The following is a 41,365-nucleotide window of genomic DNA, read 5'->3' as shown; positions in this document are numbered from 1 at the left end:
TGTTGATTTCCACTGAGAAGTGACCCGGGTTTTCCATCGAGAAGTGACCCGTCTGCGGATTATGTTTCGGGTGTCACGGGTGGGTCAACCCGTGGTTTTCTCTTTTGGGTTCTGGCCTGCTTGGCAGAGCTGTTTTTGAAGCGGAAGCTATCGTTGCCGGTCTCCAGGATGTGGCAGTGATGGGTAAGCCGATCGAGGAGCGCCGTGGTCATTTTGGCGTCGCCGAACACGGTGGCCCATTCGCTGAAGCTCAGGTTTGTGGTGATGATGACGCTGGTGCGCTCGTAGAGTTTGCTCAGCAGGTGGAAGAGCAGCGCGCCACCTGAAGCACTGAACGGCAGATATCCAAGCTCATCCAGGATAACGAGATCGGAGTGCAGGAGGCGATTGGCGATCTGACCGGCCTTGCCCTGTGCTTTTTCCTGCTCGAGCGCATTGACCAGTTCGACCGTCGAGAAGAAGCGGACGCGCTTTCGATGATGTTCGATGGCCTGGATGCCCAGCGCCGTTGCCACATGGCTCTTGCCGGTGCCAGGACCGCCGACCAGCACGATATTGTCGGCGATGTCGATGAAGTCGCAGCGATGCAACTGACGCACCAGAGCTTCATTGACCTCGCTACTGGTAAAGTCGAAGCCGGCCAGATCGCGATAGACAGGGAAGCGCGCGATCTTGAGCTGATAGGCCACAGACCGAACCTCCCGTTCTGCTGTCTCGGCTTTGAGTAACTGGGAGAGGATCGGGATGGCGGCTTCGAACGCTGGAGATCCCTGTTCCATGAGATCGGTGACGGCCTGCGCCATGCCATGCATCTTGAGGCTGCGGAGCATGACGACGATGGCGCCGCTGGCAGGGTCATGACGCATGACGCTTCTCCTTGCGCAGATCATCATAGCGTTCGACATTGGCCATCGGTTCGCTGACCAGCTTGAGCGCCTGGGGCGCCGTCACCGGCGGCGTGGAGATCGGTTTTCCGTCGACCAGCCTATAGAGCAGATTGAGGATATGGGTCTTGGTCGGAACGCCAGCCTCCAGCGCCATGGTGACCGCCGTCAGCACCAGTTGCTCATCATGATGAAGAACCAGCGCCAGTATTTCGACCATTTCCCTGTCGCCGCCGGGATTGCGCAACAGATGTCGCTGCAGACGCTGGAACGCATCGGGTAGCTCAAGGAAGGGCGCACCGTTGCGCAGGGCGCCGGGCTTGCGCTGCACGACCGCCAGATAATGGCGCCAGTCATAAACCGTATGACCTGGACCGTCGTGAGAGCGGTTGATGATGCGCTGATGTGCGCAGATTGGCTGCCCCTCGGCGACGACCTGGAAGCGATCAGGATAGACGCGCAGGCTGACAGTGCGATTGGCGAAAGAGGCCGGTACGCTGTAGCGATTGCGCTCAAAGTGGATGAGGCACGTCGGCGATACCCGTTTGCGATATTCCACAAAACCATCGAAGGGCCTGCCCGCAACCATCAGACACTCAGATTCATCGGCCCAGGCATTGGCAACCGATCCGGGTTCGATCCCGTGAGGGATGTCCTCCCATAACGCCTTGCAGCGCTCCTCCAGCCACAGGTTCAGCGCATCAAGGCTTTCGACCTGCGGCGTGGGTTGCCACAGACGGTGCCGCGCATCCTGGACATTCTTCTCGACCTGCCCCTTTTCCCATCCCGCAGCCGGGTTACAGAACTCAGCTTCGAACAGATAGTGGCTGACCATCGTCAGGAAGCGTGCGTTGACGGTGCGTTCCTTGCCACGCCCGACCTTGTCGACGGCCGTGCGCATATTGTCATAGATACCCCGGCGCGGCACGCCGCCCAGCACGCGGAAGGCGTGATTATGGGCGTCGAACAGCATCTCATGGGTTTGCAGCAGGTAGGCGCGCACGATGAATGCCCGGCTGTAACTGAGCTTGAAATGCGCGACCTGCAGCTTGGTCCGAACCCCGGCGATGATTGCCCAGTCCTCACTCCAATCAAACTGGAAAGCTTCCCCCGGCGCGAACGACAGGGGCACGAATGTCCCACGCCCGCCAATCTGTTGCTGGCGCCGATAATCTTCGCGCCAGTCCCGAGCAAAAGCGGCAACCCGGTTGTAGGATCCTTCATAACCCAGGCTCACCAAATCGGCGTGAAACTGCTTGATCGTGCGCTTCTGCTTGCGCGATCGGCCCATATCGCGCCGCAGCCAGGCCGCCAGATGCTCAGCAAATGGGTCCAGTTTGCTTGGTCGATCAGGCACCTTGAACCGCGGATCGATCGTCTCGGACCGCAAATATTTGCGGATCGTGTTGCGTGATAGTCCGGTGCGCCGCGCTATCTCCCGGATCGGTAGATGATCGCGAAAATGCCAGCGCCGGATAACGCTCAATAACGCCATGTCCAACACTCCATATACCCTCGCTTGTCAAAGCCAGGGACGAGTTCAACATGGGTCAATTCTCAGTGGAAATTTACGCCCTACCCGGGTCACTTCTCAGTGGAAATCAACACCCATGGGTCCTTTCACCCTGCAGGACATGGCTGGCGGCATAGAGCTCACCTGGCGGCTGCGTCAGGCCAGCGGCGCGATCGATCCGATCGGTGACGCGCTTTATGAACAGGGGCGGCTCGGCCTCCAGTCAGGCCGTGGCTATTACCGCTACGAGGCGGGAGATCGCAGGCCCCTGCCCGATCCCGAGGTCGAGGCCATTATCGATTCCGCGCGCCAGACCGGCGGGGTGGCACGCACCGATCCTGATGCGGCAGAAATCACCGACCGCATGGTCCTGCCGATGATCAACGAAGCCGCGAAAATTCTTGCGGAGAATATCGTCGACCGGCCGAGCGATATCGATCTGGTCTGGAATGCAGGCTTCGGCTGGCCCCGTGACAGGGGCGGGATCACCTGGTTCGCGGACCGTCTCGGAGCGCACGCGATCGTCACACGGCTGCGCGAACTCAAGGCTGCACATGGAGATCATTTCGAGCCGGCCCCGCTCCTCGTCGAAATGGCGGAGCGCGGACAGGGATTTGCCGATCTCCACCGGACCGCCGAGGAACCCGCGTCGGCGGGATAGGCCAGCAGGCATGGCACATATCATACTGATTCCGAGCGCTTTCCATTCCGGCCAATGCTGGAACCGCGTCGTCCCCTTGCTGGAAGCGGCAGGGCATGTCGTCTTCGCACCGGACCTTCCCGGGACCGGCCAGGACGGACTGAATCCCGCTGATGTCGATCTGGCGACCTGGGCCGAATTCGTCGCCGATCTGTGCCGAGCCGTTCCGGAGCCGGTCATCGTCGTCGGCCACAGCCGGGGCGGCATCGTCATTTCCGCAGCGGCGGAGCTGGTCCCCGACCGGATAAGCCGCCTGGTCTATGTGGCCGCCTTCATCATCCCGTCGGGTCAATCGCTGTTCGGAGCAATCTCGGCGATGGGGCCGATGACCCAAATGCCTTTCGAAGTGTCACCGGATGGCCGTGTCGCCACCTTTGCCGGGGGCGGCGCCAGAGGCATATTCTACAGCCAGATTGATCAGGAGCAGGCGGATGCACAGGCGGCGCACCTCCGCCCCGAACCGCTCTTGCCGAGCACGACACCGCTGAGCCTGACCGAGGCATGCTTCGGTTCAGTGCCAAAAGCCTATATTCGCACCACGAAAGACGACCTCATCCCGCCCGCAGCGCAGGAAGCCATGGCGCGTGCTGCTCAATGCGAGCCGATTATTCCTATCGATACCGATCACTCGCCGTTTTTCTCTGCCCCCGAGCAGCTCGCGGAGCTGATCGATACGATCATCTGTACCGACGCCCTCCACGGGGCATAGCTTTGCTGTCCAGTGCCGCCTTCATCGATCTTTCAGGGAAGCAGCGCTCAAGGCCAGTTCAATCCAGTCGATCACCAGACTGGCGATCATCGTATCCCGGCCCTCCCGATGAAGATCAGACAGGATCAGAAGATCTATGCTGGTCAACAGGCGCAAAAATAGTTCCGCCGACAGGAACGGATGCGGCGATCCAAGCTGACTGAAAATCGAACTGAAGCTCTCCGCCGCCTGCGCTGTCAGTCCACTGACGGCTTCGCGTAACTCCCGGCTTCGGATCATCTCGACGAGGATTTCAACCCGGGCCAAGCCCCGCATACGCTGAGAGGGGCTAGACCAATGCTGCACCATCTGACGCACATGTCGCGCCACCGAGCCGTTGGTCACCGGCCCATCGGCGGCTAGCCGCTCCTTCAACTCACGGGTGTCCGCCAAGTCCAGTGCCATGACCTGCGCGCCGACCGCAACCAGCAGGTCGATCCGCTTGCGATAATAGTTGGACGTGGACCCGAGAGGCAATCCGGCGAGCCGGTCGACCTCGCGATGGGTCAACCCGCGCGAGCCCGACTGCGCAAGCACCAGCATGCCCGCTTCCACAACCTCCTGGCGACGCGAGGTTCGCTCGGAACGATCCTGTAAACTCAACGGCTTGTTACCTCCCACGCCCACCCGCGCCGGGTCGGACCGCAATTGCCATAGAGCATCTTGACTTCACAATCCAACATCTACTACACCTGTAGTGTAAGCACTGCGGGAAACGCGGAGCGGGACATCGGATCTGGAGAGATACTGTGATGAACGGCGCGCCTGTGGCCAGCGAACTGCGCGGATTGCCAAAGGGAGTTTCGGTTTCGCGCGATCCCGCAGCGCTGCAGGGCTTCGCACAGGACAGCAGTGGCCGGCGCGGGGCAGCGCCGCGGGCGATCGTCCGCCCCAAGACCGCGCAGGAGGTGCGCAGCCTGATATCTTGGGCGCGCGCGAACACAATCCCGCTGGTACCGGTGAGCTCTTCCGGTGGGCCTCGCCGTCGCGGCGATACCGTCGCGACGCAAGAGGCGGTCATACTCGATTTGTCCGATATGCGGCGGATCATCCATGTCGATGGCAACGATGCGCTTGCCGTGATCGAACCGGGCGTCACCTTTCCCCAGTTGGACGCAGCGCTACGCCCACACGGTTTGCGCAGTTTCCGGCCATTGGTGGCACGGCCAACCAAATCCGTCCTTGCGGCATTTCTCGAACGCGAGCCGTTCACCGTTCCAGGACGAAGCTGGGATTCCTCCGATCCTCTCGCCGCGATGCAGATCATATTGGGTGACGGCAAGCTGTTCCATACCGGCAGCGGTGCGCTGCCCGGCACGCTTGAGGAAAATCTGGAGCGCGGCAACAGGCCGTTACTTGGGGTCGGGCCGCTCCACACCGATTTCGGACGGGTATTGCAGGGCGCACAGGGCGCTTTGGGCATCGTCACCTGGGCGTCAATTTACTGTCAGCGCATACCCGCACGCGAGCAACCGCTGTTCATTTCAGCCGAACGCATCGAGCCTCTGATCGATGTGGCCTACGCGCTGCTACGGCGTCGTCCCGGCGGCCAGCTGTTTCTCGTCAACGCCCGGCAACTGGCGATGCTGTTCGCCAGCGCCGCCGAGGACGTTGATCGCATCGCGAAGTCCCTGCCTGCATGGGTGCTTTATTTCGAGGTTTCCGCGCCAGATTATTTTGCTGACGAGGCAATGGCGTTTCAAATCGCCGATCTGGAATCCGATGGCGATCGTGCGGGCGCGCGGATTTCGGATCGGCTTGGTAGCATCGTAGCCAGCGACGTTCGTATCCGTCAGGAAGCCGGACAGCTATTGCCCTGCGAAGGCGCTGCCGAAATCCGGCGCGAAGTGCTGTGCCTTGGCCAGCTGAACGCACTGCCAAAGTTGCTTGGCAGTCTTCCCGCCGGACATATGGAGCGGGCCGCGATCCATGTCCAGCCGACGGTACACGGGGTGACCGCCCAGCTTGCTCTTACATATATCGCCACCAGAGCCGACGAAGGCGACTGCGACCGTGCTGCCCGTGACGCGGCGGCATCGCTGGCAGGCGCGGGTGGTTTCTTCAGCCGACCTTATCACCCTTGGGCGGAACTGCCCTTCGCCGCCGATCCCGCGATCGCCAATCAGCTCGCGCGCGTGAAAGGATTCTTCGATCCGGATGGCATCCTGCAACCAGGTGCGCAGAGCCTTGGAGGTGCGAAATGAGTAACAATCGCGAGCTGTTGAACCCGGAGCCGGACGACACCACCGCGCTGGCCGATTTCGTGGGCAATATCTCGCACTGCTGGCGCTGCTCTCACTGCAAATGGGTGCCCTCGCCCCAGAGTTATCGATTTGCCAATGCCTGCCCGAGCATCGAATGGGGCGGCTTCCACGCCTATAGCGGCGGCGGCAAGATGATCACCGCCCACGCCCTGAAAGAGGGCGAGGCGGACTATAGCGAGACTGCGCTGGAAAGTATCTTCGCCTGTACGATGTGCGGTGCGTGCGATACTTCGTGCAAAAACAACAACGGGGAACTCGTCGAGCCGCTGACGGTGATGTATGCGCTGCGCCAGCATGTGGCGGACGAAGGCCATGCCCTCCCTGCCCACCGCGCAACGCTCGCCAACCTGCGGAGCACCGGCAACCCCTATGGCAAGCCGCGCGAAAACAGGACGCTCTGGGCGCAAGGGCTGGACGTTCCGGACCTGTCCATAAAGCCTGCGGCGGTCTTGCTGCACATCGGCTGCGAGAACGCCTATGACGAAAAAGCCTGGGCCGAGCTGCGCGCCATCGTCGCCCTGCTGCAAAAGGCGGGGGTCGATTTTGCGACCCTCGGTGCGGCGGAAAGCGCGACTGGCGAAGGGGCCTTTGATCTGGGCTTTGCCGATGCGGCGAAGGAACAGGCAGGCGCCATGGCCGCGAAGATTGCACGGCCGGGCGTCAGCACTGTCGTCACCTGTTCAGCCAGCAGCTTTGCCGGCATGCGCAACATCTGGCCGCGGCTGGGCATCACGCCGCCGCCGACGACACTGGTCCACATCACCGAATTCATCGACCAGCTGCTTGAGAACGGCCGGCTCGTAGCGACCGAACGCCTCGATGCCGCCGTGACCTATCACGATCCGTGCAAGCTGGGCCGGCTAAGTGAGCCATTCACGCCGGGAAGCCGTCGCTGGAAGAAGGATCTCAACGTCCTTCCGGTATCCGACGGACCGCGACAAGTCCTGATGGGCAATGAAGGCTTGTATGATGCCCCCCGCCGCCTGCTGCAGCGGATACCCGGCCTGAAGCTGGTCGAGATGGAGCGCAATCGTCACGCCGCTTACTGTTGCGGCGCAGGAGGCGGCGCGAAGTCAGCCTATCGCGAATTTGCCCAGTTTGCAGCTCGCGAAAGACTTGCCGAAGCCGGGCACACTGAAGCCGAGATTCTGGCAACATCCTGTGCGGGTTGCCAGGGGCATCTTGCAGAAGTGCGCGACCTCGACGGCGGCGCCCAGTCGGTTAGCGGAGTGTTCGGGTTGATCGCCGCCAGTGTGCTGGGCGGTTTGGACGGAGTAGCCTGACATGAACGCTGCATCCAAGTTGAAAAGCGCGCCAGACAGCGTTCAGCTTTCGCCGCAGAAATCCACCGCCCTTTCGCACGAAGCCAGGCGCGAGTTGATCGACGCTCTCGGCGCGCGTTTCGTGTCGGATGATCCCGCTGTGATTGCGAGCCATTCATGGGCGTTCCTGACCGGCGACACCCAGATGGGCCAGCCGCGCCCGGTCGCCGTGACGCTGCCGTCCACGACCAAGGAGGTGCAGGCCATAGTCCGCACCTGCCTGCGTCACGGCCTGAATTTTCGCGCTCATAGCACCGGCACAGCATCGTTCCACCGCGTCAGCCGCGAAGGCGTGGTCGCAATCGACTTGCGGCGGATGAACAGGATCGTCGATCTGGACGCCGCCAACCAGATGGCGGTGATCGAACCCTATGTCACCGCGCAGCAGTTGATGGCGGAATCGCTGAAGGTCGGGCTGGTGCCTCATGTGATCGGCGCGGGATGGACCCACTCGCCGCTGGCTTCGGCCACATCGCTTGGCGGCATCGGCATAACCGGCAATCACACCGGCTATAATGTCCGCAACCTGCTTTCGTGGGAATGGGTAACGCCAGAAGGCGAGATCGTTCGCGGCGGTTCATCCGGAGCGGATGCCGGATGGCATGCCGGCGAAGGACCGGGACCGGGCTTTCGCGGCATGCTGCGCGGCGCGGTGGGCGCCGCGGGCGGCCTGGGCGTGTTCACCCGCATCGGTTACAAGCTGCACCCCTGGGCCGGGCCAGGCCGGCTGGAGCATGTTGGAGCGCATCCGCAGTACGGGATCAAGCTCTCCGACACGATGCGGCTCTATCAGCCTGCTTGGGACAGTTGGGAGCAGACGACCGCAGCGACCTACGACCTGCTCAAATCGAACGCGGCTCAATATGTCACCCGGCTGCCGCCCGATCAGCTGGGCTGGAGCTTCGCCGCAACCAATCAGGAGTTTTGCGAGCAGTTCCACGCTGGCACCCTGCCCGCGGTTGCCCGTAACGAGAACCGCATCTCGTGGACGCTCATCGCCTTGTCGGAAAGCATCGCCGAGGCGGAATGGCGGGAACGGGTGATCCGCTCCATCGTCGAGAAGACCGGTGGACGTTTCGTTACCCTCACCGACGAGGAAGCCGGCCTTATCGCCCGAAACTCTATCACGTCCTGCTACAGCCCGCGCGCGTTCCGATCGGGGCCCAGACAGGTATCGAGCAGTGCCGGCGGCTATGAATCCTTTTCGCGATTGCCTGACATGGTCGCCACCGGCCAGCGGATCATGGCACCCTATAAGGACAAGTATAAAACCTTCGCCGCAGGCAGTCCGGAAGAATTCTGGATCTGGCCAAGTGAGGGCAGGCACCTGTGGGGTGAAAACATCGTTTCTACCGATAACGAAACGGTAGAGTCCGCAGCAGACGCGATGAGCTTCATGATCCAGACGATGGAAGACAATGATCGCAAGCCGATCGGCTTTGCGGCATTTGCGCTCGGCAACCTGCTGGTTGACATCTACGGCGCGAAGGACGGAGCCAATCACATCATGCGCCGCATCAAGTCCCTGCTCGACCCGCATTGCGCAGCAGACGGCTTGCACCCCTCGGGCAAGGTCACGGCGCTGTCGAAGATCTGGCCGATCGCCCGCATAATGTTTCGCCTGTCGCCCGCATTGCTGCGTCGGGTGATGCGCAAGCAGCTGCGCGGAGGATCGACGGGCAAACCGACCTGAACGGGTTTGACGTCGGAGGTCGGAAAGGAAGCATGCATATGTCGAGCCAGAGCAGCCTGAGCGTGTCAAAGCCTATCCCGCGCAGCATCGCGGTGTTCGGCGCATCGGGTCATATCGGCGGTCCGGCGGCTCGCCACATACGCTATCGCGCACCGGAAACGAAGTTGCGTCTTATCACCAGCGACGCGGACAAGGCGGGAAGGCTGGCGACCGATTTCCCCGATGCGCAATGCCATGTCGCCGACTTGCTCGATCCCGCGTCGCTTGAAGCGGCGCTGGCCGAAGTCGAGGGGGTATTCGTCGTGACCCCGGCCGGGCTCGACGAATAACGGGCAATGGGCAATCTGGTTGAAGTATTGGAAGTCGGATCGAGCCTCGTACACATGGTGCGGATCACCGGTCTGGAACCAGAATTGAACATCCGCTTCGTGCCGGAGGAACTGCAAGCGCACGCTTCGACGGCCACGCAGCATCACATAGCCAAAGCGATACTTGAGCAGAGCGACCTGCCGGTCACCTATCTCAACATCGGCGCGTCCTATATGGACAATTTCCTACTGCTCGCGCCCGTGATCAGGCGGACCGGCAAGATGGTCTGGCCATCACGCCTGATCGGCTATCTCGATCCGCGCGATGTGGGCGAAATCGCGGCCAACCTGCTGCTGTCCCCGGATGAGCGCAACCTGCGCCAGTTCCACGACATCAACAATGGCCAGGACCTGCTAGAAACCGAGGACGTTGCGCAAATGCTTTCCGACGTCCTGAAATGCCCAATCCCTCACGAAGGCAGCCGCGAAGCGTTCATAGCGCTGTTCGACCCCGTCCTCTCGGCACGATCGAGCCAGCCTGGGGCGGCCGGCCGGGTTCTTTCCTTCATCGATTTTGAGAAGAGCAAGTCGTCATTCCTTCACCTGTCCGACCTTGCCGAGCGACTGCTGGGGCGCAAGCCCACCACGTTACGATCCTGGTTCATGGAGCATGGCGCCGCATTTGTCAGCGAGGCAGACCTGTGATGACGGATACTCATATGCCAGCCCACGGCCCCTATTGGCCCCAGCCAGGCGCGGCGACGTTCGCCAGCCTCGCTGCCCTGGGGGCGACGCGGTTCTGCGACGCCGAAGCACTGCGTATCGTGGGCGGCGACGCCATCTCATTTGCGCGCTTCGAAGACGAGGTGGCCCGTCACGCGGCAGGCATGGCGACCGCCACCGGGCGCAAGGTCATGGCCACCGCGTCGGGCAATCTAAAGCGCGTCACCCTGGAGCTGGGCGGGAACGACCCGGCGATCGTCCTGCCCGATGTCGATGTCGAAAAGACGGCAAAAGAGCTGTTCTGGGCAGCCTCCCAGAACAGCGCCCACTTCTGTGTCGCCACCAAACGGATTTACATCCACCACGAAATTTACGACGTCCTAGCCGGAGCACTGGTTGAATATGCGTCCACCGTCACGATTGGCGATGGTCTCCAACAAGGTGTCGACCTCGGCCCGATCCAGAACCGGATGCAGTTCGAAAAGCTAAAGGATCTGATCGCTTCCGCGCAGGCCGACGGGCTCAAGTTCCTCGCCGGCGGCACCATTCCCGATGGCAAGGGCTATTTCGTGCCGATCACGATCATCGACAATCCGCCCAAAACCTCCCGCGTCGTCGTCGAGGAAGCGTTCGGCCCGGTGCTTCCGCTGCTGCGTTTCGATGACATCGACGAGGTGGTCGCCCGCGCCAACAACACCGAATATGGCCTCGCGGCTTCGGTCTGGAGCCGGGATGCGGATGCCGCAGAAGCAATCGCCCGGCGCCTGGAAACCGGAACGGTCTGGATCAACGAAATCTATTCCTTCTCGCCGCATGTCGCCTTTGGCGGGCACGAGCAATCAGGCGTCGGAATAGAAAACGCAATGGAAGGGCTGGCCGAATACACCAATAGCCAGACGATAGTGATCAATCGCACGTCACAAGCTGCATGAGGCCGGCCGGGGGCGAGACATCCCCTCAGACTGATGAGGGGCGTCGGACCAGAGCGGGAAGATAGTTGGAAATGCTGCAATCACGGGCAGGCGTTCGCGGGGATGGGACTTTACCACGCTTGACCGAGCGGGGCATTGCGCATTCCTGCTGAGCCCAGAAGACCGCCTGTGACAATTGGCCTGCCGCCAGAAAAGGCCAGAAGCACGCTCCTCGCTCAGTACGAGGAATATATGCGCGCATCACCTCCGCCAAGGTGAGCCGCTCAACCACCTGGACAGCGCCCATTGGCGCTCGCGGAGATGGAAAAAACCTATCGGAGACAAAAACGGGCGTCTTGTCTGAAAATATGAACCAGGACGTTCCCGATAAAACACGGGACAGTGATATGCTTCTTCCCGCCCCATTGGACACAAAAAGCAAAATTACTTTGGACGTACCCTGAAATGGAAGCCACTTTCCACGCCTCACTTGCGACGATACATCGCTGGCAGTCATGATGCGCCAAGCCTATCGCGTTCGCCGGAAGGAGCGTCCAATGCCCGATTCCCCCGCTATCCAGATCGCAGATGTGCTGGGCGCCGCCCGGCTATTAGATGGCGTTGCGGTGCGCACGCCGTTGATCGAAAACCAGATACTCAACGAGCGCATCGGCGGCCGGGTCCTCATCAAGTTTGAAGGCGCGCAGCATACCGGATCGTTCAAATTTCGCGGCGCCTATAACCGCCTCGCGCGCCTGTCGCCGTCGGAACGAACCGCGGGCGTCGTGGCTTGGTCCTCGGGCAATCATGCGCAGGGCGTCGCCTGCGCCGCGCGCATGCTCGGCATTCCGGCCACGATCGTCATGCCCGCCGATGCGCCCGCGATCAAGGCCGCCAATACCTGCGCGCTTGGCGCTCGGATCATTCCCTATGACCGGCTGACTGAAAGCCGGGAGGAGATCGCCACCCGTCTCGCCCGGGATAGCGGCGCCACCCTTCTCCCCTCCTTTGACGACCCGCACGTCATGGCGGGCCAAGGTACGGTCGGGCTGGAAATACTCGAACAGGCAAAGCAAGCACGCGCCAATGTCGAGCAGATCTTGGTATGTTGCGGGGGTGGCGGGCTGATCTCGGGCATCGCCACGGCGGTCAAGGCATCGCGCCCCGACGTCGCGATCTACAGCGTCGAGCCCGACGGCTATGACGACACCGCCCGATCCCTGGCAAGCGGCGTGCGGGAGCGGGCGATGCCGGGCGCAACATCCATTTGCGACGCCCTTTTGGCCCCCAGTCCTGGCATCCTCACCTTTCCCATCAACCATGCATGGCTGGCGGGTGGCCTTGCGGTCAGCGATGCGGAGGTACGGGCCGCAATGCGCTTTGCCTTCTCGACGCTCAAGATCGTGGCGGAACCGGGCGGCGCGGTGGCGCTGGCGGCGCTGCTGGCAGGCAAGGCCCCGTCTTGCCCGGGCGACCGGGTCGTGGTCATTTCCGGCGCCAATGTCGATCCAGACCTGTTTGCGGCAGTCATCAGCGAAACCGATTGAACAAGGCCCGAACTTTCGCCACGCCACCCCTTGCCAAGCGAGACACCACGCTGCATAGGCGCGGCCTGCCCGGCGAAAGCCGGGTTGCTCCCCGATAGCTCAGCGGTAGAGCATTCGACTGTTAATCGAATGGCCGTAGGTTCGAATCCTACTCGGGGAGCCACGCTCTTTCAGCGCCAAGATTCCGATTTTTTTCAATTGGTTAGGGTATGAAGTAGTCAGATTAGCCGATTTTGCGCTGACATCGTCGCCGTAATCCTCTGGGATAGCGGCTTTTTTGTTCATATCCAATTTGGTGTCTCTACCCCTTCCCACTGCGCTGGGATCGCAGGCGTTGAGGCGTTCATCGACCGATCGTTGAGTAATCATAACCAACATACCCACGCCTTTCCGCCTCGCCGTACACCTGCATAAACAAGCCCTTCGCGAAGCTCTCAACCGACTAACCGCGAATCGAGCGGCTTTGTTCTCAGCAATATGAGCAACGCCGAAGCCCCAGCAATGGGGAGGGCACTGAAGTGCCTAAGCGGCTAAAGTTAGCACAGCGGGGCGCAAACCTTCGGCAACGGCTTGCGCAGAAACAAAAATACACAAAAGTATATTTGACGTTATACCATATCATATTGCATCCGCCCGCTGCCTATTGCGGGGGTAAATTGTGAGAAATATCAGATTGAAAACCGTCGCCATGCTTCTTGCAGCTACGTCCTTCCCTGTGCCCGCATGGGCGCAAGAGCCTGCAGCAGAATCTGACGGCGAGCGTCACAGCGGGCGACAGGGCTATATAGTGGTTACAGGTCAATCGCTTGTCACAGAAGAAATCGCTTCACCTCTTCCCGTTCAGGTGCTGGCCGGTGAAGAGTTGATTCATCGGCGCCAGGGTGGGCTCGGCGAGACGCTGGCCGGCATGCCCGGTACCCATCTCGACAACTTCGGTGGTGGCGCATCGCGTCCAGTAATCCGTGGCCAGACGGTCCCGCGCATTGAAGTGCTGAGCGACGGCGCGAACCTGTTCGACGTTTCCTCGATCTCGCCAGACCACGCCATCACAACCGATCCGCTGCTGCTCGACGCGATCGAGATACAGCGCGGCCCCGCCGCGGTCCGCTACGGCGGCAATGCGACGAACGGCGCAATCAATCTGATTGACAGCAAAGTGCCAAAGGCGGTGCCAGAAGGCGGCCTGACTGGTGCGACCGAGGTACGCTACGGCACCGGCGACGAAGAGAAGACGGTTGTTGGGCGAGTCACCGCCGGCATTGGCCAGTTCGCGCTCCATGCCGAGGGCGCTCGCCGCAGTGCCGAAGACTATGATGTGCCGAACGCCTACGGCTCTGACAAGCTTCGTGACTCCTTTGCGGACAGCACCAGCTACAGCATCGGCGCATCGTGGATCACGCCGAAGGGCTATCTTGGCGCCGCCTTCACTCGTATGGAGAGCGAGTATGGTCTGCCTGGCCACAGCCATATCAACGGCGTCTGCCATACCCACGGTCTGGACCTGCATTGCGAGGCACATGGCGGGTTCGAGGACCCGTTTGGCGGGTCCGATGACCACTCTGCGTACATCAAGCTGCGCAGCGAGCGCGTTGATATTCGTGGCGACTATGACGGTCTGCTGCCGGGCTTCGCTCACACGCGGCTGCGCCTTTCCTACACCGACTATACACATGACGAAATCGATGGCGAGCTTCGATTCTCACGCTTTACCAATGAGGTCTATGACGGCCGCTTCGAGCTGACCCACGAGCCGCTCTTGGGCTTTACCGGCACGCTCGGCGTGCAATATACCGACAGCAGGTTCGGCGGCATCAATGCAAACAATCTGCACCGGCCATTCCCCGACGGGGCCTACGGCTTTGACGGCAGGCCTGACTATTCGACGGAGAATGTCGGCATCTTTCTGAATGAACGGCAGTCATTCGGCGCGCTCGATGTCGAGGCCGCCGTGCGCAAGGACTGGCGGAAGATGGAAGTAGGGGTGCCGTCCTGGCGGTCCACCGTTGGCCCTGAGCTCGCCGCGTTGTTCGTCAAGTGGTACGGTGCCGATTGGCAGGCAGTGCTAGAAGCGGAAGACGTCGAGCTGTTCCGTTTGAGGAACCCAACCGTTCGGCACGACCCCTTGTCGGCATCAGTGAGCGCCACCTTGAACGTTGGACAGGGATATGCGCTTGCCCTTTCACTCGCGCATACCGAACGCGCGCCCAGCGTGCGTGAGCTTTATGCGCGCGGCAACAACCTGGCGACCAATAGCTATGAGCTCGGCTTGGTGGCCGAGGTTGAGGGTTTTGAGAACAGGGGCGTGTCGGCGCAGGACATCCTGGAGTCAACCGATGCTATCAACCTGACCTTCCGCAAGACGGGCGGCGCGCTAGGGTTCGAGGTCGGCCTGTTCTACCAGGATGTCAGCGACTATGTCTTCGCGCGGCTGATAGAAACCGAGAATGAGACCGGCGTTCCGCATAACTTCCTGGTCTACACCGCGGCCGACGCGCGTTTCGCCGGCATCGACGGCCAAGTGAGCTACCAGCTTGCTCCCGCATCGCGCATCACGGTGTTTGGCGACTATGTCAACGCGACGCTCAAGAACGAGAACGACAATCTTCCCCGCATTCCACCGGGGCGTCTAGGCGCGCGCTACGAACATAGCGCAGGGCCACTGACGGGAGATCTGGAATATTATCGCACCTTTGCGCAAGACGAGTTCGCGACCTACGAAACCCGCACCGGCGGCTACAACATGGTCAACGCCACGCTCAGCTATCGGCTCAACATCGGGCAGGGTGACAAGTCCGTTGAGTTCTATGTTCGCGGCACCAACCTGCTCAATGAGCTGGCCTTTGCGCATACGTCCTTCGTGAAGGACCAGTCACCGCTGCGCGGACGAAGCGTCGCCTTTGGCATGCGACATTCCTTTTGAATGAAGCTGTGTCGGTCAGCGAGGACAGCCCCCCTTGCCGACCGGCACAGCTTAAGCGCATCATCGCGCGCATTTGGAGATCAAGGCTAACAGTTTTCGATTTGGCTCTTTTCGGGTATCCGCAGCTACTTCGGAGATGACTTGAATGGGCGACCAGTAGCAGCCGCTTCCGCGTTCGACCCAGCCTGTGTGAAAAGGCGATAATCATGGTATGATGCTCTGACAGTTTGGAGGGTCATATGGGTCGCTTCGTAGCTGGCGCTGATCGCAGCCAGACGACATTGTTCCGACCGTGTGTACATGACCGGATCGGGGAGGATAATCCGGTTCGCGTGGTCGATGCGTTTGTTGATGCGCTGGATCTTGGAGAGCTTGGCTTTAGCGGCGTGGAGCCTGCGGCGACGAGGCGTCCGTCCTATCATCCCTCGATGCTGCTCAAGCTGTACATTTACGGATATCTGAACCGGGTGCAGTCGAGCCGTCGCCTGGAGCGTGAGGCTGATCGCAACGTCGAACTCATGTGGTTGGTTGGTCGGCTGGTGCCAGATCCCAAGACGATCGCGGACTTCCGTCGTGACAATGGCGCTGCGATCCAAAGGGTTTGCAGCCGCTTCGTCCTTCTGTGCCGTCAGATGGGCCTTCTGGCCGGCGGGAGCGTCGCGATCGACGGCAGCAAGTTTAAGGCGGTAAACAACCGCGATCGCAACTTCACTAAGGCCAAACTGGAGCGCCGACGGCAGCAGATCGAGGAGAGCGTTGCACGGTATCTCTCGCAACTCGATACCGCCGACCGTCAGGAACCGACCGAGATACTGGCCGCCAAAACGGAAAGGCTCAAGGAGAAGGTCGGCAGGCTTGAGCAAGAGATGCGGCGCCTTAACGGGTTGGAAGCTCAGATGCTGGCACAACCGGACCAACAAATCTCGCTGATCGATCCGGATGCACGCTCCATGGCGACTAGCGGCCGGGGACCGGGATGGTCGGCTACAATGTCCAGGTCGCGGTCGATACAGAGCATCATCTGATCGTCACCCACGAGGTGACGAACATTGGTAGCGACCGCGCCCAAATCATCGGTATGGCAATGAAGGCAAAAGCGGTGCTGGAAACAGACCGGCTCGATGTGGTGGCTGACAGAGGTTACTTCTCAGGCGAGGAAATCCTGGCAAGCGAACAGGCCGGCGTGACGGTGCCCATGCCTAAACCTATGACCTCAAGAGCAAAGACCGCCGGTCGGTTCGGTAAGGAAGGCTTCGTCTACATGCCCGAGCAGGACGCGTATCGCTGCCCGGCCGGTGAGCAGTTGAAGAATCGGTTCCAGACAGTGGAAAGGGGCATGACGCTCAATCGATACTGGACCAGCTCTTGCCCTAGTTGCCCCATCAAGGCCCAATGCACGACCTCCAAGGAACGCCGCGTCACCCGGTGGGAGCATGAGGACGTAATCGAAGCCATGCAGAAAAGGCTGGATGCGAACCCTGATGCGATGCGGATACGAAGGCAAACGGTTGAACATCCCTTCGCCACTCTCAAGGCGCGAATGGGCTACACACACTTCCTCATGAAGACCAAGCCCAGGGTCTCAACCGAAATGGCGCTGCATGTACTGGCCTACAACCTGACCAGGGTCCTCGATATCGGGGATAGCAAGGCAATCCTCAAAGCCATCGCAACCTGACGGATATTGTCCACAATCTGCCCGCTATCTACGGAACATGGCCTTCCAGCAGCTACATCTGCAGCGTTTTCACACAGGCTGGACCCATGCCGGACGCTCAGCAGCCAATTTTCCGTTCTCAGCTGCGGTCGGTCTGCTTTGCTGATCGGGACGTTCGAGACTGGCCGGTGGGCGAATGTCCGCTTCTGGACCGATAATCGGCGAAAGCTGCAATTCGCGCGGCCTCACCTGGCGGCCAAACCCAGCCACGCTTTTCGATGAGGGAACAGTCAGTATGCCCATCGGAAAGATCTGTAACGGCCCTTCTATTTCTCTAGTTGAGATGCTCGCCGTCCATCAGTTGACAGTGAGACGCACTGATCCATGACCCCGCGGACCGATGGCCACTAACCAGATGTGCGTACAATGTGGTGCATAACGATGTTGGCCAGAGACCGATCAGATCACATTCCCACCTTCGAGGTCCGCATATTCCCGGATGACGACAGGGTCCGCACCCGCGGGCATCGGCGCGCCGGTCGATATCCTGACCACTATGCCGATGGGCAGCGGCTCGGGAGACGGGCCGCCGGCACAGCTTTCGCCAGCCAGCCAAAACTGGACCACCCCTGTGCAAGGTCGTCAAGGCGGACCGCATAACCGTCCATCGCCGCGCAGTCCCGTGGGGGGGTCGATCAATGCGACCTATCTCTGGCAGAGTTCGTCGGCCCGCTTTGCCGATGGGCACAAATTGTGTGCCCAGTGGCACGCTGCTCTCGCGCACGGTCGCCTGCGCTTCATCAAAGCTGATCGTCGCGGCACAAGGGATGCTCGGAACGATTCCATGATGTGAGTCAGTCCGTCAGTGCAGCGTTGGCCATCTTGCCGGTGGCGATGCTCAGATCGGCCTGCGCCACCGCTTCACCGATCAGGATCAATGTCGGGCGATCCTGGGCAAAGGACTGAATCACCAGGGGCAGCAGGTCCAGCCGGGTCCGCAACTTCTGCTCCTGTGGCAAGGACACATCACAGGTGATGAGCGCCGACGTCGTTCCGGGCAAGCCGGCCGCGATCAGCGCACGACTGAGTTCGGGTGCTGCATCCCTGCCCATGTAGACGGCAAGCGTGCAGGCCGGATCAGCGAGCGCATCCCAGTCCAGATCGAGAGCGTGTCCCCGTTGACTATGCGCGGTGACGAACTGAACGCGGCGCGCAACGCCCCGAAGCGACAAGGAAACACCCGCTGATGCGGCGACGGCGCTGGCGGCCGTCACGCCGGGGCAGATACGAACTTGTGCGCCGATCGCGCGCAGGGCCGTCATCTCCTCGGTCGCGCGGGCGAACATCGCCGGGTCTCCCCCTTTCAGCCGCACGATGCGCTTTCCTGCCAGAGACGCGGCGACCAGCATCTGGTCGATCGTCTGCTGATCTTTTGAATGCCGTCCGGACCGCTTGCCGACGCTCACCGCCTCGGCATGGACGGGGATCAGGTCCAGCACGCCCGGCCCGACCAGTGCATCGTAAAAGACGATTTCGGCGGCCAAAATCAGCTTTTCGGCCTTGCGAGTCAGCAGGTCCGGGTCGCCTGGGCCAGCGCCGACCAGCCAGACTTCGCCCGGCGCGATAAGGTCATTCGGCTGCATGCAGTGTCTCCTGCGTGGTTTGAGCGAGAATATTGGCGATGGCGGGACGGCATGATCCGCAATTGGTCCCCGCGCCGAGTGCTTTGCCGACGGCGGGCACATCGACCAGTTGCTGGTCGCGAATGGCGGCAACGATCTGGTTCAGGCCGATGTCGAAACAGACGCAAATGGTCGCGCCCCTGTCCGGCGGGCTGCCGGGGCCTCGCGCAGCGAGGACGGAACCGCCGACATTGTCGACCTCCAGCTGGCGGATCAGCCAGTCGCGTGACGGCAACAGACCAGAGCGGGTGACGAACAGCACGCCGTTCAGCCTGCCTCCGCTGATCGTGGCGATGCGACGAGTGCCGCGCGACATGTCTAACGCCTCAACCCGGTCTCCTTTGGGTAGGAAAGCGTCGAGCCGGGTCGGATCGCCGTTTCCCGCAAGTTCGTAAAGCGCGCCCCCCGGCACGCTGATCTTCGTCGCCCACAGGCAGGGCAGCCTCACCGCATCCTGCCCACGCAATATCAGGAATCCCTTCCATTCGGTCGCGACTCGCTCGACGCTGGCGGGGGTCGATTTGAAGCCCGGCTGGCCCGAATGCGGATCGACCAGCGGGCGCGGTAGCAGGCCGGTGCGGCCGCCGCTCGACATCTGATCGGTCCAGTGGATCGGCGTGAAGATTTCGCCCGGACGCTGCGCCCCGCTCACGCTCACGCGGAAGATGCTGTTGCCCTGTGCAGTGTGGACGCGGGCGAGGTCGCGATCGATGATGCCGAGTGCAGCGGCATCGGCGGGATGGATTTCGACCAGCGGCTCCTCCCGATGACGCGCCAGTTTCGGCGACAGGCCGGTGCGGCTCATCGTGTGCCACTGGTCGCGATAGCGGCCGGTGTTGAGCGTCATCGGCCATGTTTTCAGCGGCGCCTGAATGTCCATCTGCTTGGTCAGTACCAGCCGCGCCTTACCGTCCGGCGTGGGGAAGCGGCCATCGGCAAAAGGCCGGTCGCCCCAGCGGAAGGGCTGCATCGCGTCATAGGCGTCATTGCCGATGGTCGCCTGCACGCGCAGGTTCAGCACCCGCTGCCCGTCATTCTGATAGGCGGTCAGCCGCGCATGTTCGCGCCAGATGTCGGCGGGCCGATCATAGGCGAAGGCGTTGCGCCATCCCATGCGGCGGGCAACTTCCTTGACGATCCACCAGTCGGGCTTCACCTCGCCCGGCAGCGCCAGAAAGGGGCGCTGCCGGCTGACGGTGCGATCGCTGTTGGTGACGGTGCCGTCCTTTTCGCCCCAGCCGGCGGCGGGCAGGCGCACATGGGCGTAGGTCGAACTGTCGGTATCGGCCATGATGTCCGACACGACCAAAAAAGGGATCGACTCTAATGCCTCGCGCACGCGGCCCGCATCGGGCAGCGAGACGGCCGGGTTGGTCGCCATGATCCACAACGCCTTGATCCGCCCTTCATGGATCGCGCGGAACAGGTCTACAGCTTTCAGCCCCGGCTTGGTGGCCATGGTCGGCGCGGCCCAGAAGCGGCCAACCCGCGCCACATTCTCCGGCGCGAAGTCCATATGCGCCGCCAGCGTCGAAGCGAGGCCCCCGACCTCGCGTCCACCCATCGCGTTGGGCTGGCCGGTGATCGAGAAAGGCGCCGCGCCGGGCTTGCCGATGCGGCCCGTCGCCAGATGGACGTTGATGATCGCATTGACCTGATCGGTGCCGCGGATCGACTGGTTGATGCCCTGACTGAACAAGGTGACGGTGCGTGGGGTCGCCGCGAACAGTTCGAAAAACTGCTTCAACAGCGCCGGTTCAACGTCGCAGGTCGCGGCCGTGGTCCAAAGATCATGGCCGGTGCGGATATGCTCCCAGAAGCCTTCGGGCGCGTTCACATGATCGGCCAGCCAGTCGAGATCAGTGGTCCCTTCCGCATCACACCAAGCCAGCAGGCCGTTCATCAGGGCTACGTCGGTGCCGGGCTTTACGGCCAAATGCAGGTCGGCGCCCTCACAGGTTTCGGTGCGGCGCGGGTCGATCACGACCAGCTTCGTGCCGCGCACGGCGCGAGCAGCCTGGATACGCTGATAGACGATCGGGTGGCACCAGGCGGTGTTGGAGCCGACCAGCACGATCAGGTCGGCTTCCTCCAGGTCACCATAGGTGGCGGGGACGATATCCTCGCCGAAGGCCCGGTTATGCCCGGCGACCGCGCTCGACATGCACAGGCGCGAATTGGTATCGATGTTCGCCGATCCGATGAAGCCCTTCATAAACTTGTTGGCGACATAATAATCCTCGGTCATCAATTGGCCGGAGACATAGAATGCCACGCTGTCGGCGCCGTAACGGTCGATCGTTTCCTTGAAACGCTTCGCCACAAGGTCCAGCGCCTTGTCCCAGCTCGCCCGCTTGGCGCCGATCATCGGATGCAGCAGCCGGCCAGTCAGCCCCATCGTCTCGCCCAGATGCGTGCCCTTGGAACAGAGGCGCCCACCATTGGCCGGATGCGCCTCGTCCCCCTTGATGACCACCGATCGCGGCCCGGTCGGCGTGGCCGAAATGCCGCAGCCGACGCCGCAATAGGCGCAGGTGGTGCGGACCGTTTGCTCCATCAGGCCGCCGCCTGCATCGCGATCGGCCGCGCAATCAGGATACGCTCACCGTCCATCCGCACCGCGATGGTCGGCGTGCAGCCCTCGTCCGCGCCCTGCGCCTGGCCCGTTTCCAGGGCGATGTTCCAGTTGTGCAGCGGGCAGGCGACGCTGTGGCCATGGACGATGCCCTGGCTCAGTGGGCCTTTCTTGTGCGGACATTCATTGACCAGTGCGAAGACATGGTCGTCGCCGGTGCGGAACACCGCGATTTCCTTCTCGCCGGCAATTTGTACCGTGCGGGCGCCGCGCTGTGGAATGTCGGCCAGCGTTCCGATGTCGATCCAGGTGGTCATGGCTTTCACTCCGCAGCGATGGCTATAGGGGCGAGGGGCTGGTGCAGCTCAGCTTGTGCGCCGGCGGCACGCTCTGCCCATGGGTCTTCTTGGCTGAAGCTCTGCGAATAGAGGAAGCGGCTGCGGAGTGCCTCGCGGCCCGCATCGTCCTCGACGATCCGCTGCTTCACATAGTCGACGCCGACCCGCTCGATCCAAGGCGCGGTGCGCTCCAGATAGCGCGCTTCCTCGCGATAAAGTTGGGTGAAGGCCGCGCAATAATCCATCGCCTCCTGCTCGGTTGCCACCTTGCACAGCAGGTCGGTGGCGCGAACATGGATGCCACCATTGCCCCCGACATGCAGTTCATAGCCGGAGTCCACGCAAACCACCCCGAAATCCTTGATCGTCGCCTCCGCGCAGTTGCGGGGGCAACCCGACACCGCGATCTTGAACTTATGGGGCATCCACGACCCCCAGGTCATCCGCTCGACCTTGACGCCGAGGCCGGTGGAGTCCTGCGTGCCGAAGCGGCACCATTCGGACCCGACACAGGTCTTCACCGTCCGCAGCGACTTGCCATAGGCATGGCCCGACACCATGCCCGCGGCATTCAGGTCGGCCCAGACGGCGGGCAGATCTTCCTTTTTGATCCCGAAAATGTCGAGGCGCTGGCCACCCGTCACCTTCACCATCGGCGCGTTGAACTTCTCGACCACGTCGGCAATCGCCCGCAATTCACGCGAGTTGGTCAGGCCACCCCACATGCGCGGGACGACCGAATAGGTGCCGTCCTTCTGAATGTTGGCGTGCATCCGCTCATTAACGAAGCGGCTCTGCTGATCGTCCTGATACTCGCCCGGCAGCGCGCAAAGCAGATAATAGTTGAGCGCGGGGCGACAGGACGAACAGCCGTCCGGCGTCGACCAGTGCAGCAACTGCATCACCTCGGGGATGGAACGCATATTCTGCGCCACGATCTCGCGCCGGACATCGTCATGGGTGAAGCTGGTGCATTTGCACATCGTCTTGGGGCCGGACTTGACGTCGTCGCCCAGCACCACCGCCAGCAGATTTTCGACCAGACCGGTGCAACTGCCGCAACTCGCCGACGCCTTGCAGGTGGCGCGGACGGCATCGAGGCTGCAATTGCCCGCTGCAATGCAGGACACGACCTCGCCCTTGCTGACGCCGTTGCAGCCGCAGATCTCGGCATCGTCCGAGAGCGCCGCAACGGCCTCCTTAGGGTCCAGCGCGCCTCCTCCGGAGGCGAAAGCTTGGCCGAATATCAGCAGGTCGCGGATTTCGGCGATATTTTCTTCGCGCCTGAGCAGGTCGAAATACCAGCCGCCATCGACTGTATCGCCATAGAGCACCGCGCCGACGATCCGGTCGTCCTTGACGATGACGCGCTTGTAGACGCCGCGCGACGCATCGCGCAGGACGATGTCCTCGCAGCCTTCGCCGCCCGAGAAATCGCCGGCGGAAAAGACGTCCAGCCCCGCGACCTTCAACTTGGTCGAGGTGACCGACCCCTTATAGCCACTATGCTGATCGGTCAGCCCGTCGGCGAGGCTGCGGCACATGTCCCACAGCGGCGCGACCAGGCCATAGACATTGCCGTCATGCTCGACGCACTCGCCGACGGCCAGGACATCGGGGTCGCTGGTCATCATATGGTCATCGACCTTGATGCCGCGATTGACCTCCAGCCCGGCTTCACGGGCCAGCGCGGTCGCAGGGCGGATGCCTACCGCCATAACGACGAGGCTGGCGGGGATCTCGCGGCCATCTTTCAGGCGCACGCCCTCGACCTTACCGTCGCCATAGATGGCTTCGGTATTGGCGCCGGTCAGGATCGTCTGGCCGCGTGCCTCCAGCGCCGTCTTGAGCAGCCAACCGGCTGCCTCGTCGAGCTGCCGCTCCATCAGCGTGTCCATCAGGTGGATGACCGTCACCTTCATGCCGCGCAGCGTCAGGCCATGCGCCGCTTCCAAACCAAGCAGACCACCGCCGATCACCACCGCGCTGCCACCGCCTGCGGCCTTGCCGGCTTCCGCCGCCGCCAGCATCGTGTCGACATCCTTCATGTCGCGGAAGCTGATGACGCCGGGCAGATCCTTGCCTGGAACAGGAATGATGAACGGGTCGGAACCGGTCGCGATCAGCAGCTTGTCATAATGAACCGTTCGGCCGCTCTGCGCGGTCACGCATTTGGCATCGCGATCGATCGCCGTCACCGGATCGCCAGCGATCAGTTCGATGTCATTGTCGGCATACCAGGAGCGATCGTTGATGACGATCTGATCGAACGTCTTCTCCCCGGCCAGCACCGGCGAGAGCATGATCCGATTATAATTCACATAGGGCTCGGCGCCGAAGATGGTGACGCGATAGCGCCCCGCATCCCGCGCCAGCAATTCCTCGACCGCGCGGCACCCGGCCATGCCGTTGCCCACGACCACCAGATGTTTCCGTACATCGTCGGCGGGGACGAGGATATCCTCGTCGCTCTCTGCCGCCGGTGCCAATCCGTCCTGAAATTCCATCCCCGTGACTCTAGAAAAGAAAAAGCCGCCATCCTGACCCCCGGAGCTTTTTGCTTCCGAGAGTCAGGATGGCGGCTTTGCCATCATATCGCGCCTTGCCGGTTCTACCCTGAACCGCCGCGGCTATGTGAAGGAGGACGTCCTTGTCCCTTGCAGTGCAGCATATGCGGATTCGCCTGACGGCTCAAGCGAATCCTTAATATGCTTTTCAATCAAATGGCCCAGTCAGCCTGAATCCAAAGCTTGTCAGTGTCGATGGCCATCGCCTTCGCGTCATAATGGGCATAGCGGACAGACAGCAACGTCTTCTTCACTTTCGCGGACGCAAGCAGATCGATCTCATTGCCATAATGCTGGTCCAGCCGGTCGCTGTCGAACCGATGCCAGCTGGCCGACAGCGCGACGCCCGACAGCGGCCCCAATTGCTTCCAGCCATAGCCGCCGCCGACATAGAGATCGCGGATGCCATTGCCCGGTGTGGTCAGGAATTTATCGGCCCAGCCCTGAAATTTGAAATTGGTTCCCAATGGCGTCTGGAAGCTGGTGAAAGCCGCCCCATGGCTGGCGCCCAAAACTTCATAGCCGCCATTCAGCTTCCATCCCTGCACGTCCAGCGTGCCATCCGCCAGCCAATAGTCCGCGCTGTAGGCGTTGGGATTGCGGTGATAGTCCGACTGGCGCGCATAGCTGAGCTGATAGCTGATCTTCGCCACTTTCGACAGCGATCGCGCCCCCGCCAGTCGCACGCCATATGTCTGGCTGGACAGGCGAAATGCCTGCACCGCCGCTTCATCCTGATCGACCAGATAGGCAAAGCCGGTCAGCGTACCGACGGGCGTGGCATAAGACAGATTGGCAAGGATATTGTCGCCGCTCACCGCCTGCTGCCGCGCCCCCTGGCCCTGAAACCCCCAGATAGTTCGCACGGACCAGGCATAGGCCACATCCAGCTTCAGCCCCTTGGCCGGCGTGATTTCGGCGCGCACGGCGTCGAAAGTCTGACCATTATCGCGAAAGGCGACATTGCCGACGAAACGCTCGTCATCGAGCACGATCTTCTGCCGCCCGCTGGTCAGGGTCAGCGCCTTCGTCTTATATTGCAGCTGGGCGATATACAGGGCTATATTTTCAGGATCGGCCACGATCGGCCGGGTGGCCGCACCATTCACGCCGTCATAATAGTCATCAACCAGTGCCAGCGTCCCCTGCCCCACGATCGTCGCCGACAGCGGTCCGCTGCCGGCCGTCAGTCCGGCACGGGCGCGGACTGTCAGCGCATCGGCCTTTTCCTCCGGCAATCCTTCCTGATCGGCATGTTCGTAGCGCAACCGCGCCTCGGCGACGGGCTTCAGGCTGATGGTCTGGGCGCAAGCCGGCCCTGCGACAGCCAGTATGGCCGCCGATGTGAGAAGATGTTTCATGGAAAGCACGCCCCCCTCGGACGAGATAGATGCGACCAGAATGGGGCGGCGGTCATCGCCGCCGCCCTCCTCTCCGGATCAGATGCGGGCGCCCGTCTTCCAGGTTGCGCGCCACTTGGCCTTGACCAGCACCACCCCCAGCAGGGCGATGATCGCCAGCCCGGCAAATATCAGGAAGCCGGGTGCGAAGCTGCCGGTCAGTTGCTTGGCAAGGCCCAGCGAACTAGCAAGGTAGAAGCCGCCAATGCCGCCCGCCATGCCAACCAGGCCGGTCATGATGCCGATTTCGGCCTGAAAACGCTGCGGCACCAGCTGGAATACCGAACCATTGCCGGTGCCCAGTGCCAGCATCGCGACCACGAAGCAGGCGAGAGCCGCTGCCAGCGTCGTCGCTTGGCTGACGCCCGCCAGAGCGATGGCGGCCACGACATAGACGATCATCAGTGCCTTCGACCCGCCAATCCTGTCGGCAAGAGCGCCACCCATCGGCCGCACCAGCGATCCGGCAAAGACGCAACCGGCCGTGCAATATCCCGCCACGATCGGCGTCAGGCCGAACTGGTCGGTGAAATAGATGGGCAGGCTGGCGGCCAGACCCACGAACCCGCCGAAGGTGACGGCGTAGAAGGCCATCAACCACCAGGCGTCGGCCCGCTTCAAAGGCTCGAAATACTCGACGATCTTCTTGGGAGCAGGGGCGTTGGGCGCGTCCTTGGCCATGATCATGTACAGGATGAAGACGATCGCCAGCGGGATGCAGGCCAGACCCAGCACCGCGTTCCAGCCGAAAATCTTGGCCAGCACCGGGGCAAAGAGCGACGCGAGCACGGTGCCCGAATTGCCCATGCCGGCCAGGCCCATCGCCTTGCCCTGATGCTCAGGCGGATACCAGCGGCTGGCGAGCGGCAGCGCGATCGCGAAACTCGCGCCGGCAAAGCCCAGGATCACGCCCAGCGCCAGCGTGCCGCCGAAACTGTCAATCCCCGCCACCCAGGCGGTGAACAGACCGGCGATGACGATGATCTGGCTGATCGCGCCCGACAATTTGGGGCCGATCCGATCGACCAGCAGGCCGTTGACGACGCGCAGCAGCGCCCCCGCCAGCGTCGGCGTCGCGACCATCAGGCCTTTTTCGGCCGGGGTCAGCGCCAGCGTCTTGGAAATCATCGGCGCCAGCGGGCCGAGCAGCACCCACACCATGAAGGCAAGGTCGAAATAGAGAAATGCAGCGACAAGGGTCGGCGCGTGGCCGGCCTTCCAGAAGCTGGTCGTCGGCGCGGGCGCGGCATTCAGTGCTTCGCGATCCCAATAAGCAGTTGCCATGATACGTCCCCCAATAAACGGAAATGGACACGAAAAAAGCCGCAGCCCGGACAGCATCCCTTGGGATGATCCGGTCAGCGGCTTTGCTGCGATATTTAGTGAGGATGGCGGCCCCATCATTGGGACGGCGCATCCAGATAAGCGCGCTTCGTCGCGCGACCGTTATGTTATCTCGCGAATCACATCATGTTGCAAGGCACAAAATATCCCGCCGATTCAAAGCGGCGACACAAAATTGGCCAGATATTCATCCATCCGTTCCGGATCGAACACCCGCCCGTCAAAGAAGCGATCCGGTCCCAGCGTCAATCCACCCTTGCGTGATCCCACCGCCAGCGGCAGGCCCAATGCCCCCTCCACCTTCATACTGGCGCCCGGCATCGGTACATCCGCGTCCGCCAGCGCCCGGCGGAAGATGTCGGGACGGAACACGGCACCCGCCTTCGCCAAAGCCTCCGGCCCATGTTCAACCATGTTCCAACGAACGAATTGGGAATAGATCCAGAGCGCCTGACTGCGCCATGGAAAGGGCGTGGCTTCCCGCGAGAACAGCAGAAAATCGGGAATGGCAACAGGCGTTTCCCCTTGCCGCACGACGATCTGCCCGCCTAGCGCACGGACGATAAGGTCCGCCGGCTGATCAACATAGCGCGGATCGGACAGCAATTGCGCCAGTGCTCCATGATTGGCCGGATCATCGCACCAGCCAGCCGATCGGATGAGCGCGCGCAACAATCGATCCACGATGTCGGGATTTTCCTCCAGCCAGGGCGTGCGGAAAGCGAGTACCTTCTCCACGCCACGCTGCCAGATGCGCTCGCCGATTGCGACCGTCTCGGCCAGCCCCGCCTCTACCGCCGCGCTGCCCCATGGCTCGCCGGCAATGAAGCCATCTATCTCGCCCGCGCGCATCGCCTCCACCGTCAGCGACGGCGGCAGCACGCGCAGCACCACGTCCCGGTCAGGATCGATGCCCGCATTGGCGAGCCAGTAACGCAGCATCAGCGAATGACTGGAAAAACGATGCACCACGCCAATAATCGGCTTGCGCCGCCACAGGCCGATCGCGGCGGCGAAATCATGCGCGGTACCCAGCGGATCGGACAGACGTCGGCTAGTATCGGGGTCGAGCGCAGCGGCGAAATCGCTCGCCATCACCAGCATATTGCCATTGACGCCCAGCTTATATGGCGCGGCCAGCGCAGCGGGTTGCTGGCTCAATCCCAACGTCACCGCCACGGCCAGCGGCGCCAGCATCTGCGCCGCATGTACCTGTCCGTAGACCAGCCGGTCGCGCAGCGTCGCCCAGCTTGTCGATCGGATCAGGTCCAGCGACAGCCCCTCCTCCTCGGCAAAGCCCTGTTCGCGCGCCACCGCCAGCACGGCGGCATCGGTCAATGGCAGGAAGGCGATGCGCAGGCTCGTCGTCATAATCCTCCTCCCAGCAGGTCGCTGGCGGTAATCAGCGCCTGCGCCACATCCACGATCTTCTTGCCCTGGTTCATCGCGCTCGACCGCAGCAGCGCATAAGCGTCCTGCTCGCTGAGCGAGCGCTGGTTCATCAGAATGGATTTTGCGCGATCGATGATCTTGCGTTCCGACAGCGCCGTGCGCGCCTCGTCCAGCTCCGTCTGCATCTTCGCAAAGGCGTTGAACCGGCGCACCGCCAGTTCCAGCACCGGCTTCACCCGTTCCTTGCGCAGCCCGTCGACCACATAGGCGGACACGCCCGCATCGATCGCCGCCCCGATCATTGCATCATCGGACTGATCCACGAACATGGCGATCGGCCGCGCCAGTGCGCGGCTGACCATCAGCATCTCTTCCAGCGTATCGCGGCTGGGACTGCCCAAATCCATCAGCACAACGTCGGGCGCCATCCGCTCCAAACGCGCCACGAAGGCGCCGCGTGGTGGAACGATGTGAATGTCGTCATAGCCAGCATCGCGCAACCCTTCTTCCAGGACCGTCGCGCGCAGCCCGCTGTCGTCGATAATGACAATTCGCATCGGCGCCCCTTTGGGTGCGATCATAACAGCCGGTCAATTCAGAGTGAAGCTGTAGCGACTGGTTCTTGGGAACCTATTTCGTCGAAGCAATGACTGATATCGACGCGCAGCCGCCAGGTAACCCTTGGGTCTTTGCGACGGCAAGGACCCACGGCAGCTTCAGATTTCAGTGCCCTGTGCGAGGGTCAAAGCATTCTCCATGTCCACGCTGGCGTGGCTACATCAAGCGCCGCGATCAGGATAATCTTTGGGCTTGACCTTGCTGACCATCGGGCGATTTTCTACCTTTTCAGGCGGCTGACTGCCCGATGTGCGGGGGTCAGCCTTTTCACGACCGGGCAGTGAATCGTTGAGGGGACCTTCCGGCGTTTTCGTCATGTCCCCATCGGTGACTTTTCTCTCTGTCATCATGTCTTCTCCTGCTCCTCGTCCGCGCTGCCCGGCTCTGCCATGTTTCGATGCTGGTTTGCGAGGATCGATGCGGGCGTCACATGCGCGGCCGCTGCCTGCACTTTGTTCTTCCATCCGGAAACTATATGCGCCTTGCCCGCCATCAACGCATCCCAACCATCCTGCGCGACCTTGGCCGGATCCGCTTTTTCGCGGGTGCCCACGTCGGTATCGAGCATACCGGCGCGGGCGAAGAATTGGGTATCGGTCGCGCCTGGCATCAGCGTCGTGATCGTCACGCCCTCTGCATCCTTGAGTTCATCACGGATCGCATCGGCGAAATTGTTGATGAAGGACTTTGTGCTGTTATACACGGCGTTGAAACTGCCGGGGATGAAGCCGGCGATGGATCCAGTAATCAGGACTTTGCCGGCGTTTCGCTCAACCATTGGGCGCAGCGTCCTCTGCAGCAGATAGACGGTGCCGGTGATATTGGTGTCGATCGAGCGTCGCCACAGGGCAACATCCTGTTCCAGAAAAGCGTGTCCCGTTCCGGTTCCGGCATTGGCGCAGAGTAGATCCACCGAACGACCGTCCGCCGCCTCGATCAATTGGTCGACGCCTTCCAAAGTGGCGAGGTCGGCCTGAACCGAACGGACGTCGACACCATGCTGCCGAAGCGCATCGGCAGCCGCCTCAATCTGCGGTTCGTCTGCAACGATGAGAAGGTCATATCCCTCCCGCGCGGCGATTTGCGCCAGTTCCAGACCGATGCCGGTCGATGCGCCGGTGATAATTGCAAAGGGTTTCATGATTGGCGTCACGCTGTGGGCAGGCTGGCGAGATGGTCGATATGCTCCTGCACCACTTTGGCAACGGCGCCGGCAGTCTGCTTGAGTGCAGGCGTGTCGCCGTTACGGGCATAGCCCTGATGCAGCGCCAATGCGGCGTCATGAGCCATCCGCTGGTTTCGCATATAGACGCTGTCGAAGCTACCGGCGTCCGCCGCCTTGATCTCCTCGAGCATCTGCTGCTGGTTGGCCATCAGCGCGGGGGGCTGCACAGTGACGCCCGCCTTTTCCGCTGCGGCCTTGATGTTGGCGGTCGACTTTTGGTGCTGGTCGATCATCATCTGCGCGAAATCGCGCACGGCCTTATTCTGGCTCTTTTCCAGCGCGATCTTCGATGATTCGATTTCGAAGAGGTCGGCGGCGCCCGCCTGGGCGACATAGCCGGCTGCGTCGGCAGGCGCCGCGACACTGGCGTTCGGCATCATCGCGCTAGCGTCGTTGCCAGCCGTCATCATGGCGTCGCCTCCCGACATCGTCGCATTGCTGGCGGCAGCGCTTTCGTCGGCGGACTGTTGCTGACACGCAACCAGCGCAAGGGCTGGCAGCGTCAGGATCAGGGGTGTCATCTTCATTCTGCTTTTCCTCTCGTTCAGGCGGCCTGAGGCAGGTCCATGCCCGGCTTCAAGACGATCTTGATCACTTCATTCTGCTTGTCATGAAACATGCGATAGCCCTCGGCGGCCTGTTCCAGCGGCATGCGGTGCGAGATGAGGAAGGTGGTGTCGATCTTGCCCTCCATGATCGCATTGAGGAGCCCTGGCAGATAATGCTGCACGTGGGTCTGACCCGTTTTCAGCGTCAGCCCCTTTTCCATGAATGCGCCAAGCGGAAACTTGTCGACAAAGCCGCCATAGACGGCGGGCATGGAAACCCGCCCGCCCTTCCGGCAAGCCAGGATCGCCTGGCGGATCGAATGGGTGCGATCCGTACCCATAAAAGTCGAAACCTTGATCTGGTCCCACACATTGTCGGCGAAGAAACCATGCGCTTCCAGGCCGACCGCGTCTATGCAGGCGTCGGGCCCGATGCCGCCGGTCATTTCCAACAGTGCCTCATAGGTCTTTGTCTCCTCAAAATTGATCGTTTCCGCCCCGAAGCGCTTCGCCAGTTCAAGCCGGTGGGGGAAGTGGTCGATTGCAATCACTCGCTCCGCGCCCATTAGGAAGGCGGACTGAACGGCGAACAGCCCGACCGGGCCGCAACCCCAGATCGCAACCGTGTCGCCCGGCTCAATCTGCGCATATTCAGCAGCCTGCCATCCTGTCGGCAGGATATCCGACAGGAACAGAACCTTGTCGTCCTCCACTCCATCCGGAATGACGATGGGCCCGACATCGGAGAAAGGCACTCGGACATATTCTGCCTGCCCACCGGCATAGCCGCCGGTCATGTGGCTGTATCCGAACAGGCCGGCCATCGGCTGGCCATAGGCCGCATGGGCTATATCCTGATTGTCGGCGGGCAAACCATTGTCGCAGGCCGAATATTGGTGCTTGGAACAGTGGAAACAGGACCCGCAAGAGATCGTGAAGGGCACGACGACGCGCTGCCCTTTGCGCAAGGTGGAGCCAGAGCCTGTTTCCACCACTTCGCCCATGAACTCGTGACCCAATATATCTCCCACCTTCATTGAGGGAATATATCCGTCATAAAGATGCAGGTCGGACCCGCAGATTGCCGTCGAGGTGATGCGAATGATCGCATCGCGCGGGTTTACGATTTCGGGATCGGGCACGCTGTCGACCCGGACGTCATGCTTGCCATGCCATGTCAGTGCGCGCATCAGTTCATCTCCTCGGCCCGTTGCGCTTGGGTCCAGGCGCCGGTCGCAACCTCCCCCGTTTCCATCAATTGCTTGAAGCGGCGAAGATCGCGGCGAACCTGGATCGCCGGCTCACGCTGAAACAGCTTCGCAATCACTTTACCCACGATGCCCGCAGGCGGATCGTAGAGAAGCGTCGCCGTAACCCAGGTGCCGCGGCCGCCCGGCGCATCGCGAAATTCGACGCGACCGCTGTTGGCGACGTCCGCATCCTCTTCCGAGGTCCAGGCGATAACTTCACCCGGCCTGTCCTCAGTGACGGCGGCAACCCATTCTACAGTGCGACCTGCCGGCGCTTTCACCGTCCAGCGGTAGCGATTGCCGCCCATCGGTTCGACCCGCTCCACATTTTCCATGAATTCAGGCAGTTGCGCCAGCGCGCGCCAATAGTCGTAAAGCTCTTGGCGCGGGCGGTTGATCGTGACGGTCTTGCCGACCAGGCTGTCACCCTTGGGCGCACGAATTTCTTCAGCGGCGGCCGCGGCCCGATCTGAATCTTTCGATGTGGTGACGGGTGCATCCTGCTGCTGAATATCTGTGAGGTCCGTGCCCATGCTTCCGGCTCCTTGCTCAAAGCTATAGCGGTCAAGCGGCCGAAGGCGCCGGCCTGTTCCTTGCCGGCGCGCTAAAAGCTCAGAAAGCGGACCATCCTTAACATGCGTCAGTAGGCCAGGACGTCGGGCCGCGAACAGGATCGCCCAGGCGTTCGTTTCAGGCGAAGCAGCGCGTCATGATCTGAACCGAAAATGGCGCGCGGTGGATGATTTGGAGGTAAGTATCGAGCATGGGTGATCATCCCAATTCCCGTGACGGTGAGGCCAAAACGCTGTCACCGCTTTTGCCTGAAGACGTCGAAAGAAATGCGGCCGCGCTGCTCGACGCCTGTTGCAAGGCGGGACTGACGCTGGCGACGGCCGAGAGCTGCACCGGCGGGCTGATCGCTTCCCTGTTAACCGATGTGGAGGGTGCCAGCTATGCTTTCGACCGGGCCTTTGTCACCTATAGTGAGGAGGCCAAGTGCGCGATGCTGGGCGTCCGCCAGGAACAATTGGCGGAACATGGTGCTGTGAGCGAACAAATCGCCGAAGCGATGGTGCGCGGCGCGCTCCACTATTCGGGCGCCGATGTGGCGCTCGCCGTCACGGGCTATGCCGGAGCGGCGCCGGACGGTCAGGAGGACGGCCTTGTCTACTTCGCTTGCATGCGGCGAGGCGGATCGCTCCGCCGCCATGTGTCGCGTTTCGGCGCTATTGGTCGTGGCCCTGTGAGGATAGAGTCGGTGCGCGTCGCGCTGCAAATGATGAGGGATGCCGTTGACCAGCTTTGAGAGATTTTTGCGCTTGCGCAGCCATGATATGGTTCGTCTTGCCGCGGCGACGCCCAACGGATCGGTAGGCGACGTCGCTGCCAATGCCGATCAAATCCTGATGTTGGCGCGCAGGGCCGCAGATCGAGCGGCGGACCTGGTCCTTTTTCCTGAACTCTGCCTTTCATCCTATGCGATTGATGACCTGCATCTGCAGGATGTGCTGCTGCAGCGTGTCGAAGAGGAAATCGGCCGCATAGTTGGGGATAGCGAAGCGCTGCCTGCCATGGTGATCGGCGCCCCTGTCCGTCGCGGCGGGCAGATTTACAATTGCGCGCTGATGATCGCCGGGGGCCGACTGCTTGGCGTGGTGCCGAAAAGCTTCCTCCCCAATTATCGCGAATATTATGAAAAGCGGTGGTTTGCGCCGGGTGCCGGCATTATCGGGCAGGAAATAGACGTGGCTGGCGCGTGCGTCCCGTTCGGGACGGATCTGCTATTCGTCGCGCAGGAGATGCGCGATTTCATCGTCCATGTCGAAATCTGCGAGGATTATTGGGCACCGCTTCCGCCCTCCACCATGGGGGCGCTCGCCGGGGCGCTGGTCTTGTGCAATCTGTCAGCGTCCAACATCACGATCGGCAAGGCGCGCGACAGGAAATTGCTCTCGGCATCGCAGTCGGCGCGGTGCATCGCCGCCTACGCCTATTCGGCGGCCGGAGCAGGAGAGAGCACGACCGACCTCGCCTGGGACGGGCAAGCAATGGTGCACGAGATGGGCGAACTGGTCGCGCAGTCCACGCGCTTCGACGATACGCCCGAATTGCTCTTTGCCGACATCGACCTGCAGCGTTTGCGCCTGGAGCGGATGCGCAACGGAACGTTCAACGACAGCAGAATGGCGGCAGGCCAGCCGGATCGATGCTTCCGCCGCATTGGCTTTCCCCTCAAAACCTATGAAGACGACCGCGAATTGCATCGCGCCATTCGCCGCTTCCCTTTCGTCCCAGCCGATCCGCTACAGCTCGATGCCGATTGTTACGAGGCCTTCAATATCCAGGTAGAGGGTCTGGTTACGCGTTATCGTGCCACGGCGGGCCGACATCTGGTCATCGGCATTTCGGGAGGATTGGATTCGACCCATGCGCTCATCGTCGCAGCCAAGGCTTGCGACCGGATGAGCCTGCCTCGATCGACAATACTGGGCTATACCATGCCCGGTTTTGCAACGAGTGAGCGAACCAAAGACAATGCCTGGTCGCTCATGCGCGCGCTTGGCATAACGGCCGAAGAAATCGATATTCGGCCGGCGGCGCGACAGATGCTGACAGATATGCAGCATCCCTTTGCGCATGGCGAACCCGTTTACGATGTGACCTTTGAAAATGTGCAGGCGGGGCTACGGACCGACTATCTGTTCCGACTGGCAAACCACCATGGCGGTTTTGTCGTGGGTACAGGCGACCTGAGCGAAATGGCTTTGGGCTGGTGCACTTATGGGGTTGGCGACCAAATGAGTCATTATGCCGTCAATAGCGGCGTGCCCAAGACGCTGATCCAGTTTCTCATACGCTGGTGCATCGCGACCAACCAGTTCGACGCAGCCGCAGCCAGGATATTGGGCGATATATTAAACACCGAAATTTCGCCGGAGCTGGTCCCGGCCGATGCGCAGGGTGGAATGCAAAGGACGGAAGACCGGGTAGGGCCCTATGCACTCAACGATTTTTTCCTGCACCACATTGTTCGTCAGGGACTGCCCCCGTCCAAGGTCGCATTCCTGGCGTGGCACGCCTGGCGTGACAAAACCAAGGGAGAGTGGCCAGCAGCCTATCCTGAGACAGCAAAGGTCAGTTATGATTTGCCGACAATCCGGCACTGGCTCGACAACTTTCTGCATCGGTTCTTCACAATCAGCCAGTTCAAACGCTCCGCCATGCCCAATGGCCCCAAGATATCATCCGCAGGTGCGCTTTCGCCACGTGGCGATTGGCGGGCGCCATCGGATGGTAATGCTCGCGTTTGGCTGGACGAACTCGCCCAGGCGCTCGGTCCAGCATCTGATCGCGCAGTCTAACCTGGGGAGCGTTTTTATATCGCTCAGCAAGCGCGAGGCATCTTCGAAAGTTGGCGGTCACGGTCTTATAGGCTTGGTCCGCGATTTATTGACGATTACAAATGGTCTTGCGGCCCTAGCGCCGCTAGATCGCGCAACCTGCCCAAATCCGGAATCCGAAGCCATTTGGAGTGAAATTCCAAAACACCACTAGCGCGCATCGTTTGCAGCGTCCGATTGACGTGAACGGCGGTCAGACCTGTGGTGTCGGCAATATCTGCCTGCGTGAGCGGGAGCGCGCATTGTTGGCCATAGGCAAATCCTGCCCGACGCATACGCTCAAACAACTCCAACAAAAGATGCGCAAGCCTCTCCACGGCCGTTTTACACCCCAAATTTACAATCCAATTTGATTGTCGTTCAAGGCTTTCAGCCAAACGCGAAGCGATGCCTTTTGGTCGTTCCAAGCCGTGCACGTCACTCAACGAGCGCCGCACTGCGCGAATATTTGTCAAGGCGACAACTGGGTCGTGGCAATGAGGCGACAGCGACCAGAGGGGGTCACAAAGGTCTCCAGGCAAATACAAAGCCGTAATTTGACGTCGGCCGTCCGACAACATGCGGTGGCGACAAGCCCAGCCCTCCAGAATATCATATAGATTCTCTAGACGCTCATTGTCTCGCGCCAGAGACTGATGCGGATGAAAGCAGACGAGATCGTCATTGGCTGCGATTTGGCTCAACATGGGCTTCCCCTGAACAAGCCCCCAGAAGGTCAATCTACCTAAAAGTGCATGGGGTCGATTTACCAACGTTATAACGTGCCAAATTTTCGTTTGCCCGTGCGTTAGCGTCCCTGAACCGAAGGCCCGGATCATCGCTATGGTGGATCTCTTCCGCACTCAGCGGCAAATCCAGGCCATGTGCGAATCGAGACGCCGCCTGATCGTCTCGATCGCCCCTATCATCACGATGATAAGATCCTTAGGATCGCGCCCATGCTGCTGATCTGCCCCCACCGAGTGGACCGATTGGTTTGTTAGTGCATTAAGCTCATCGCCGCCATATCCGGACGGAGGTGGAGCGAAGCGGAACCGGAGGCCGATATGGCGGTGTCGCCGTTTCTGGTGCCGGTGGCCGATAGCCAAGACTGCTGTGCGGGCGGACGGTGTTGTAATGCCGCCGCCAGGCTTCGATCAGCACCCTGGCCTCGGCGAGGCTGTAGAAGATTTCACCATTGAGCAGTTCGTCGCGCAGCGACCCATTGAAGCTTTCATTATAGCCATTCTCCCATGGCGATCCCGGCGCGATGTAGAGCGTCTTCACGCCGATCTGCCGCAGCCATTGCTGGACGGCATTGGCGATAAATTCGGCGCCATTATCTGACCGTATATGTGCAGGCGGGCCGCGCGAGATGAACAGGTCCGCCAAGGCCGCCAGCACATCCTCATGTTTGAGCTGTCGCGCAACGATAAGCGCCAGACATTCCCTGCTGGCCTCGTCGATGATCGTCAGGATGCGGAACTTGCGGCCGTCATGCGTGCGCCCCTCGACGAAGTCATAGGCCCACACATGCCCAGGATACTCAGGCCGCAGGCGGATGCATGATCCGTCGTTGAGCCATAGACGCCCGCGTTTGGGCTGGCGCTGCGGCACCTTGAGCCCTTCGCGCCGCCATATCCGCTCGACCCGTTTATGGTTCACCGTCCACCCCGCATGGCACAGCAACGCCGTGACCCGGCGGTAGCCGTAACGACCATATTGCTTTGCCAAGGCGATGATGTCCTCCGTCAGCGCCTGTTCGTCATCCGCCCCACGCGGCACTTTACGCTGTGTCGATCGATGCTGCCCTAGAACCCGGCATATCCGTCGCTCGGATAGCCGGACTGGCAGATCCCGTCGTATATGATCGATGCAGCGCCGTCGCCGCGCGGGGCTCAGAAGTTTCCCCGTGCAGCTTCCTGCAATATCAGCTTGTCCAGCGTCAGGTCCGAGATCGCCCGGCGCAGCCGTTGGTTTTCCTTCTCCAGATCCTTCATCCGCCGTGCCTGGTCGGTCTTCAGCCCGCCATATTCCTTGCGCCAGCGATAATAGGTCTGCTCACTGACCCCGATCCGACGGCAGGCTTCGGCGGTCGAAGCCCCCTGCGCCAGCACGATCTCAATTTCACGCAGCTTGCCGATGATCTCTTCCGGCTTGTGCTTCTTGCTCGGCATTCAATGTCCCTTTCGCGGTCCAGACTATCATAGTCTCTGGGCCACTCAGCGGGGGGCAGATCAATTGCCCGCGACAGACGCCAGGCTCGTCAAATCGGTATCTTCGCCGGTCGTGAGTTTCCATTCCTGATAACCGGTCACGGACACCAGGTTGGCAAAGCCGAGATCAAGAGTCGCCCGCCCGATATAGAGCGATTGCCGACTATCGCTCCTGGGCCGGACGTTGACACTTGTGTCATAATTGCCCGCCCCTGGAGTCACGCCAACCAGGCCGGGCGCCAGCAAGTTGCCACTGAAGAACGGGGGAACAGCGAAAATTCGTACGTCCGGAGATTCGATGTAGCGGAAGGTCTTTGTAGGCTCCGTCGTATTTCTGGACGTGCTCGCAATCAGTGCGATGTTCAGTCCCGGCGTCGGATCGAGGTCGAAACGTACGCGCGCACCCGAACTTTCTTCGCCGCCGAGCTTGCTCCCGCCCGCCAGATTGCGAATATAGCCCTTGCGATCGGTCACGAAGAAATTAGCCCGAACCCCCAGCCAATCGTTCACGGGTCCTGCGACCGACCCATCAAGCCGGAATTCATGATCTGACGTGATTTGCGTTCCCAAAACCGCTTCCAGCTTCGATCCAGCAGACTGCGAAGCGATGTTGATGACACCTGCGGACGCCCCTTTACCAAATAGGGTTCCTTGGGGACCACGAAGCACCTCTAGGCGGGCGACATCTGACAGGCCGGAAAATGCCTGCGCCTGCTGGAGCAGTGCAACATCGTCCAAAATCACAGCCACTGCCGGTTCGACACCGACGCTGAACGCACTCGTGCCAATGCCTCGAATATTGATGCTATTGGATGTTGGGATGTCCGTCTGGGTGACAGTCAAGCTCGGCACGGCCCGGGTGACGGCAGCAACATCGTTGATGCCACGGGCCTGGAGAGTATCCGCCGTAAGGGCAGTGACGGCAACCGGGACATCCTGAAGACGCTGCGCGCGCTTTTGCGCGGTCACCACGATAACAGCGAGCTGACCAGTATCCTCAGCGACGGCCTGCGCCTGCGCGTTGGCGCCGACCCCCTGATCGGCCTCCTGCGGCTCACCGGGAATTTGTGCATCTGGAGAGGAATCGGCAGGGATGATCTGGCCGGCCTGCGCGAATGCCGGCGAAGCCAAGCCAATGAAAGCCGCTGACGCAAGCAACAATGAAACCCTTTGCATTCATCCTCCCTCGAACCGGCAGTGTCATCGCCGTCTCAGGGCACATACAAGCAGGCAATCTTTATAAAAATTGTTATTTTTTATAATCATTCATTGATAGAATTGATGATCGTGGCAGCAAATCTGCACCTCCTCGTTGGAGCGGGGCACCCAAATCGGCTTGGTCAAGCGGCGAGACAGATCGGGATGGGATGTCACTGACGATTACCAGTGACTACCGCTTCGTGACCAACGGCATTGCCGACCTCCGCCTGCGATATGCGCGTGAATGGATATGCTCCTACACGCGCAACAGCGGAGAATGATGCCGGTTTTCGCACATAGAACCACCGGCGCAGCACCCGTCGCAGGAGCGAGTTTTCGTATTGACCAATGGTCATAATGACGTCTAATATCCTCCCAAACAGGGCATACTGCCTGCACATGCGGGCAAGAGGCTGCGGAGAGGAATGGATGACGTACGTACAAAACGCTTGGTATGTCGGCTCTTGGTCCCACAAAATCGCGCCAGGCGAAATCGTTGCGGTGCGTATCCTCGACCAGCCGATCGCACTTTACCGCACCGGCGCTGGCGAAGTGGTCGCGCTTGAGGACCGCTGCTCGCACCGGCTCGCCCCCTTTCAAAAGGGCGCTGCGAGGGGGATGGTTTGCGGTGCATGTATCACGGCCTCCTCTTCGGTCCGTCTGGTGAATGCCGTGAGATACCTGGCCAGGAAATAATACCGCCAAGCGCCAAAGTTCGTAGTTACCCCACTGTCGAGCGATATGGCTGGATATGGATCTGGACCGGCGACGAAGGACTTGCAGACGAAAAACTGATACCGCCAATGATAGGCCCGGATGACGGTATCTATTATCTTGGCAAAGGAGAAATCGAATACAAGGCGCCAGCTGAACTGATCTGGGACAATCTGTTGGACTTCTCCCACCTCGGCTATGTGCATGCGACCAGCTTTGGCGCGACCGACGCATGGGGCAAGACGCGGCCAATTATCACGTCACTGGAGACAGGCATACGGGCGGACAGATGGGTGCTCGATCAACCGCCTCTCTTCAGCGAGGGACGGGTTGACCAATGGTTTACTTATGACTTCCTTGTCCCCGGAATCCTCATTCTCAAGACCTTTAATTTTCCGCTCGGCACGGCCGAAAAATATGGCCTGACCGAGCCACCGGTCGACGAGGCATGGTTGCAAAATAGCTATTCGGTTCATGCGATCACCCCCGTCACTGATCGCACGGCGCGCTATTTCTTCACCTTTGGCCCTCATGTCGAAGGCAGCGCGCCCGAGCTCGGCGACAAATTCCTCGAAGTTGCGCATTTCGCCTTTGCAGAGGATCAGGCGATTATCGAAGCGCAAGCGCGCACCATGTCCGAGTTCCCCGGCGTCCGCCCGATGCCCACCAGTGCCGATCGCGGCATCACCTTGTTCCACGGCATCGTCAACAAGGCGCTGAAGGCTGAACAAAGCGCAGTTCACGAACCGTCGCTTTAAAAGATTGTCGGTCCCCAAGGAACGCGCATCGCCTGGGCATGGACCGAGAAAGATGTGACGAGAAGGCAGGTGTGGAATGTATCCCTTCAAGACGGGCTCTTTCGCTGTTCATAACGGATGGTATGTCGCGGCATTTACCGACGAGATCGGCGAGCAGTTGTTGGCGCGCACGATCCTCAACAAACCCGTGGTCATGTATCGCAAGGATGATGGGACGGCGGTAGCGATCGGTGGACGCTGCCCACACCGGCATTTCCCGCTGGGTCAAGGCGAGCGCGTCGGCGACGAGGTGGTCTGTGGCTACCACGGCATTGCCTTTGGCCCGGACGGTCGATGCACTCGCATCCCGACGCAACGCGGCGTACCTGCGGTCTATCGCGTCCCATCCTATCCGCTGGTCGAGCATGGCATCTGGGCATTTATCTGGATGGGTGACGCGGACAAGGCCGATCCCGCGCTTCTGCCCGACCTTGATGACATTGGCTTCAACGTCAACGGCAACCTGGCACAGCCCTTCTTTGTCGAGCATGTCGACGGTCGCTATCAGCTTCTCAACGATAATCTGCTCGACCTTAGCCATCTCGCGGTCCTTCACCGCTCGAGCATCGGCACGCCTGAGAATGCGTCGACACCTGAGACGATCGAGCGGTCGGAACGCCAGATCAGCTGCCATCGTGTGATGTCCAATGTCGACGTGCCGCCGGTCTATCCGGCCCTTGGCCGCATGATGAAAAAGATCGACCGTATTTCGGGAATGACATTCCATTTGCCAGGTTTCCATGCAGGCATCGAACAGACCCGTTATCCAGCCGACGATCCCCGGTTTGCCGGCCAAGTCATCGAGGACGTCCGCATATTCCATGCGGTAACGCCGGAGACAGCAAACAGCTGTAATTATTTTTTCGCTGCGAATTCCATAGATCAAAGCCACCTTGAAACTATGAAGAATTTTCTTGAACCGGTGATCG

33 protein-coding genes, 1 tRNA gene and 5 pseudogenes (1 of these 39 cut by a window edge) are annotated in these 41,365 nt (G+C 61.1%); 19 read left to right on the top strand and 20 right to left on the bottom strand.

Annotated elements, in window-relative coordinates:
• Window positions 1-59: 59 nt before the first annotated feature.
• Together istB and istA are read right to left on the bottom strand one after the other, a co-directional pair.
• The gene (istB, locus tag RLDS_RS44990) at window positions 60-866 is read right to left on the bottom strand and encodes an IS21-like element helper ATPase IstB (RefSeq protein ID WP_009821099.1); all 807 of its coding nucleotides are present in this window, start codon (window positions 864-866) and stop codon (window positions 60-62) included.
• Window positions 856-2,379: an IS21 family transposase gene (gene istA, locus RLDS_RS44985; protein WP_009823850.1), complete on the bottom strand. Its 1,524-nt coding sequence runs from the start codon at window positions 2,377-2,379 to the stop codon at window positions 856-858. Before istA ends, istB begins: the two co-directional genes overlap by 11 nt.
• A 115-nt stretch (window positions 2,380-2,494) precedes the next feature.
• Here istA and RLDS_RS44980 point away from each other — a divergent pair, with 115 nt between their 5' ends.
• Window positions 2,495-3,058, top strand: a complete 564-nt coding sequence (locus RLDS_RS44980; protein WP_021227007.1) for a 3-hydroxyacyl-CoA dehydrogenase family protein — start codon at window positions 2,495-2,497, stop codon at window positions 3,056-3,058.
• A 10-nt stretch (window positions 3,059-3,068) separates the two neighbouring features.
• On the top strand, window positions 3,069-3,806 hold the full coding sequence (locus tag RLDS_RS44975; protein ID WP_021227006.1) for an alpha/beta fold hydrolase: 738 nt from the start codon (window positions 3,069-3,071) through the stop codon (window positions 3,804-3,806).
• Window positions 3,807-3,827: 21 nt separating this feature from the next.
• Here RLDS_RS44975 and RLDS_RS54620 read toward each other — a convergent pair whose 3' ends face one another.
• The gene (locus tag RLDS_RS54620) at window positions 3,828-4,388 is read right to left on the bottom strand and encodes a TetR/AcrR family transcriptional regulator (protein ID WP_152528075.1); all 561 of its coding nucleotides are present in this window, start codon (window positions 4,386-4,388) and stop codon (window positions 3,828-3,830) included.
• Window positions 4,389-4,597: 209 nt separating this feature from the next.
• Between RLDS_RS54620 and RLDS_RS44965 the strand changes: the two genes are divergently transcribed.
• The 10 genes and pseudogenes from RLDS_RS44965 to RLDS_RS44920 all read left to right on the top strand — a co-directional run bounded on the left by RLDS_RS44965 (window position 4,598) and on the right by RLDS_RS44920 (window position 17,211).
• Window positions 4,598-6,049, top strand: coding sequence for an FAD-binding oxidoreductase (locus RLDS_RS44965; protein ID WP_021227004.1), 1,452 nt, complete (start codon window positions 4,598-4,600; stop codon window positions 6,047-6,049).
• Window positions 6,046-7,392 (top strand): (Fe-S)-binding protein, encoded by a 1,347-nt coding sequence (locus RLDS_RS44960; protein WP_021227003.1) that lies wholly within the window; start codon window positions 6,046-6,048, stop codon window positions 7,390-7,392. The genes RLDS_RS44965 and RLDS_RS44960 overlap by 4 nt, the downstream gene beginning before the upstream one ends.
• Window position 7,393: 1 nt before the next feature.
• Window positions 7,394-9,124 (top strand): FAD-binding oxidoreductase, encoded by a 1,731-nt coding sequence (locus RLDS_RS44955; RefSeq protein ID WP_021227002.1) that lies wholly within the window; start codon window positions 7,394-7,396, stop codon window positions 9,122-9,124.
• Window positions 9,125-9,162: 38 nt separating this feature from the next.
• Window positions 9,163-9,453 (top strand): NmrA family NAD(P)-binding protein, encoded by a 291-nt coding sequence (locus RLDS_RS44950; RefSeq protein ID WP_021227001.1) that lies wholly within the window; start codon window positions 9,163-9,165, stop codon window positions 9,451-9,453.
• Window positions 9,454-9,507: 54 nt separating this feature from the next.
• Window positions 9,508-10,137: a Rossmann-fold NAD(P)-binding domain-containing protein gene (locus RLDS_RS44945; protein WP_031298520.1), complete on the top strand. Its 630-nt coding sequence runs from the start codon at window positions 9,508-9,510 to the stop codon at window positions 10,135-10,137.
• Between the two features lie 14 nt (window positions 10,138-10,151).
• Window positions 10,152-11,087, top strand: a complete 936-nt coding sequence (locus RLDS_RS44940) for an aldehyde dehydrogenase family protein (RefSeq protein WP_021226999.1) — start codon at window positions 10,152-10,154, stop codon at window positions 11,085-11,087.
• Between the two features lie 536 nt (window positions 11,088-11,623).
• Window positions 11,624-12,613 carry a threonine ammonia-lyase gene (locus RLDS_RS44935; RefSeq protein ID WP_021226998.1) on the top strand — a complete coding sequence of 330 codons (990 nt, stop codon included), beginning with the start codon at window positions 11,624-11,626 and terminating at the stop codon, window positions 12,611-12,613.
• Window positions 12,614-12,701: 88 nt separating this feature from the next.
• Window positions 12,702-12,776: transfer RNA gene (locus RLDS_RS44930), tRNA-Asn, on the top strand.
• 510 nt (window positions 12,777-13,286) lie between these two features.
• Window positions 13,287-15,533, top strand: coding sequence for a TonB-dependent receptor plug domain-containing protein (locus tag RLDS_RS44925; protein WP_236616872.1), 2,247 nt, complete (start codon window positions 13,287-13,289; stop codon window positions 15,531-15,533).
• A gap of 239 nt (window positions 15,534-15,772) precedes the next feature.
• A pseudogene (locus RLDS_RS44920) lies at window positions 15,773-17,211 on the top strand (IS1182 family transposase).
• Window positions 17,212-17,649: 438 nt separating this feature from the next.
• Here RLDS_RS44920 and RLDS_RS57415 read toward each other — a convergent pair.
• The 14 genes from RLDS_RS57415 to RLDS_RS44855 all read right to left on the bottom strand — a co-directional run bounded on the left by RLDS_RS57415 (window position 17,650) and on the right by RLDS_RS44855 (window position 32,662).
• Window positions 17,650-17,745, bottom strand: a complete 96-nt coding sequence (locus tag RLDS_RS57415; protein ID WP_408021150.1) for a hypothetical protein — start codon at window positions 17,743-17,745, stop codon at window positions 17,650-17,652.
• 299 nt (window positions 17,746-18,044) lie between these two features.
• Entirely contained in the window at window positions 18,045-18,833 is a 789-nt protein-coding gene (cobA, locus tag RLDS_RS44915) for a uroporphyrinogen-III C-methyltransferase (protein ID WP_021226994.1), read from the bottom strand.
• The gene (locus RLDS_RS44910) at window positions 18,820-21,429 is read right to left on the bottom strand and encodes a molybdopterin-dependent oxidoreductase (RefSeq protein WP_021226993.1); all 2,610 of its coding nucleotides are present in this window, start codon (window positions 21,427-21,429) and stop codon (window positions 18,820-18,822) included. The genes cobA and RLDS_RS44910 overlap by 14 nt, the downstream gene beginning before the upstream one ends.
• The gene (gene nirD, locus RLDS_RS44905) at window positions 21,429-21,764 is read right to left on the bottom strand and encodes a nitrite reductase small subunit NirD (RefSeq protein WP_021226992.1); all 336 of its coding nucleotides are present in this window, start codon (window positions 21,762-21,764) and stop codon (window positions 21,429-21,431) included. The genes RLDS_RS44910 and nirD overlap by 1 nt, the downstream gene beginning before the upstream one ends.
• Window positions 21,765-21,769: 5 nt before the next feature.
• Window positions 21,770-24,292 carry a nitrite reductase large subunit NirB gene (nirB, locus tag RLDS_RS44900; RefSeq protein WP_021226991.1) on the bottom strand — a complete coding sequence of 841 codons (2,523 nt, stop codon included), beginning with the start codon at window positions 24,290-24,292 and terminating at the stop codon, window positions 21,770-21,772.
• Between the two features lie 212 nt (window positions 24,293-24,504).
• Complete coding sequence (locus tag RLDS_RS44895) at window positions 24,505-25,713, bottom strand: hypothetical protein (protein WP_021226990.1); 1,209 nt, start codon at window positions 25,711-25,713, stop codon at window positions 24,505-24,507.
• A 78-nt stretch (window positions 25,714-25,791) separates the two neighbouring features.
• A complete protein-coding gene (locus RLDS_RS44890) occupies window positions 25,792-27,036 on the bottom strand; it encodes a nitrate/nitrite transporter (protein ID WP_021226989.1) in 1,245 nt (414 codons plus the stop codon).
• A 216-nt stretch (window positions 27,037-27,252) separates the two neighbouring features.
• Window positions 27,253-28,467 (bottom strand): CmpA/NrtA family ABC transporter substrate-binding protein, encoded by a 1,215-nt coding sequence (locus RLDS_RS44885; protein ID WP_021226988.1) that lies wholly within the window; start codon window positions 28,465-28,467, stop codon window positions 27,253-27,255.
• On the bottom strand, window positions 28,464-29,045 hold the full coding sequence (locus RLDS_RS44880) for an ANTAR domain-containing response regulator (protein ID WP_031298515.1): 582 nt from the start codon (window positions 29,043-29,045) through the stop codon (window positions 28,464-28,466). Before RLDS_RS44880 ends, RLDS_RS44885 begins: the two co-directional genes overlap by 4 nt.
• Before the next feature lie 222 nt (window positions 29,046-29,267).
• Window positions 29,268-29,456: a hypothetical protein gene (locus tag RLDS_RS44875; RefSeq protein ID WP_021226986.1), complete on the bottom strand. Its 189-nt coding sequence runs from the start codon at window positions 29,454-29,456 to the stop codon at window positions 29,268-29,270.
• Window positions 29,453-30,247 carry an SDR family NAD(P)-dependent oxidoreductase gene (locus RLDS_RS44870; protein ID WP_031298513.1) on the bottom strand — a complete coding sequence of 265 codons (795 nt, stop codon included), beginning with the start codon at window positions 30,245-30,247 and terminating at the stop codon, window positions 29,453-29,455. The genes RLDS_RS44875 and RLDS_RS44870 overlap by 4 nt, the downstream gene beginning before the upstream one ends.
• Window positions 30,248-30,255: 8 nt before the next feature.
• A complete protein-coding gene (locus RLDS_RS44865) occupies window positions 30,256-30,858 on the bottom strand; it encodes a DUF4142 domain-containing protein (RefSeq protein WP_021226984.1) in 603 nt (200 codons plus the stop codon).
• A gap of 17 nt (window positions 30,859-30,875) precedes the next feature.
• Window positions 30,876-32,069: a zinc-dependent alcohol dehydrogenase gene (locus tag RLDS_RS44860; RefSeq protein ID WP_021226983.1), complete on the bottom strand. Its 1,194-nt coding sequence runs from the start codon at window positions 32,067-32,069 to the stop codon at window positions 30,876-30,878.
• The gene (locus RLDS_RS44855) at window positions 32,069-32,662 is read right to left on the bottom strand and encodes an SRPBCC family protein (protein WP_021226982.1); all 594 of its coding nucleotides are present in this window, start codon (window positions 32,660-32,662) and stop codon (window positions 32,069-32,071) included. The genes RLDS_RS44860 and RLDS_RS44855 overlap by 1 nt, the downstream gene beginning before the upstream one ends.
• A gap of 230 nt (window positions 32,663-32,892) precedes the next feature.
• Here RLDS_RS44855 and RLDS_RS44850 point away from each other — a divergent pair, with 230 nt between their 5' ends.
• Together RLDS_RS44850 and RLDS_RS44845 are read left to right on the top strand one after the other, a co-directional pair.
• The gene (locus tag RLDS_RS44850) at window positions 32,893-33,435 is read left to right on the top strand and encodes a CinA family protein (RefSeq protein ID WP_021226981.1); all 543 of its coding nucleotides are present in this window, start codon (window positions 32,893-32,895) and stop codon (window positions 33,433-33,435) included.
• Window positions 33,416-35,491 carry an NAD(+) synthase gene (locus RLDS_RS44845; protein WP_021226980.1) on the top strand — a complete coding sequence of 692 codons (2,076 nt, stop codon included), beginning with the start codon at window positions 33,416-33,418 and terminating at the stop codon, window positions 35,489-35,491. The genes RLDS_RS44850 and RLDS_RS44845 overlap by 20 nt, the downstream gene beginning before the upstream one ends.
• A gap of 95 nt (window positions 35,492-35,586) precedes the next feature.
• On the opposite strand, the gene RLDS_RS0128475 is transcribed toward RLDS_RS44845, so the two are convergent.
• The 3 genes and pseudogenes from RLDS_RS0128475 to RLDS_RS44830 all read right to left on the bottom strand — a co-directional run bounded on the left by RLDS_RS0128475 (window position 35,587) and on the right by RLDS_RS44830 (window position 38,901).
• Window positions 35,587-36,216 carry a Crp/Fnr family transcriptional regulator gene (locus RLDS_RS0128475; protein WP_031298510.1) on the bottom strand — a complete coding sequence of 210 codons (630 nt, stop codon included), beginning with the start codon at window positions 36,214-36,216 and terminating at the stop codon, window positions 35,587-35,589.
• A 293-nt stretch (window positions 36,217-36,509) separates the two neighbouring features.
• A pseudogene (locus tag RLDS_RS44840) lies at window positions 36,510-37,686 on the bottom strand (IS3 family transposase).
• Window positions 37,687-37,746: 60 nt separating this feature from the next.
• Window positions 37,747-38,901 (bottom strand): TonB-dependent receptor plug domain-containing protein, encoded by a 1,155-nt coding sequence (locus RLDS_RS44830; protein WP_084514877.1) that lies wholly within the window; start codon window positions 38,899-38,901, stop codon window positions 37,747-37,749.
• A gap of 372 nt (window positions 38,902-39,273) precedes the next feature.
• On the opposite strand from RLDS_RS44830, the pseudogene RLDS_RS57410 reads away from it, so the two are divergent.
• From RLDS_RS57410 to RLDS_RS44820, 5 genes and pseudogenes are all read left to right on the top strand, one after another.
• Window positions 39,274-39,540 (top strand): annotated as a pseudogene (locus RLDS_RS57410) (Rieske 2Fe-2S domain-containing protein); the annotation flags it as partial.
• A gap of 17 nt (window positions 39,541-39,557) precedes the next feature.
• A pseudogene (locus tag RLDS_RS57405) lies at window positions 39,558-39,617 on the top strand (hypothetical protein); the annotation flags it as partial.
• A 111-nt stretch (window positions 39,618-39,728) separates the two neighbouring features.
• A complete protein-coding gene (locus RLDS_RS54610; RefSeq protein ID WP_052034148.1) occupies window positions 39,729-40,397 on the top strand; it encodes a hypothetical protein in 669 nt (222 codons plus the stop codon).
• 76 nt (window positions 40,398-40,473) lie between these two features.
• A pseudogene (locus tag RLDS_RS57005) lies at window positions 40,474-40,767 on the top strand (Rieske 2Fe-2S domain-containing protein); the annotation flags it as partial.
• Between the two features lie 57 nt (window positions 40,768-40,824).
• Window positions 40,825-41,365 carry the 5' portion of a hypothetical protein gene (locus RLDS_RS44820; RefSeq protein WP_236616874.1) on the top strand. It continues 194 nt past the right edge of the window, so only the first 541 of its 735 coding nucleotides appear in the window; its start codon is at window positions 40,825-40,827; its stop codon lies off the right edge, out of view.

Source organism: Sphingobium lactosutens DS20 (assembly GCF_000445105.1).
GTDB lineage: Bacteria > Pseudomonadota > Alphaproteobacteria > Sphingomonadales > Sphingomonadaceae > Sphingobium > Sphingobium lactosutens.
The sequence above is the reverse complement of the archived record's forward strand: the minus strand, read 5'-3'. Positions and strand labels throughout refer to the sequence as shown.

Coding starts and splice junctions, on each gene's coding strand:
- istB (WP_009821099.1), bottom strand. CDS start 866: ATGCGTCATGACCCTGCCAGCGGCGCCATCGTCGTCATGCTCCGCAGC.
- istA (WP_009823850.1), bottom strand. CDS start 2,379: ATGGCGTTATTGAGCGTTATCCGGCGCTGGCATTTTCGCGATCATCTA.
- RLDS_RS44980 (WP_021227007.1), top strand. CDS start 2,495: ATGGGTCCTTTCACCCTGCAGGACATGGCTGGCGGCATAGAGCTCACC.
- RLDS_RS44975 (WP_021227006.1), top strand. CDS start 3,069: ATGGCACATATCATACTGATTCCGAGCGCTTTCCATTCCGGCCAATGC.
- RLDS_RS54620 (WP_152528075.1), bottom strand. CDS start 4,388: ATGCTGGTGCTTGCGCAGTCGGGCTCGCGCGGGTTGACCCATCGCGAG.
- RLDS_RS44965 (WP_021227004.1), top strand. CDS start 4,598: ATGAACGGCGCGCCTGTGGCCAGCGAACTGCGCGGATTGCCAAAGGGA.
- RLDS_RS44960 (WP_021227003.1), top strand. CDS start 6,046: ATGAGTAACAATCGCGAGCTGTTGAACCCGGAGCCGGACGACACCACC.
- RLDS_RS44955 (WP_021227002.1), top strand. CDS start 7,394: ATGAACGCTGCATCCAAGTTGAAAAGCGCGCCAGACAGCGTTCAGCTT.
- RLDS_RS44950 (WP_021227001.1), top strand. CDS start 9,163: ATGTCGAGCCAGAGCAGCCTGAGCGTGTCAAAGCCTATCCCGCGCAGC.
- RLDS_RS44945 (WP_031298520.1), top strand. CDS start 9,508: ATGGTGCGGATCACCGGTCTGGAACCAGAATTGAACATCCGCTTCGTG.
- RLDS_RS44940 (WP_021226999.1), top strand. CDS start 10,152: ATGCCAGCCCACGGCCCCTATTGGCCCCAGCCAGGCGCGGCGACGTTC.
- RLDS_RS44935 (WP_021226998.1), top strand. CDS start 11,624: ATGCCCGATTCCCCCGCTATCCAGATCGCAGATGTGCTGGGCGCCGCC.
- cobA (WP_021226994.1), bottom strand. CDS start 18,833: ATGCAGCCGAATGACCTTATCGCGCCGGGCGAAGTCTGGCTGGTCGGC.
- RLDS_RS44910 (WP_021226993.1), bottom strand. CDS start 21,429: ATGGAGCAAACGGTCCGCACCACCTGCGCCTATTGCGGCGTCGGCTGC.
- nirD (WP_021226992.1), bottom strand. CDS start 21,764: ATGACCACCTGGATCGACATCGGAACGCTGGCCGACATTCCACAGCGC.
- nirB (WP_021226991.1), bottom strand. CDS start 24,292: ATGGAATTTCAGGACGGATTGGCACCGGCGGCAGAGAGCGACGAGGAT.
- RLDS_RS44895 (WP_021226990.1), bottom strand. CDS start 25,713: ATGAAACATCTTCTCACATCGGCGGCCATACTGGCTGTCGCAGGGCCG.
- RLDS_RS44890 (WP_021226989.1), bottom strand. CDS start 27,036: ATGGCAACTGCTTATTGGGATCGCGAAGCACTGAATGCCGCGCCCGCG.
- RLDS_RS44885 (WP_021226988.1), bottom strand. CDS start 28,467: ATGACGACGAGCCTGCGCATCGCCTTCCTGCCATTGACCGATGCCGCC.
- RLDS_RS44880 (WP_031298515.1), bottom strand. CDS start 29,045: ATGCGAATTGTCATTATCGACGACAGCGGGCTGCGCGCGACGGTCCTG.
- RLDS_RS44875 (WP_021226986.1), bottom strand. CDS start 29,456: ATGATGACAGAGAGAAAAGTCACCGATGGGGACATGACGAAAACGCCG.
- RLDS_RS44870 (WP_031298513.1), bottom strand. CDS start 30,247: ATGAAACCCTTTGCAATTATCACCGGCGCATCGACCGGCATCGGTCTG.
- RLDS_RS44865 (WP_021226984.1), bottom strand. CDS start 30,858: ATGAAGATGACACCCCTGATCCTGACGCTGCCAGCCCTTGCGCTGGTT.
- RLDS_RS44860 (WP_021226983.1), bottom strand. CDS start 32,069: ATGCGCGCACTGACATGGCATGGCAAGCATGACGTCCGGGTCGACAGC.
- RLDS_RS44855 (WP_021226982.1), bottom strand. CDS start 32,662: ATGGGCACGGACCTCACAGATATTCAGCAGCAGGATGCACCCGTCACC.
- RLDS_RS44850 (WP_021226981.1), top strand. CDS start 32,893: ATGGGTGATCATCCCAATTCCCGTGACGGTGAGGCCAAAACGCTGTCA.
- RLDS_RS44845 (WP_021226980.1), top strand. CDS start 33,416: ATGCCGTTGACCAGCTTTGAGAGATTTTTGCGCTTGCGCAGCCATGAT.
- RLDS_RS0128475 (WP_031298510.1), bottom strand. CDS start 36,216: ATGTTGAGCCAAATCGCAGCCAATGACGATCTCGTCTGCTTTCATCCG.
- RLDS_RS44830 (WP_084514877.1), bottom strand. CDS start 38,901: ATGCAAAGGGTTTCATTGTTGCTTGCGTCAGCGGCTTTCATTGGCTTG.
- RLDS_RS54610 (WP_052034148.1), top strand. CDS start 39,729: ATGATAGGCCCGGATGACGGTATCTATTATCTTGGCAAAGGAGAAATC.